The sequence below is a fragment of the Geodermatophilus siccatus genome (assembly GCF_900103785.1).
Lineage (GTDB): Bacteria > Actinomycetota > Actinomycetes > Mycobacteriales > Geodermatophilaceae > Geodermatophilus > Geodermatophilus siccatus.
The window spans coordinates 1-57,671 of record NZ_FNHE01000011.1; the positions used below are offsets into that span (position 1 = coordinate 1).

The following is a 57,671-nucleotide window of genomic DNA, read 5'->3' on the forward strand; positions in this document are numbered from 1 at the left end:
ACCCGGGCGGCGGCCTGGTTCGCCGCCCACGGCGTCACCCTCCGGCGGGTGCTGACCGACAACGCCAAGAGCTACCGCGTCGGGCGGGCCTGGATCGCCGTCTGCGCCCAGCTGGGCATCGGCCGCCGGTTCATCAAGCCCGGGCGGCCCTGGACCAACGGCAAGGCCGAGCGGTTCAACCGCACCCTGCAGACCGAGTGGGCCTACGCCACCGCCTGGAGCTGCAACGACGAGCGCACCGCCGCCCTGGACAGCTGGCTGACCCACTACAACACTTCCCGCAGCCACTCCGCCCTCGGCGGCCGCCCACCGATCAGCCGACTCGCCGCGTGAACAACCTCCCTGGTCACGACACCTAGGTGGGGTCGCCGGGCGGACTCACACCTCCTCGACGGGGAACGTGCGGCTCGGGGCCACGACCTCCTCCTGCGCGGCGACCAGCAGGATCTCCCGCGAGCGCGCCTGCTCGGTGGCGGCCAGCAGGCCGTGCACCGACGCGGCGGCCGCCCCGAGCGCGGTGCCGGCGTCCCGGCTGGCCAGCCAGTGGGCGAGGAAGAGCGCGGCGATGGCGTCGCCGGCGCCGTTGACCGAGACGTCCAGCCGCGGGGTGCGCACCCGGAAGTGCCGGCCGCCCTCGGAGGCGAGCAGGTCGACGGCGTCCCCGGGGGTGTCCGCGGTGACCAGCGAGGTGGTCAGCACGACGCGCGGGCCCAGCGCCTGGACGGCGGCCACGGCGTCCCTCACCTCGTCCAGCGTCCGCGTCGTCGTCCCCGCGAGGTGGTCGAGCTCGTAGTGGTTGGGCGTGACCAGGTCGGCGGCGGGGACGGCGACCTCGCGCATGAACTCGGGGATGCCGGGGCGGACGAAGACGCCGCGGCCCACGTCGCCGACGACCGGGTCGCAGCAGTAGACCGCCGCCGGGTTGGCCCGGCGCACCCGCTGCACGGTGCCGACGACGGCGTGCCCGATGTCGGCCGAGCCGAGGTAGCCGGAGAGGACGGCGTCGCAGGAGCCCAGCACGCCGCGCTCGGCGATGCCGTCGACGACCTCCTCGATCGCCGGGCCGTCGAAGACCCGCCCCTTCCACTCGCCGTAGCCGGTGTGGTTGGAGAACTGCACGGTGTGCACCGGCCACACCTCGACGCCCAGGCGCTGCAGCGGGAAGACGGCCGAGGAGTTGCCGACGTGGCCGTAGGCGACGTGGGACTGGATCGAGAGGACGGCGGTCACGGGGTGGAACGGTGGCACACGCGCGCTACCGGCGCCCGGTCGCCTCCGCCGAGAGCGCCCGGGTCACGAACTCCTCGACGCGTGCCCGGTCGACGCCCAGGCCGGTCAGCACGCCGGTGCCCTCGTCGGCGTCGAGCAGGGCCAGCAGCACGTGTTCGGTGCCGATGTAGTTGTGGCCCAGCCGCAGCGCCTCGCGGAACGTCGCCTCGAGCACCGCCCGCGTGCGGTCGTCGAACGGCACCAGCTCCGGCGACTCGCCGGTGCCGGCGGGCCCGAGCGTCGCCGTCGCCACCTCGCGGACCCGGTCCGGTGGCACCCCCTGCGCGGTGATCGCCCGCGCGGCGAGCCCCTCCGGTTCGGTCAGCAGGCCGAGCACCAGGTGCTCGACGCGGATCTGCTGGTCGCGCCGGGCGCGGGCCTCGTTCTGCGCGGCGACGACGACGTTGCGGGCGCGCGGGGTGAACCGGCTGAACCCGGCATTGGGGTCCAGCGCGGCCGCGTCGGCGGCAGGACGCTGCACGAAGCGCTTCTGCGCCGCCTGCTTGGTCACCCCCATGCTGGCGCCGATCTCGGTCCAGGAGGCGCCCTGCCGGCGGGCCTGGTCGACGAAGTGGCCGATGAGCGCGTCCGCGACCTCGCCGATGTGGTCGGCGACGAGGACGGCGTCGGTCAGCTGCTCCAGCGGATCGGTGTGCACCCGCCTGATCGTGTCGATGAGGTCGTCGAGCCGGACGGTCGCGGAGAGGGGAGCGGGTTCGACCATGCCGTCAACCGTAGGTTGACGCTGCAGTCGTCGTCAACCCTCGGTTGACGTGGATCGGCGGTCCCCGGGGTGCTGCCGGAGGGCTGATCGCGGCGGGCAGGATGGCGGCATGGCCCCGTCTCCTGTCACCTCTCCCGGGATCGTCGGCGTCGCCGGCCGCGTCGCCGAGCCGGTCGACGTCCGCAGCGCCGACCTGCGGCTGGGCGGGCGACCGCTGCCGGTGGTCAGCCCCGCGCGCGTGTACGTCTGCGGGATCACGCCGTACGACGTGACCCACCTCGGGCACGCGGCGACGTTCGTGTGGGCCGACGTCCTCGGGGCGGTGCTGCGGTTGGCCGGCGCGGACGTGGTGACCAGCCGGAACGTGACCGACGTCGACGACGTGCTGACCCGCGCCGCCGACGCCCGCGGCCGGCACTACGACGAGTTCGCGCTGAGCCAGGAGTTCGCCTTCGAGCAGGACATGCGGGCCCTCGGGATCCGGCCGCCGACCCACGCACCGCGGGCGCGGCACCACATCGGGCACGTGCAGCAGCTGGCCGCGGCGCTGCTGCGGGCCGGACGGGCGTACGAGCGGGAGGGGCACGTGTTCTTCCGCGGCGCCGAGGCGGTGGCGGCGTCGGGGCTGGCCTCCGACCGGGCCCGCGAGCTGGCCGCCGAGTTCGGCGACGGCCCGGACGACGCGCTGCGCGAGGACCCGTTCGACGTGCCGGTGTGGCGGCCCTCCGGCGAGCGGGACCCCGCCTGGCCCTCCCCGTGGGGCTGGGGACGGCCGGGCTGGCACGCGGAGTGCGCGGCGATGGCGACCGCGACCCTGGGCCACGGTGTGGACGTCCTGGTGGGCGGCGCCGACCTGGCGTTCCCGCACCACGCGCACCAGGCGGCGATGGCCGAGGCGGCCTCGGGGGTGGCGCCGTTCGCGCGCAGCCGGGTGCACGTCGGGGCGGTGTCCCAGGACGGCGCCAAGATGGCGAAGTCGACGGGCAACCTGACGCTGGTCGCGGACCTGCTGCGGGTGACCTCCGGGCCGGCGCTGCGGGTGCTCGTGCTGGACCGGCCGTGGTCGCAGCCGTGGGAGTACCGGCCGGAGCTGCTGGAGGGGGCGTCCGCGCGGCTGGACGCGCTCTTCTCCGCCGCCGGCCGGTCCGGCTCGACCCCGGCGGCGAGCCGCGCGGTGGCCGACCGGCTGTTCGACGACCTGGACGTGTCCGGGGCCCTGGACGTCGCCATCAGCGACGGTGGGGACGCCGCCCGCCGGCTCGTGCGGGTGCTCGCGCTCGGCTGACGGTCAGCCGCCCGCCGCCGCGAGGGCACCGGCGGCGCGAGCGCGCCCGACCGCCCCCGGGGCCCGGCAGCCGGCCGTCACATCCGGAGGTGGGCCGGCGTGCCGGTGGACTGCTCGACGTCCTCGTTGGCGGTCTGGAGCAGCCGGTGGCTCAGGTCGGAGAGCGCTCGGGCGGCGGCGATCTCGTCGCCGATCTCCGGCACGTCCCGGTCGGCCGGGTCCAGACGGGCGAGGCCGACGCCGGTCAGCTGTTCCGTGTCCCGGCCGTGCAGCCGGGCGACCGCACGGGTGTGCCCGTCGTGCTCGTCGATGTCGACGGTCACCGTCCACTGCTTGACGTCGTCCACCTGTCCTCCCCGGGTCGACGTGCGGGTGCCGGTGATCCAGCGTCGGCCCAGACCTCGGCCGGGGAACGGGTCGTTGGTCCCTGTCCGTCGTCCGTCGGTCACGAGCCGGGCCGGACCGGCGCGGCCCGGTCCACCCTCCCCACGCCCCGTCGCCAGAGCAGCCACGTCACGACGCCGGTCGGGATCGGGAGGAACCAGGTCAGGAAGCGGAACAGCAGCACCGCCGCGGCGGCCCCGGCCGGGTCCACGCCGACGGCGGTCAGCCCGGCGACGTAGCTGAGCTCGGCGACCCCCAGGGCGCCCGGCGTGACCGGCACGAGGATCACCAGGCGGGTGAGGGAGAAGACGGCCAGGACGACGACCCACGAGACGTCCGCGCCCCGGCCCCCGACCGCACGCAGGCAGACCAGCAGCACGAGGAACAGCGCCGCGTGGCTCGCGACCGCCGCGGCGGTGAGGTGCACCCAGCGGTGCCGGACGAGGTCCAGGGAGTCGGCGCGGAACCGGTCGGTGCGGGCCACCCAGCCCGACGGCGGCCGTCGGTGCACCGCGCGGGCGACCCGGCCGGCGCCGCGTTCGGCGGCCCCGGCCAGCACCGTGGCCGCCCGCGCGTGGGTGAGGACGAGCACGAGCGCGAGCACGCCGAGCAGCAGGACGGTGCTGCCCAGCAGGGCGGCGGAACCCAGCCGGGCGTCGACGTCCCCGACCAGCGCCACCCCGGCCAGGGCGACGGCCGGGGTGGCGAGCTTGGCCAGGGTGTTCCAGACGCCGGTGAGGGTCACGGCGCGGGTGATCTCGGCGGCGTCGAAGCCGAACGAGGAGTACATCGCCGCGTTGGTGCCGACGCCGAAGGCGAAGCCGACCGGGACGGTGTTGGAGACGGCCGTCGACGCCTGGTCGGACATCACCGCGCGGCCGAGGGTCAGCCCCGGCATCGCGGCCATCCAGAGCGGGGCGTAGGAGAACAGGTTGACCAGCGCGACCACGGCGACGCCGGTGACCTCGGCCGCCGACAGGTGCCGCACGAGGTCCCAGGCCGCCGAGTAGTCGGCGATCCGCGGCAGCACGCCGGCGAAGACGGCGACCACCACGCCCACCGTGAGGGTCGTCCGTCCCACGCGGCCGGTGAGGACCCGCCGGACGGTGCCCCGGGACCGGCCGGGCGGTGCGGCGCTCATGCGCCGAGGCGGTGCTCGAAGCGGGCCGACAACAGCGCGCCGACCAGGGCCGGGACCCAGAACACCAGCACCCGGAAGGCGAGCGCGGCGGCGCAGGCCCCGGGCAGCGGCACCCCCAGCGCGGTCAGCACCAGGAGGAGGGCGACCTCGGCGGCCCCCGGTGCCGCGGTCACCGGCAGGACCGACCACAGGAGGTGCAGCCCGCCGTACCCGGCCGCGGTCGCCAGCACCGGCACCGAGCCGCCCACGGCGTGCACCGCAGCGGCGAGCGCCGCGCCCTCCAGCGCCACCCCCGTCGCCGTCCAGCCCAGCTGCTCGCCGCGCAGCCACCCGCCCCGGCGCGGGGCGGTCAGCCCCCGGCGCAGGACCCGGGCGACCTGGCGGCGCGCGTGCGGGCCGGTGTCGGCCCGCCGAGCCAGCCACTGGCCACCCAGCACCAGCGTCCAGGCGCCGAGCCCGAGCGCGACGGCAGGCACCAGCGCCTCGGGGGTGTGCCAGCCGCCGAGGCGCCGCCCCACCAGCGCCAACCCCAGCGTGCCCGCGGCGACGAGCACGGCCGCGACGATCGCGCCGGCGACGAACCGGTCCACCGCCCGGCGTGCGTCCTCGGGGGACACCCCCGCGCGCTCCAGGTACCGGGCCGCCGACCGGCGCCACCCCTCGCCGCCGTGGAGCAGCGACGCGGCCTCGGCCGCCATGGTCGCGCCGTAGGTGCGGCCCAGGGCCAGCCGGCGGTCGACCGTCAGCAGCGCTGCCACCGCGTGCGCCCCCCGCGCGAGGACGACCAGCACGAGAGCCGCGCCCAGCCAGCGCCACCCGCCGCGCTCGACCGACGCCAGCAGCGCGGGAGCGCCGGCCAGCAGCGGGACGCCGACGAGCACGAGGGCCGACCCGGCGGCCACGGCCAGCCGCGCGGCGGCCCCGGGTGGTCCGTACTCGGGCCGATCGGGGTCGGGCAGGTCCAGCCGGCGGCGGATCGCGTCGCGCAGCAGGTCCAGCCGGGCGCGGTCCTCGCGGACCCGGGCTCGGGTGACCGCCGACAGGCTCATCGGCGTCAGCCCGGGCAGGGCCGCGGCGACGGCCTCGGGGCCGAGCTCGTCGACGGCGGAGCGGCCCACGAGCTCGGGGTCGACCCGCAGCGCCAGGGAGGCCATGAGCTCGGCGACGTCACCGGCCAGCGCGTCGTCGTCCGCCCCGTTCAGCGCGTTGCCGAAGTCGACGACCCACGGCCGCCCGTCGGCGTCCACCAGGACGCTGGACGCCTCCAGGTCGTGGTGGGCCACCCGGGCGGCCCGCAGCAGGGCCACCTGTCCCCACACCCGCGCCAGCAGGTCCGGGGTGAGGTCGCCGGCCGGCAGCTCGTCGAGCTCCCGGCCGGCGACGTGCTCCTGCACGACCACCGCGCCGTGCTCGGTGCCGCGTGCCAGCAGCACCGGCGGGGTCGACACGCCGCGTTCGCGGGCGGTCATGGCCGCGACCGCCTCGTGCTCGGCCTGCTGGCCCAGTGGTGCCACCGCGTCGGCGTCCTTGACGTCGCGGACCGCGAGCAGCCGCCACAGCCGGTACAGCCAGTCGCGCTCGAGGCGGTCGGGTTCGAGGAACTTGACGTACAACCGGCGGCCGCTCTCGTCGACGGCCTCGAAGGGGTGTGAGCTGCGCGCGCGGACGGCGGCCGGCCGCACCTCCCGGACCCGCAGGCCGAACCGCTCGAGCAGCTGCCCGACCCGGGCGGCCGGCACGTCCCGCCGCGGCACGCCGAACACCCAGTGCACCAGCGAGCCGATCGCCCACCCGACGGCCACCCCGCAGACGACGTCCAGGGGCAGGTGCGCCCCGACGTACACGCGGGCCAGCGCCACCGTCCACGCCAGGACCCACGCCCGGCGGCGGCCCCCGCGCGACAGGTACGGGGCGGCGGCGGTGGCCAGCGCCGCGGCGACCGCCGAGTGCCCGGAGACGAAGCCCAGGCCCTCGACCGGGCCCTCGGGGAAGTGCACCTCGACGACGAGCCCGATGGGCCGCTCCCGCTGCACCACCTCCTTCACCGCGTCCGCGGCGAGGTAGGCGAGGACACCGGAGACGAGCAGGTCGCGCGCCATCCGGAACCGGCGGGTGAGCGCGGCCACGGATGCGACGACCGGGACCGTGACCGCGTTGCCCAGCTGCATGACCGCCCAGACGACCGGGAAGACGGCCGCCGGGAGGTCGTTCACCAGCTGGAACACGTCCCGCTCGACGACCGGCAGCACACCTCGTTGGGCGACGAGGAGGCCCAGCCCGAGGACGGACAGTCCCAGCACCGCGCGCACCAGGTCGACCGGGTGCCGCTGCACCGGCCGGGGCCCCGTTCGGGCGGGCCCGCCCGGCCCGGGGGACGGCTCGGCGTGGGCGGCGGCGCCCGAGGTCGTGCGGCGGGTCCACACGGCCGCGGGCCGGCGGGTGCCGGGCCTCCCGGTCGGGGCCGGGGCGCCGGGGGTGCCGCGGACCCCCGGCGCGCGCGAGCCCGCTGCGGGGACACCGGCGGCCCGATCCCGTCGACCGCGACCACCGCCGTCCACCCGCCCGTGCGACCGGCCACCTCGGCCGGGCGGCGGCGGGTCAGCCCGGTCCACGCGGGGACGCCGGGACCGGCCGGACCACGCCCACCGGGCCGGTCCGTCGCCAGGGGCGGCACCCACTCCACCGGCGCTGTGCCATCGCGGCGTCCTCCCGTCGTCGACCGGTCGGTCCGGTCAGCCTGCTCCACCCGACCGCGCCGCAGGAACCCCCGGTCGGCCGCACGGACCGCACGCGGGACGCGAGGACCAGACGTCCGGCCCGGCGAGGGGACGTCGCCGCACCCGCGCTCCGCCCCGTGCGCGGAGGAGCATGGCGCGGTGACCGGCGACGCGGGACCGGAGGCCGGGCCGGTGGCCGACGGGACCCCTGCCCGGCGGACCCTCGCCCCGGTCACCGGCGCGCGCAGACCGGCCTGGCCGGACGAGGACCGCCACCGCCGCCCCTCGGGCGACGACCGGCCCGGCCACCGGCGTCCGCCCCCCGGCACCTGGCCGTGGGCCGCGGCGCTCGTCGTCGCCGTGGTGCTGCTGTCGCTGGGCGGTGGATGGACCCGTGGCCTGGCCGGCCTCGACCAGGCCGTCCGGGAGTCCCTCGCTCCGCCGGGCCGGCCGCCCGGGTGGGCCACCGACCTGGGCCGGCTCGGGGCGGCGCTCGGCTACCGCGTGCTGTGGATCCCGACCGCCCTCGTGCTGGTGTGGACGGCGCGGTGGCGGCACCTGCTCGTCTACGTCGGCAGCATCTCGCTCATGGCCGCGACCGCCCAGGTCGCCTCGGGTGACGCGGCGCTGATCCGCGACGTCCGGGACAGCGTGACCGGGTCCGCGGTCGGCATCATCCTCCCGGCCTGGCCGGTGATCGTGCTGGCCACGGTGGCCACCGGCAGCCTGTTCGTCCTCACCCCGTCCGGGCGGGCGCGCCGCTGGGGTTGGCTCGTCGTCGCCGGCCTGGTCGGCGGTCTGGCGACGGTCCGGGTGGCGCTGCTGCTCGACACCGCCGCGGATGCGCTGCTCAGCGCGGTCGTCGGTGCTGCCGCGGCGGCTCTGGCGTTCCGGTTGCTCGCGCCCGAGCACGCGTTCCCGGTCACCTACCGGCGGCAGGTCCGGGCGCACCTGCGGCTCCACCGGGAGCGGACCGAGCGGATCCGGGCCGCCGTCCGGGACCAGCTCGGGATCGAGATCGACGAGATCAAGCCCTACCGCCTCGACGGCTCAGCCGGGTCCACCCCGTGCCGGCTGCACCTGGCCGAGGGACCGCCGGAGCACCTGTTCGGCAAGCTGTACGCCACGACCCACCTGCGCTCGGACCGCTGGTACAAGTGGGCCCGCGTCCTGCGGTACGGCCGGCTGGAGGACGAGGCGCCGTTCTCCTCGGTCCGCCGCCTGGTCGAGCACGAGGACTACATGCTCCGCCTGCTGCGGGACGGCGGCGTCCGGGTCCCCGAGCCGGTGGGCGTGGTCGAGGTCGTGCCCGGGCGGGAGTACCTCCTGGTGACCGAGCTGGTCCCCGACGCGGTCGAGGTCCTCGACTCCGGCCTGGACGACGCGGTCGTCGACGACGCCCTCCGGCAGGTGCGCCGGCTGTGGGCCGCGGGGACCGCGCACCGCGACGTCAAGCCCTCCAACGTGCTGGTGCAGGGCAGCCGCGTCTACCTCGTGGACGTCTCCTTCGGGGAGCTGCGCCCGTCCCGGTGGCGCCAGGCCGTCGACCTGGCCGACATGGTGCTCACCCTCGCGCTGGCCGCCGGTCCCCGCCGCGTCGTCGAGCGGGCGCAGGCGTTCTTCACCCCCGACGAGCTGGCCGAGGCGCTCGCCGCGACCAGCCCGATGACCATCCCGCGGCAGCTCGCCCGCAGGCTGGCCGAGGCCGACGGCGACCTGGTCGAGGACCTCCGCGCGATGCTGCCACCGCACCCGACGATCCGGGTGCAGCGCTGGAGCGTGCGCCGGGTGCTGCTCGCTGCGGCCACCCTCGGCGGCACGGTCCTGGTCGCGCTGCTGTTCGCGCTCAACCTCCGGGCCGGCGGGCTGCTCTGACTGGGTGGGACGTCCGGGGTCAGGCAGCGCGGAGCGTGCCCGGAGCGGCGGTCGGCTGCGCCGTCGGCCTGGCGGGCACGGTCCAGCGCATCTCCATGTGCCGGTGGCCGGCGCTGTCCACGACGGGGACCCAACGCACCTGCGGACACGGGTTGACACGCATGACAGCCACCTCTCGTTCACCTGTTGTTCACCATCGTGACACCAGGCGCTCCTCGTGCGAAGCCGACACGACGGGGGTGACCCGGAAGAGGGCTAGAGCCAGCCGACGACGGAGGCGCCGATGCCGACGTGCAGCACCGCCCCCGGCACGACGCCGACGGCGGTGCCGAGCGTGGCGGGCAGCCACCGGAGGCTCGACAGGCCGGCGGCGTAGCTGACGACCCAGAACGGCACCGGGCTCATCCGCGCGAGCACGACGGCGAGGAAGCCGCGGTCCCGGAACAGCCGGTCGGCGCGCGCCAGCCGCGGGCCGGTGAGCCGGGCGACGGCGTCGCGACCCAGGTGCCGCCCGAGGGCGAACCCGCCCATCCCGCCGAACCAGCCGGCGAGCACGGCCACCGCGAGCCCCGCCGGGAACCCGGCCGCAGCACCGAGCAGCACCGACAGTGCCGTCCGGGGGACCGGCATCATCAGCGCCGCCGACACCCCCAGGACGACGGTGGCCCAGCCGAGGGGGCCCGCGTGGTGGAGCCAGGCCTGCAGCGCCGGGACGCCGGGCCGCTCCACCGTCAGCGCCACCACGGTGGCCGCGGCCAGCAGCACCCCCAGGACGGCGAGCCGCAGCCACGGCCGGCTGGTCGGCGGGCTCTCCGGCTCCGGCTGGGGAGATCCGGGCCCGGGGCGCACGTCGTCCACGCTACGGGCGCGGCCGGAGAACCCGCTTGCGGCCGCTGCGACGCTGCGGGCAGTGACCGAGCTCGCGAGATCACGCATGAGCACAGCACCGCCGGGCACGGGTCCGACGAGCGCCAGCGAGGAGGACGCGTGACCGACCGTCTGCTCGTCGACTTCTTCCACGCCCAGCAGCTGGGCCACGCCGTAGAGGCGCTGCAGCACTGCGTCGGGCACGCCGCCGCCCTCCCCGGGCGGGAGGTGTCGGTCCTGCTCGACGCGACGACCCCGACCGAGCTGGCCACCTGGTGCCCAGCGTTGTCAGCGGTCTTCCCCGTCGACGGGCCGTTCCTCGAGGCCGACCCGGCCGCCGCGCAGCGGCTGGCCGCCGTCCCGCGCGACTGGGACTGGGTGGTCGACGACACCCGCCGCCACCAGCCCTCCCGGCTCGACGTCTTCCCGGGGATGCGCGACCACCACGCCGCCTCCGACGCGCACCTGCCCACACGGCGCGGCCGCTCGGTCGTCGGCGCCGAGGCGATCTGGTCGATCGACGGCGTGCACGCCGCGTACGCCTGACGCCGTGCACCATGGCCGGGTGGCGGAGAGCCGGCTGGTCAGGGACGCGACGGTCGAGGACGCCGCCGCGTGCGCCCGCATCTACGAGCCCTACGTCCGCGACACCCCCGTCTCCCTCGAGCTGGAGCCGCCGACGGCCGCGGAGGTGGCCGCCCGCATCGCCGCCGCGCTCACCCGGCACGCCTGGGTGGTCCTCGAGGACGGCGGCCGGGTCGTCGGCTACGCCTACGGCTCGACGTTCAACCCCCGCGCCGCCTACGACTGGTCGACGTCGGTGAGCGTCTACACCGGGACCGGACGCCGCACCGGCGCCGGCCGCGCGCTCTACGCCGCGCTGTTCGACCGCCTGGCCGCCCGCGGCTTCCGCACCGCGCTGGCCGGCGTGGCGCTGCCCAACGACGCCAGCGTCGGCCTGCACACGGCGATGGGCTTCGAGCCGGTCGGCACCTACCGCCGGGTCGGCTGGAAGCTCGGTCGCTGGCACGACGTCGCCTGGTTCCAGCGCCCGCTCGGCGACGGCCCGACGGACGGCGACGGCGGCCCGCCCGCCCCGCTGGGGTGAGCGTGGACACGGCGGCCCTGCCGGGAGATACTAGGACGTCCAACTAAATCGGCGCGGGTCGCGAACCGGCGTCCGACTCCGGGAGCGGCATGCCGTCCGACCTGCACGTCCCCACCCACCCGGTCCGCTTCGTGACCGCGGCGAGCCTGTTCGACGGCCACGACGCCGCGATCAACGTGATGCGCCGGCTGCTGCAGAGCCAGGGCGCCGAGGTCGTGCACCTCGGGCACGACCGCAGCGTCGACTCGGTCGTCCGCGCGGCGCTGGAGGAGGACGTGCAGGGGGTGGCGATCTCCTCCTACCAGGGCGGGCACGTCGAGTACTTCACCTACCTGGTGGAGCGGCTGGCCGAGGCCGGTGCCGGGCACGTCGAGGTCTTCGGCGGCGGCGGGGGTGTGATCGTCCCGGAGGAGATCGCGCTGCTCCGCGAGCGCGGCGTGCGGATCTTCAGCCCCGAGGACGGCCAGCGCCTCGGCCTGCCCGGCATGGTCAACGAGCTGATCCGCGAGTGCGACGTCGACCTGACCCGGAACGGTCCGGACGTCGAGGCGCTGCTCACCGGCGACCCCGCCGCCCTGGCGCGCGCGATCACCGTGCTCGAGGCCGGCCGTGACGCCGACCTCGCGGCCCGGGTGCGGCAGGCGGCCGACGGCCGGACGGTCCCGGTCCTCGGCATCACCGGCACCGGCGGCTCCGGCAAGTCCTCGCTCACCGACGAGCTGCTGCGCCGGCTGCGCACCGACCAGGAGGACAAGCTGCGGGTCGCCGTCCTGGCGATCGACCCGACCCGGCGGCGTGGCGGCGGGGCGCTGCTCGGCGACCGGATCCGGATGAACGCCCTCGAGACCGGAGAGGGGTCGCACACCTTCTTCCGCTCGCTGGCCACCCGCAGCGCCGGCGCAGAGACCCCCGAGCACCTGGACGACGTGCTGTGCGCGGTCAAGGCCGCCGGCTTCGACCTGGTGATCGTGGAGACGCCCGGCATCGGGCAGGGCGACGCCGGGATCGTGCCGTTCTCCGACGTGGCGCTGTACGTGATGACGCCGGAGTTCGGCGCCGCGTCGCAGCTGGAGAAGATCGACATGCTCGACTTCGCCGACGTCGTCGCGATCAACAAGTACGAGCGGCGCGGGGCCGAGGACGCCCGGCGGGACGTCGCCCGGCAGATGGTGCGCAACCGCGAGGCGTTCGGGCAGCCCTGGGAGGACATGCCGGTCTTCGGCACCAGCGCCGCCCGCTTCAACGACGACGGCGTCACCGCGCTCTACCAGCACCTGCTCGGCCTGCTCGTCGAGAAGGGCCTGCCCGCGGGCGCCGGCGTCCTGCCGCGGGTCGACGTCAAGGCCTCGAGCGGCCTGACCAGCGTCGTCCCCGCTCAGCGGGCGCGGTACCTCGCCGAGATCACCGAGGCCATCCGCGGCTACCACGCGACCACCGAGGCGCAGGCGGCGGTCGTGCGCCGCCGGCAGCACCTGACCACCGCCGCCGAGGTGCTGGACGGGGACGCCGCCGCGGCCGCCCGCGCCGCGGTCGAGGCCGCGGACCGCGAGCTGCTGCCCGAGGTGCGCGACCTGCTCGACGAGTGGCCGGCGCGGGTCGAGGCCTACTCCGGGGACGAGTACGTGTACACGGTCCGCGGCAGGGAGATCCGCACGCCGCTGACCCGCGAGACGCTGTCCGGGTCGAAGGTGCGCCGGGTCGCGCTGCCGCGGACCCGGGACGACGCCGAGCTGCTGCGCTTCCTGCGCCGGGAGAACCTGCCCGGCGGCTACCCGTTCACGGCCGGCGTCTTCCCGTTCAAGCGGCAGGGCGAGGCGCCCGCGCGGATGTTCGCCGGCGAGGGCGACGCCTTCCGCACCAACCGCCGCTTCAAGCTCCTGTCCGCCGGCAACGAGGCCACCCGGCTGTCGACGGCGTTCGACTCGGTCACCCTCTACGGCCGCGACCCCGACCCGCGCCCCGACGTCTACGGCAAGGTCGGCACCTCCGGGGTCTCCATCGCCACGCTCGACGACATGGAGGTGCTCTACAGCGGCTTCGACCTCTGCGCCCCGACGACGTCGGTGTCGATGACCATCAACGGCCCGGCGCCGGCGATCCTGGCGATGTTCCTCAACACCGCGATCGACCAGCGCCTGGACGCCTTCCGCGAGGATGAGGGCCGCGAGCCCGACGCCGCCGAGGCCGAGGAGATCCGCGCCTGGGTGCTGGCCAACGTCCGCGGCACGGTGCAGGCCGACATCCTCAAGGAGGACCAGGGCCAGAACACCTGCATCTTCTCGACCGAGTTCGCGCTGCGCTGCATGGCCGACATCCAGCAGTGGTTCATCGACCACCGGGTGCGCAACTTCTACTCGGTGTCGATCTCCGGCTACCACATCGCCGAGGCCGGGGCGAACCCGATCAGCCAGCTCGCCTTCACCCTCGCCAACGGCTTCACCTACGTCGAGGCCTACCTGGCGCGTGGCATGGACATCGACGACTTCGCGCCCAACCTGTCGTTCTTCTTCTCCAACGGCATGGACGCCGAGTACTCGGTGATCGGCCGGGTCGCCCGCCGCATCTGGGCGGTGGCGATGCGGGAGCGCTACGGCGCCGGGCCGCGCTCGCAGCAGCTGAAGTACCACGTGCAGACCTCGGGCCGGTCGCTGCACGCCCAGGAGATGGACTTCAACGACATCCGGACGACGCTGCAGGCCCTCTGCGCCATCTACGACAACGCCAACAGCCTGCACACCAACGCCTACGACGAGGCCGTGACCACCCCGAGCGAGCAGTCCGTCCGCCGGGCCCTGGCCATCCAGATGATCATCGACAAGGAGTGGGGGCTCGCCGGCAACGAGAACCCGCTGCAGGGCTCGTTCGTCATCGAGGAGCTCACCGACCTGGTCGAGGAGGCGGTGCTGGCCGAGTTCGACCGGATCGCCGAGCGCGGCGGCGTGCTGGGCGCGATGGAGACCGGCTACCAGCGCGGCAAGATCCAGGACGAGTCGATGCTCTACGAGCACCGCAAGCACGACGGCAGCCTGCCGATAGTCGGGGTCAACACCTTCCTCGACCCGCACCGCGACCAGACGCCGCCGAAGCCGCTGGAGCTCGCCCGCGCCACCGAGGCCGAGAAGCAGTCGCAGCTGCAGCGGCTCGCGGACTTCCACGCCCGCCACGCCGACGAGGCCCCGGCCGCGCTGGCCGAGCTGCAGCGGGCGGCGACCGAGGGCGGCAACGTCTTCGCCGCGCTGATGGACGCCGTCCGGGTCTGCTCGCTCGGCCAGATCAGCGACGCCTTCTTCGAGGTGGGCGGCCAGTACCGGCGGAACGTCTAGGGGCGCGTCGTGCTCGACGGTCAGGTCGCCGCGGTGAGCGGCGCGGGGAGCGGGATCGGTCGGGCGATCGCGCTGCGCCTGGCGGCCGAGGGCGCCGACGTCGTCCTCGCCGGGCGGTCGGCCGGCCCCATGGAGCAGGTCGCCGAGCAGATCCGCACGGCGGGCCGACGGGCCCTGGTCGTCGCGATGGACCTGAAGGACCCGGCGTCGGTCGACGCGGCGGCGCAGGCGGCGGTCGGGGAGTTCGGCCGGGTGGACGTGCTGGTCAACAACAGCGGCATCGGCGGACCCAGCGCTCCGCTGGTGGAGATGCCGCTGGAGGAGTGGGAGGACACCCTCCGGGTCAACGTGACCGGCACGATGCTGGCCTGCCGTGCCTTCCTGCCCGGCATGATCGCCCGCGGCTCGGGCTCGGTCGTCGTCATCGGATCGGTGACCGGTAAGCGGCCCCTGGTGAACCGGACGCCCTACGCCGCGTCGAAGATGGCGCTCGTCGGCCTGGTCCGCACGCTGGCGTGGGAGCTCGGGTCGTCCGGCGTCCGGGTCAACCTGGTGTCGCCGGGCGGGGTCGAGGGCCCGCGGATCGCCTGGGTGCTGGAGCAGCAGGCGGCCTCCCGCGGGATCTCCGTGGAGCAGGCCCGGGCCGAGTTCGCCGGCGGTGCGGCCCTGCAGCGGCTGGTCGACGCCGACGACGTCGCGCACGCCGTCGCCTTCCTGGCGTCGGACCGGGCGGCCGGCATCACGGGGGAGGACCTCAACGTCTCGGCCGGGCTGGTCATGTATTGAGGACCCCCGTGCCCCCCACCGTTCGCAGGCTCACGGCGGGCCCCTGCCCGGGGGCCGTCCCCTTCCCTCACCACCGTGCTGACTGACGACCTCGGCACGCCGGTCGACCTGCCGCGGCCGCCGCGGCGGGTGGTGTCGCTGGTCCCGTCGCTCACCGAGGCGCTGGCGGAGACGGCCCCCGAGCGGCTGGTGGGCGCCACCGACTGGTGCACCCACCCGGCGGACCTCGACGTGCCGCGCGTGCGGGGCACCAAGAACCCCGACCGCGCGGCGATCGCGGCGCTCGAGCCGGACCTGGTGGTCTGCAACCGGGAGGAGAACCGGCGGCTGGACGTCGACCGGCTGCGGGCGGCCGGCGTCCCGGTGTGGGTGACCGTCATCGAGTCGGTCGACGAGGCGCTCACCTCGATGCGCCGGCTGTTCGCCGAGGTGCTCGACGTCGGGGAGCCGGGCTGGCTGGCGACGGCGGCCGCGGAGTGGGCCCGGCCGGTACCCGCACCGCCGCGCCGGGTCGCCGTCCCGGTGTGGCGCGACCCGTGGATGGTGGTCGGCCCGCGCACCTTCACCGGCGACGTGCTGGCCCGGCTCGGGCTGGTCAACGTCTTCGGCGCGGGGGAGGACCGCTACCCGCACGTGTCGGTCGAGGCCGTGCGGGCGGCGGGACCGGACGTCGTCGTCCTGCCCGACGAGCCCTACGCCTTCACCGCGGACGACGGACCCGAGGCGTTCCCCGGGATCCGCACCGCGCTGGTGTCCGGCCGCGACCTCACCTGGTACGGCCCCTCGCTGGGCCCGGCCCGGCAGCGGCTGCTGGACGGGATCCGCCCCGACCGATGAGACCGGTGGTCGGCCGGGGTCTGCCCTCCGTGGACCTCGAACCGGTGCGGACCGTCCTGCAGCGCCAGGTGGACGAGGGCCGGCTGCCCGGTTTCGCCGCCGCCGTCCGGCACGGCGGGAGGACGGCGGTGCTCACCGGCGGCACGACCGCCGCCGACGGTGGCGACGCGATGCGTCCGGACACGCTGTTCCGCCTCGCCTCGGTGACCAAGCCGGTCGCCGGCGCGCTGACCCTCGCCCTGGTGGAGGACGGCGTGCTGGGGCTGGACGACCCGGTCGCCGAGTGGCTGCCCGAGCTCGCCGCTCCACGGGTCCTGCGCGATCGGACCGGCCCGCTGACCGACACCGTGCCTGCCGGGCGGCCGGTCACGGTGCGACACCTGCTCACCGGCACGCCGGGATTCGGCGGGCTCTGGGACGGCAGCCCGCTGGACCGGGCGATCGGGGAGCGCGCCATCGGCCCCGGGCCCTGGCCGCCGCAGATGGCCCCCGACGAGTACCTGCGCCGGCTCGCCGAGCTGCCGTTCGCCGCCCAGCCCGGCGAGCTGTGGCTGTACCACCTGGCCGCCGACGTGCTGGGCGTGCTGCTCGCCCGCGCCGCCGGTCGGCCGGTGTCGGCGCTGCTGGCCGACCGGGTGACCGGCCCGCTGGGGCTGACCGGCACCGCGTTCACCGCGGCCGACCCGGCCCGGCTGGCGACCGTCCACGAGGCCACCCCGGACGGCCTGGTCCCGGTGGATGCGCCCGACGCCACCGTCCCGCCGGCGTTCGAGTCCCTGGCGGCCGGCCTGGTGTCCACCGCGCCGGACGTCCTGGCGTTCCTGGCCGCGCTGGCCGACGGCGGCGCCCCCGTGCTCGGACCGGCGTCCGTGGCCGCGCTGACCGCCGACTCCCTCACCCCGGCGCAGCGCGCGGCTGCGGCCGGCTTCCTCGGGCCCGGGGTCTCCTGGGGGTTGCAGACCGGGGTGTGCGTCGAGCCGGTCGAGCCGTGGACCACTCCCGGCCGCTTCGGCTGGGACGGTGGCACCGGTACCAGCGCCTGGGCCGACCCTGCCCGCGACGTGGTCGCCGTCCTGCTCACCGGCCGGCTCTGGTCCGGCCCGGACGACGAGCCGCGCGACTTCTGGCGGACGCTGTACGCGAGCCTGTAGCCCCTGTCCTGCGGATCACGTGTCCGCTGCCGAGGTCGGCCCATGGGCGGCCGGCCTCGACGTCGGGATCACGCGAGGTCGAACCGGTCGAGGTTCATGACCTTGTCCCACGCGGCCACGAAGTCGCGGGCGAACTTCTCCTTCGCGTCGTCGCAGGCGTAGACCTCCGCGATGGCCCGGAGCTGGGAGTTGGAACCGAAGACCAGGTCGGCGGCGGTGGCGGTCCACCGGACCTCGCCCGAGGCGCGGTCCCGGCCCTCGTACACGTTCTCGGCCGACGTGGACGTCCTCCACTCCGTGCGCATGTCGAGCAGGTTCACGAAGAAGTCGTTCGTCAGGGTCCCCGGCCGGTCGGTGAGGACACCGTGCGGTGCCCGCCCGTGGTTGGCGTCCAGGGCCCGCATGCCGCCGATGAGGACCGTCATCTCCGCCGCGGTGAGGTTCAGCATGTACGCCCGGTCCACCAGGAGGGTCTCCGGCGAGAGCTTCTCCCCGGCCCGGAGGTAGTTGCGGAACCCGTCCGCGGTGGGCTCCAGCACGGCGAACGTGTCGGCGTCCGTCTGCTCCTGCGAGGCGTCGGTGCGCCCCGGCGCGAACGGCACCGTGACGTCGTGGCCGGCGTCCCTCGCCGCCTGCTCCACGGCCGCGCACCCGCCCAGGACGATCAGGTCGGCCAGCGAGACCCGCGTCCGGCCGGACTGGGTGCCGTTGAAGCCCCGCTGGACCTGCTCGTAGACCGGCAGCACCCGGGCCAGCTCCGCGGGGTCGTTGACGTCCCAGTCCCGCTGCGGCTCGAGTCGGACCCGGGCCCCGTTGGCGCCGCCCCGCTTGTCGGTGCCGCGAAAGCTCGCCGCCGACGCCCACGCGGTGGCGACCAGCTGGGAGCGGGACAGCCCCGAGTCGAGCAGCGTGCGCTTGAGGGTCGCGACGTCGTCGTCCCCGATCAGGTCGTGGTCGACCGGGGGCACGGGGTCCTGCCACAGCTGCGGCTCGGGGACCCAGGGGCCCAGGTAGCGAGCGAGCGGGCCCATGTCGCGGTGCAGCAGCTTGAACCACGCCTTGGCGAACGCCTCGTCGAGCTGCTCCGGGTGCTCGAGCCACCGCCGGGTGATCTCCCCGTAGACGGGGTCGACGCGCAGCGCGAGGTCGGTCGTCAGCATCATCGGCGCGTGCCGCCGCGACGGATCGTGGGCGTCGGGGACGGCGTCGGCCGCGGCGTCGCCCTGCGGCATCCACTGCTTGGCCCCGGCGGGGCTCTCGGTCAGCTCCCACTCGTGGCCGTACAGCGTCTCCAGGAAGCTGTTGTCCCACCGGGTCGGGGTCGGCGTCCACGCGCCCTCGAGCCCGCTGGTGAGCGCGTCCTGCCCCACGCCGCTGCCGTAGCTGTTCTTCCAGCCGAGGCCCTGCTGCTCGATGGGGGCGGCCTCGGGTTCGGGTCCGATGTAGGACGGGTCGACCGCGCCGTGGGTCTTGCCGACGGTGTGGCCGCCGACGATCAGCGCGACCGTCTCCTCGTCGTTCATGGCCATGCGGCGGAAGGTCTCGCGGATGTCGCGGGCGGCAGCCAGGGGATCGGGGTTGCCGTTCGGCCCCTCGGGGTTCACGTAGATCAGGCCCATCTGCACGGCGCCGAACGGCCCGGTCAGCTCCCGGTCGCCGGTGTAGCGCTCGTCGCCGAGCCAGGTGTCCTCCGGTCCCCAGAAGATCTCCTCGGGCTCCCAGATGTCCTCCCGCCCGAAGGCGAAGCCGAACGTCTGGAACCCCATCGACTCGTAGGCGCAGTTGCCGGCGAAGATCAGCAGGTCGGCCCAGGACAGCGCGCGGCCGTACTTCTGCTTGATCGGCCACAGCAGCCGCCGCGCCTTGTCCAGGCTGGCGTTGTCAGGCCAGCTGTTGAGCGGGGCGAAGCGCTGGGCGCCGGAGCCGCCGCCGCCCCGGCCGTCGGCGATGCGGTACGTGCCGGCGGCGTGCCAGCTCATCCGGATGAACAGCGGCCCGTAGTGGCCGTAGTCGGCCGGCCACCAGGGTTGCGACGTCGTCATCAGGTCGAACAGGTCCCGCTTCAGCGCCTCGACGTCGAGGTTCGCGAACTCCGCCCTGTAGTCGAAGTCCTCGCCCATCGGACCGGGCGCGGGGCGGCGGAGAACCGTCAGGTCCGGCTGGTTGGGCCACCAGTCCTGGTTGGTCCTGGGCCGGTGCGGCTTCGGAGTGGGGGACGGGATCGCCGGGTTCTCGCTCTCGCTGACGCTGTCAGTCACGTTGTTCTCCCCCTTGTCTCGCTGTCTCCCTCAGATGGCTCTGCAGTCCCGACAGAAGGCTCGGCAGTCCCGACGCCGGTGGCTCGGGTCCGAGGCCGTGCTGCTCCACCGGTGCGAGGGCTGCGTGTCCGCGATCGGTCGCCGGACGCCGCAGGACTCGCCGCGACACCCCCGGGACACCGGCCCGTGGACGACCTGCACCGCCACCCGCGTCCGCGACGCGGCACCACCCGCCGCGGCGTCGGGGCCGGCTCCGGCCCCGGCCGGCAGCGCCGGGTGGGCCTGCGCCCTCGCCCGCCACCGCCGGCGTGGGGTCGTCCCGGGACGAGCTGTGGGTCAGCCCTTGGCGTACGTCTCGGCCGTCTTGCTCTCGAACTCCAACGCCACGACCGGTTCCTCACCGACGACCCAGGCGTCGTGGCCCGGCTCGAGGCGGTAGACGTCACCCGCGCCGAGGTCGGCCTCGGCGCCGTCGTTGGCAGCGACGTGGATCGTGCCCGACACGAGGAACCCCAGGTGCGCAGCCTGGCAGCTGTCCCCGCCGACCACCGGTCTGATGCACTCCGACCACCTCCAGCCCGGCTGGAGGGTGTAGCGGCCCACGGTGGCGTCGCCCAGGTGGACGACGCTCATGCTGGTCTTCTCCGGCGTGCGGGTCTCATCGGGGTGGTCCATGTTCTTGAACTCGATGCTGGCCATCGCCGGGTCCTCCTCTGGTGGAGATCAAGGACCTGAATCGACCGGGCCGCGTCCCGCACAGCGACAGTCGGTCGGGAAGCCCTGGTGTGCTGGGCAGGACCGTCCGGTCCAGACAACTGTCGTCGCGCGACGCTGGGAGGTCAACGATCTCCGCCGCGACCAGGCCGAGCCCGTTCAGCGATCGGATCCGCAGGACGGACCCTGGGCGGGGCGGACCCGGACCAGGTTCATGGCGGTCATGGTCAGCACGACGGTGCCGTCCTGCCGCATCAGCTCGACGCGCGTGCGCACCAGCCCCCGGTCAGGCTTCGACCGCGACGGCCGGGCCTCGGCGACCGTCGTCCGCAGGGTGAGCTCGTCGCCCGGCCGCACCGGGGCCACCCACCGCAGCTCGTCGACCCCCGGGGAGCCGAGGCTGGAGACGGGGGAGAGGTACTCGTCGGCCAGCAGCCGCATCATCAGCGCGCAGGTGTGCCAGCCGCTGGCGATGAGCCCGCCGAACGGCCCGGCCGCCGCGGCCTCGGCGTCGACGTGGAACGGCTGCGGGTCGAACCGGCGGCCGAAGTCGACGACGTCGTCCTCCGCGACCCGCAGCGGGCCGTGCTCGGCGGTCGTCCCGGGCACGTAGTCCTCGAACCAGCGCTCGCTCACGACGTGGGCCGGTTCGCTCCCGCGGGACGCTCCGCTCCTCGCTCGTTCCTCGCTGACGGGCTTCCGTCCCTGTCCGCTCACGACGTGGACCGTAGGGCGTTACGGTGCGTCCCGTGCTGCCGCCCACCGGCCCCCTCGCGGGCACCCGCGTCGTCGAGCTGGCCGGTCTCGGCCCCGCGCCCTACGCCTGCCTGCTGCTGGCCGAGCTGGGCGCCGACGTCGTCCGGGTCGACCGGCCCGGCGGCGGCACGCAGCTGGTGCCCCCGGAGCGGGACGCGCTGAACCGCAGCCGCCCCTCGGTCGCCGTCGACCTCAAGACCCCGGCCGGCCGCGACGTCGTCCTCCGGCTGGTGGAGAGCGCCGACGTCCTGGTCGAGGGGCTGCGCCCGGGCGTCACCGAGCGGCTCGGCGTGGGCCCCGACGACGCCCTCGCCCGCAACCCGCGGCTGGTGTACGCGCGGATGACCGGCTGGGGCCAGGACGGCCCGCTCGCCGATCGCGCCGGGCACGACATCAACTACCTGGGGCTCACCGGCGCCCTGCACGCCATCGGGACGGCGGAGGCCCCGGTCCCGCCGCTCAACATCGGCGCCGACTTCGGCGGCGGCGCGCTGTTCCTCGTCGTCGGCGTGCTCGCCGCCCTGCTCGAGCGGCAGACGAGCGGGCGCGGCCAGGTGGTCGACGCGGCCATGGTGGACGGCGCCAGCTCGCTGGTCACGATGGTCTACGGCCTGCTCGGCGCCGGCGCCTGGCAGGACCGCCGCGCGGCCAACCTGCTCGACGGCGCCGCTCCCTTCTACGGCACCTACGCCTGCGCCGACGGCCGGCACGTGGCGGTCGGCGCCATCGAGCCGCAGTTCCACGCCCAGCTGCTCGCGGGCCTGGGCATCGACCCCGGCGCGCACGGCGGCCAGCTCGACGTCGCCCGCTGGCCCGAGCAGCGCGCGCGGATCGCCGCCGCCTTCACCACCCGCACCCGCGACGAGTGGGCCGGGACCTTCGCCGGCACCGACGCCTGCGTGACGCCGGTCCTGGGGCTGACCGAGGCGCCGCGGCACCCGCACCTGGCCGCCCGCGGCACCTTCGCCGACCGCGGCGGCCACCCCGAGCCCGAGCCGGCGCCGCGCTTCTCGCGCACGCCGGGCGCGGTCCGCGGGGCGCCCCGTGCGCCGGGCCAGGACACCCGCACGGCGCTGCTCGCGTGGGGCTTCGGCGAGGAGGAGGTGGCTGGCCTGCTGGAGGCCGGCGCCGTGGTGCAGGCGGACCGGGGGGAGCAGCGGTGAGCGACGGGGTGCGGGTGGAGCGGCGCGAGGGCGTGCTGGTCGTCACGATCGACCGGCCGGAGGCGCGCAACGCGCTCGACCGCGCCGTCGCCGAGGGCGTGGCCGCCGCGGTCGACGAGCTCGACGCCGACGAGGACCTGCGGGTCGGCGTCCTCACCGGCGCCGGGGGGACCTTCTCCGCCGGCATGGACCTCAAGGCCTTCCTGCGCGGGGAGACCCCGGCGATCGAGGGCCGCGGGCTGTGCGGCATCACCCAGACCCCGCCGCGCAAGCCGCTCGTCGCCGCCGTCGAGGGCTGGGCGCTGGCCGGCGGTTTCGAGCTGGTGCTCGCCTGCGACCTGGTGGTGGCTGCCGAGACCGCGCGCTTCGGGGTGCCCGAGGTCAAGCGCTCGCTGGTCGCCGCCGGCGGCGGCGCGCTGCTGCTGCCGGCGCGGGTGCCGCGCAACGTGGCGATGGAGATGCTGCTGACCGGCGACCCGATCGACGCCCGGCGGGCCGCGGAGGTCGGCCTGGTCAACCGGGTCACCCCCGAGGGCGGGGCGTTGGAGGGTGCCCTCGCCCTGGCCGCGACGATCGCGGCGAACGGCCCGCTGGCCCTGGCCGCGACCAAGGCGGTCGTCCTCGGCAGCGCGGACTGGACCACCGCCGAGGGCTGGCAGCGGCAGGGCGAGCTCGTCGCGCCGGTCTTCGTCAGCGAGGACGCCCGGGAGGGGGCGGCGGCCTTCGCCGAGAAGCGGCGCCCGGTCTGGCGCGGCCGCTGAGAGCATGCCGCCGTCCGGGCGGACGGGGAACTACCGTTTCGGTGCACGCGTGGCCGGGGGACGACCGGCACGCGGCCGAGCGACGGGTGGGGGGACAGTGCCGACGACGCAGCGGGACCTCGTGGTGGTCGGTGCCTCCGCCGGCGGCGTGGAGGCGCTGCGCGAGCTGCTGGGCCGGCTCCCGGCCGACCTGCCGGCCGCCGTCCTCGTCGTGCTCCACATGCCGCCGGGGGCGCGCAGCGCGCTGCCGGCGATCCTCGGCCGGGTCTGCGCGCTGCCGGTGCGTCCGGCCCGGCACGGCGACCCGCTGGAGCACGGCACCGTCACCGTCTGCGTCCCCGACGTCCACCTGATCGTCGACGGCGACCGCATCGCGCTGGCCCGCGGACCGCGGGAGAACGGCCACCGCCCGGCCGTCGACGTCCTCTTCCGCTCGGCGGCCCGCGCGGCCGGCCCCCGGGTCGTCGGCGTCGTCCTCTCCGGTGCGCTGGACGACGGGGCCGCGGGGATGATCGCCGTCCGCGCCCGCGGCGGGGTCGGCGTGGTGCAGGACCCGGACGACGCGATGTACGCCAGCATGCCGCTGCACGCGCGCGAGGTCGGCGGCGCCGAGCACGTCGTCCCGGTCGCCGCGATGCCGGAGCTCCTGGCCCGGCTGCTCGAGGAGGAGGTCGACGTGGCCGAGGTGCCACCGCCCTCGGAGCTGATGGAGACGGAGGCCGCGATGGCCGAACTCGACGGCGACGCCTACGACACCGCGGACCGGCCCGGCGAGGCGTCCGGCTTCGGGTGCCCGACCTGCCACGGTGCGCTGTTCACGATCACCGAGGGGCCGATGGAGCGCTACCGATGCCGGGTGGGCCACGCGTGGTCCCCCGAAGCCCTCGCGCAGGAGCAGACGCAGGCCCTGGAGAGCGCCCTGTGGATGGCGTTGCGCGGCCTGGAGGAGCGCGCGGCGCTGAGCCTGCACATGGGCCGGCGGGCCGAGGAGCGCGGGCACCGGCACAGCGCCCAGCGGTTCCGCGTCCGCCACGACGAGGCCCGGGACGCGGCCGCCCAGCTGCGCGGGCTGCTGCACCGCGGCGAGCTGGGCGGCTCGGCGCTGCCGCACGCGGTCGAGGAGGGCTGAGCCGGTGGAGGAGCAGGACCGGCAGGAGGACGACGCGGCGCTCGAGGACGCCGACGAGGAGACGACCGAGGCGGCGACCGGTCCGGACCCCGACCTCGAGGGGCTGCTGGTCTACCTGCGCGAGCGCCGCGGCTTCGACTTCACCGGGTACAAGCGGCCCAGCCTGAGCCGGCGGATCCGGCGGCGGATGGCCGAGGTCGGGGTGGCCTCGTTCGGCGAGTACCAGGACTTCCTCGAGGTCCACCCCGACGAGTTCACGCCGCTGTTCAACACGATCCTGATCAACGTCACCAGCTTCTTCCGCGACACCGCGGCCTGGGACCACCTGCGCGAGGCGCTGCTCCCCGGCCTGCTCGCCGCCGCCGGGCCGGTCGTCCGGGTGTGGAGCGCCGGCTGCGCGTCGGGCCAGGAGGCCTACAGCCTGGCCATCCTGCTGGCCGACGCGCTCGGCGCCGACGAGTTCCGCGAGCGGGTCAAGATCTACGCCACGGACGTCGACGAGGAGGCGCTGTCGCACGCCCGGCAGGCCGTCTACACCGAGCGGGAGATGGCCGGGCTGAGCCCCGCGCAGGTGAAGGAGTACTTCACGCCGGAGAACGGCCGGTTCGCCTTCCGCAAGGACCTCCGCCGGTCGGTGATCTTCGGCCGCAACGACCTGGTCCAGGACGCGCCGATCTCGCACATCGACCTGCTGCTGTGCCGCAACACCCTCATGTACTTCACCGTCGAGACCCAGACGCGCATCCTCGGCCGGCTGCACTACGCGCTCGACCCGACCGGCCTGCTGTTCCTCGGCAAGGCCGAGATGCTGTTCTCGCACAACCGGCTCTTCGCGCCCGTCGACCTCACCCGCCGGTTCTTCCGCAAGCGGGACAGCGCCCCCGCCCTCGACCGGCGCACCGCCGTCCCGGCGGCGCGCACCGTCCCTGCCCAGGCCGACGAGGACCTCGACCGGCTGCGCCACGAGGCGCTGCTGTCCGGGCCGGCCGCCCAGCTGGCGATCGACGGCGAGGGCCGGCTGGCCGTGGTCAACCACCAGGCCGAGCGGCTGTTCGGGGTCGAGCAGCGCGACGTCGGCCGGCCGTTCCAGGACCTCGAGGTCTCCTACCGCCCGGTGGAGCTGCGCGGGTCCATCGCCGAGGCCGCGCAGGCCCGCCGCCCGCTGTGGGTGCGCGGGGTCGAGCGACGCCGGGTCGGCCAGGAGCCGCAGCTGTTCGACGTCCAGGTGGTGCCGCTCCTCCGCGAGGACGGTGGACTGCTGGGCACCACGGTCGTCTTCGAGGACGTCACCCACTACCGGCGGCTGCAGGGGGAGCTGGAGTTCGCCAACCGCCAGCTGGAGACGGCCTACGAGGAGCTCCAGTCGGCCAACGAGGAACTGGAGACCACGAACGAGGAGCTGCAGTCCACGGTCGAGGAGCTGGAGACCACCAACGAGGAGCTCCAGTCGACCAACGAGGAACTGGAGACGATGAACGAGGAGCTCCAGTCCATGAACGACGAGCTCCACGCCGCCAACGAGGAGCTGCGCGCCACCACCGACGAGGTCGGCGCGGTGAACCACTTCATGAGCGGGGTGCTCAGCAGCTTCCGTGCCGGGGTGGCCGTGGTGGACGCCGACCTGCGGGTGCTGGTCTGGAACGCCGCCGCCGAGGACCTGTGGGGCCTGCGCCAGGACGAGGTGCGGGGCCGGCACGTGCTCGACCTGGACGTGGGCCTGCCGATGACCCGCCTGCACCCGCTGCTGCGGCGGCAGGTCGCGGCGTTCGGCGACGGCGTGGACGGCGTGGACGGCGTGGACGGCGACACGCTGGAGCTCGACGCGGTCAACCGGCGCGGCCGGTCGGTGCGGGTGCGCGTCACCGTGACCGCCTTCTCCGAGGTGCCGGGCGAGCGGGCGGGCGCCGTCGTCCTCATGGACCCGATCGGGTAAGGACCACCCCCCCACGCCTCGCGAGCTCGGCGCGGGGCCCTGGAGGGTGGCCGGTTCCAGTACGTCACCAGGCCGGGCGTCACCTGCGGGCGGCGTCGATCACCTCGGCCGCGTGGCCGTCGACGACCAGCAGGGCGAGGTCGCGCAGCTTGACGTTGAGCCGGTTGCTCAGCGCGACCAGCCGCGTGAAGGCCTCGTCGGCGCCGACCCCCAGGAGGGCCATGAGCACGCCCTTGGCCTGGTCGATGGTCGCCCGGGAGGTCAACGCCTTCTCCAGGTTCGCCGCCAGGTCCCGCAGCGACTCGCGCTCGGCCACGTTCTGCAGCACCCCGCCGACCGCGGCGGTCACCAGCTCGGCGATGCGCCGCTTGTCCGCCGCGAAGGCGCCGGCCTGCGCGGCGTAGACGTTCACCACGCCGACCGGCTCGCCGCCCTCGCGCAACGGCAGGGCGAGGACGCTGCGCACGGGGCTGTCCGCGAGCAGCGGGCGCAGTCGCGGCCACCGGTCGTCGGAGGGGAGGTCGTCGACGGTCACCACGACACCGGTGGCGTGGGCGTCCCAGCACGGGCCCTCTCCGGCCTGCAGCTGCCGGCCGTCCAGCTCCTGGGCCACCGCGGAGTCGCTGCCGAGCTGCTGGGGGTCCAAGGGCGAGCCCAGGGTGATGCTGACCGTGGTGGACGCCGGGACGGCGCTCTGCACCAGCACCGCCATGCGGGACAGCAGCCGCTGCCGGTCCTCGTTGCCGAGGGGCAGCGCGGCGAGCTCGGCGAGGGCGGTGGCCAAGCCGAGGGTGTCGGCCGACCCGTGCCCCCAGTCGGGCGGTCGCGCGGCGGACCCGTCCGGGCCCTCGGTGACGGACAGGAGCACCCACTGCAGCCGGGTCTCGGCGGTCTGCCCGGCCGCGGCGTCCGGGAAGCCGAACAGCTCCCCGCGTGTGGCGGCCGGCCCGCGACCGGTCAGGGTGATCCGCAGCCGCTGCTGGTCGGCCGCGCCGGTCGCCAGGGCACGGACGGCCGAGCGGAAGGGCGGCACGTCCTCGGGCTGCAGGTAGACGCTCAGCGGCTTGCCGGCCAGCCGGGGCAGCGGCACCCGCAGGAGCGCGGCCAGCGCGGGGTTGGCGTCCACGAGCTTCCCCGCGCCGTCGGTCTGCGCGAGCGCCACCGGCACCAGGCCGGAGAGCTGGCTGCGCCAGCGGCGCTCCGCCTCGTACCGGCTCAGCAGCGCCTCGATCTGCTCCTGCTGGACCCGCACCTCCTCCTCGGCGACCTTGAGCTCCTCGTGGGCCACCTCGAGGTCGGCGAGCACGTCGAGCGCAGCGGCCGGCGGCATCGGCCGCGTGGCCCCGCCGGGCTCGGCCGGGTCGGGGGAGTCGTTCGACACGGGATCCTCCTCAGGGCCGGGGCGCGGGCGCGCCGCGCCGCGCGTCGACGGCCGCTGCGGAGCGGTTGGCGACCGCCTCGCGGCGGTGCTCGGCAGCCCGGCGGCGGTGCTCGTCGGAGTCCCCGACGCCGCGCTCGGCCGCCCGGTCGTGGGCCTCGGCAGCGGCCTCGTGGCTCTGCGCCGCCCGCTCGTGGCCCGTGATCGCCCGTTCCAGGGCGACCCGGGCGTGGTCGGCTGCCTCGGCGGCCCGCTGCTGGGCCTGCTGCGCGTCGTCCACGCCGCTGCCGGCGGACCCGGCCATCGCGCGGCGCCGCTCGGCCAGTTCGCGGGCGCGCCGGGCGGCCTCCGCGGCCCGTGCCGCGGCGCGGCGGCCGGGGTCGTTCTCGGTCACCCCACGATCGTCCTCGGCGGCGCAAGGTGCCGCCCGGTCGTCCCGGCGCGTCGACGGCCGCGAGCTGCGCAACCGCCCGGTGCGGCACCCTGGCGTGTCGCCGCGGGACGGGATCAGCCAGGATGGTGCGGGCACAGGGGGAAGGAGGGCCACCGTGGGCAAGCACCGGGCACCTGACGCGGACCCCACCGACTTCGACGCAGCCACCAGCGCGCTCGTCGACGTCACCGGGGACTACGAGGTCGACGTCGCGCACACCCGGATCGGCATCCGGGCCCGGCACGCCATGGTGACCACCGTGCGCGGGTCGTTCGGCGACTTCGCCGGGACGGCGCACCTCGACGTCGCCGACCCGGCGGCCAGCTCGGTGTCGCTGCGCATCCGGACGGCGAGCATCGACACCGGTCAGGCCGACCGCGACGCGCACCTGCGCTCCGCGGACTTCCTCGACGTGGAGACGTACCCCGAGATCGTCTTCGTCTCCACCGACGTGGAGCAGGTCGACGAGGAGACCTACACGGTCACCGGTGACCTCACCATCCGGGACACCACCCGGCCGGTGTCGGTGGACTTCTCGCTGACCGGCTCGGCGAAGGACCCGTTCGGCAACACCCGGGTCGGCTTCGAGGGCGCGCTGGCGATCAAGCGCAGCGACTGGGGCCTGACCTGGAACACCCCGCTGGACACCGGCGGCGTGCTGGTCAGCGACCGCATCCAGATCGAGTTCGACGTCTCCGCCGTCCGCGTCTCCTGAAGGGGCGCCACTAGCCCGCGGGCAGCATCGAGCCCTCGGCCAGGTAGCGGGTGTGCCAGCTCAGCGCCTCGGCCAGCAGGTGCGGGGTGTGCCGGCCGGGTGACTCGCGCAGCGCCCGCTCGTAGTAGTCGCGCAGCAGGGGTCGGTAGTCGGGGTGGGCGCAGCGCTCGATGAGCAGCTCCGCCCGCCGCCGCGGCGGCAGCCCGCGCAGGTCGGCCAGCCCCTGCTCGGTGACGATGACGGCGACGTCGTGCTCGGTGTGGTCGACGTGGCTGACCATCGGCACGATCGTCGAGATCGCGCCGCCCTTGGCCGTCGACGGGGTGGTGAAGAAGGAGATGTAGGCGTTGCGGGCGAAGTCGCCCGAGCCGCCGATGCCGTTCTGGATGCGGCTGCCCATGACGTGGGTGGAGTTGACGTTGCCGTAGACGTCGGCCTCGATCAGCCCGTTCATCGCCAGCACGCCCAGCCGCCGGATGACCTCCGGGTGGTTGCTGATCTCCTGCGGCCGCAGCAGGATCCGCTCCCGCAGGATCTGCGCCTCGGCGTCGAAGCGGGTCATGCCCTCGTGGCTCAGCGAGAACGCGGTCGCCGACGCGGACACCATCCGGCCGGTGCCCAGCAGGTCGAGCATGCCGTCCTGGATGACCTCGGTGTAGGCGGTCAGCCCCTCGAAGGACGACGACCCGAGCCCGGCGAGGACGGCGTTGGCGACGTTGCCCACACCGGACTGCAGCGGCAGCAGCTCGGGCGGGACCCGGCCCCGGGCGACCTCGTGCTCGAGGAACTCGACGACGTGCCCGGCGATGGCCCGCGAGGCGTCGTCCGGTGCGGCGAAGCCGCTGTTGCGGTCGGGGGAGTCGGTCTCGACGACGGCGACGACCTTGTCCTCGGGGCAGCGCAGGTAGGGCACGCCGATCCGCTCGTCCGGGCGGGTCAGCTGGATCGGCCGCCGGGCCGGCGGCAGCGCGGTGCCGTAGTAGACGTCGTGCATCCCGTCGAGCGCGGGGCTCTGCCAGGAGTTGACCTCGAGGACCACCCGGTCGGCCCGGTCCAGCCAGGTCTTGTTGTTGCCCACGGACGAGGACGGCACCAGGCCGCCGTCGGTGGTGATCCCGCTGACCTCCACGACCGCGACGTCGAGCGGCCCGAGGAACCCCTCCCACGCCATCTGCGCCACGTGCGACAGGTGGACGTCGATGTACTCCATGAGGCCGCGGTTGATCTTGTCGCGGCTGACCGGGTCGGACTGGTAGGGCAGCCGCAGCTCGATGCCGTCGGCGGCGGCCAGCGCGCCGTCGAGCTCGGGGGCCGTGGAGGCGCCGGTCCAGACGTTGACCCGGAAGGGGTCCCCGGCGGCGTGGACGTCGGAGATCCGCCGGGCGAGGGCCTGGGGGACGGCCTTCGGGTAGCCGGCGCCGGTGAAGCCGCTCATCCCGACGGTGTCGCCGTGCCGGATGTGCCCGGCGGCCTCCTCGGCCGGGACGACCTTCCGCGCCAGCCCGCGGTGGTGGATCCGTCCTGAGCCCGCCATGCGGTCACGCTACGCGGACGGCGCCGATCCGGTGGGCCAGAACGCCAGCAGCGTGCGGACGGCGGTGACCAGGGCGAGGGGCTGGTCGAGCATCGGGTGGTGGCCGGCCTCGGGCAGGTCCACCACGGGCAGCCCGCCGGGCACCAGGGCCGCCATCTCGGCGGCCATGTCCGGGGTCACCAGGCCGTGCTCGCAGCGGAAGAGCGCGGCCGGCGCCGCCAGGCGGGGCAGCAGCCGGCGCACCAGCGGGCGGTTGCCGGAGAAGGTCGGGTCGAACTTCCAGGTCCACCCGCCCTCGACCGGCCGCAGCGAGCCGCGGGCCACGTGCTCGCGGACGTGCGGGAGGTAGACCTCCTGCGGCGGCAGGGTGCGGAACCGCGCCACCGCCGTCTCGAGGTCGGCGTGCACCCGCTGCCCCAGCGACCGGGCGCGCACCCGCTGCTCCTCGGGCGGCTGGCGGTCCAGCGGCGAGTCGATGACGGCGACGCCGGCGACGTCGTCCCCGTGCTCGACGCCGACGGTCAGCGCCACCCAGCCGCCCATGCTGTGCCCGAGCACCACCGGGCGGGCGAGGCCCTCGGCGGCCGCGACGGCGAGCACCTCGCGGGCCCACTGCCCGGTCCCGTAGACCTCCCGCCGGCCGCTGTCGCCGTGGCCGCTCAGGTCGAGGGCGACCACGCGGTGCGTGCCGAGCAGCGGGGCGACGTGGTCCCACCAGCCGGAGTGCGCCGCGCCGCCGTGCACCAGGACCAGCCCGGGCCGGCCCGGCTCGCCCCACGCGCGGTAGTGGACCCGCGCGCCGTCGACGACGACGTCCCGGTGCTCCGGGGCGCCGGCCAGCGCGCGGGCGAACCAGGCGGGGACGCCCTCGCGGGTCTCCGGGGCTCCGGGGCGGGACATCGGGGGCAGCTCCTCGGGGTCCGGGGCCCCGGACGTCGGGAGCCGCGACGCACGCTACGCAGCGCCCTCCGGCGGCGTGCCGCGGGTGGGCAGCACCGGACCCCCGGAGATCCCGTCCGCGGCACGGGCGGCCCTCTTCCAGGTCCCGCTGGCCCCGTCCGGAGGCTCACCCCGAGCCTGCGAGGGGTGAGAGGGACGGGGTCCTTCGACGAGTGGCGGGGGGCAGGAGGGTCCTTCACCAGTCGACGCCGGCGCGCTCGGTGCCGGTGCGCACCAGCAGTCGCCCCTCGACGCGGTAGGTGTTCATCACCGTGAGCCGCGGCGTGTAGACGTGCACGCTCACCGCCGCCTCGGCGCCGGAGTTGGTCACCCGGTGCACGTGGTGGGGGCCGAAGTGGCGCACCCGGCCCGCGGTGAGCTCGGTGGCGCCCGCCCGGGCGCCCACCTCCTCGGACAGCGTGCCGCGGACGACGGCGAGGGCACCGGCGGAGCCGCCGTGGTCGTGCAGGCCGGTGCCCTGGCCGGGCAGCCAGGACAGCAGCCAGACCTGGGCGCGGGCCAGGTCCTCGTGCAGGGACGGGTCGAGGACGGCGGCGGCGGCGTCGTGGGGGAGCGGTGCGCTCCACCGGCTCTCGGCGCGGTACCCGACCAGCGGCAGCCAGCGGTCGGCCGCGACGGCCAGCGCCGCGGCGAGCGCGGCGGAGCCGGTGCGGGAGTCGGCCGGGCGGGCCGGGCGCAGGTGGGCAGGGGACAGCAGGGATCGGGACACGACGGGTCTCCTCGGGGAGGTCGGGGTCCGGTCGCGCGGGTCGGCGGCCGGGAGGGGAGGGCGCCGTCAGCGACAGGCGGCGGACCAGACCCGGCCGAGGTCGACGTGCACGCGCCGGACCAGCCGCGGCGAGGCGGCGGAGACGGTCGGGGCGGCGGGCACGGACCAATCCCTACCACCTCGATCGGGTTTGACGGGAATCGAGGCGGCGTGTCACGCTCCCGGCGGGTCACGAGCGCCAGCGACGAGCCCCGGCTCGCTGGCCGGCAACCCTCCTCCGCGACGGGGTGCCCCGGGTGACGACCTGGCGGGTGCCGACCGGCACCCGCAAGCGCGGGCCCCGCACGCCGGGCCCCGGATGCGAGGAGCGCTGCGTGCCGCGGTCAGGCGTCGAGCAGCACCGTGCGCAGCTCGTGCGCGCCGTCGGGCCGGGTGGCCTCGTAGAACCACCGCGCACCGCCCCCGGGCAGCGCCACCACGTCGGCGTAGCGCAGCCCGTGCGGCGGGTACGGGCTCTGCAGCAGCGGGCCGGCCGCCGCCGCGGTGAACCGGCCATCGTCGCCGGCCTCCGCGAGCCCGGTGCGCTCCTCCCAGTTCTCGCCGGTCGTGGCGCGCCCGTCGTAGAGGGCCCAGGTCCGGTCGCCGTCCAGCACGACGGTCGCGAACCGCACCCCGCGGGCGTCCCAGCTGCCCGGGGTGCCGGCCAGGGCGGTGCCCCGCCAGGTCCAGTCGACGCCGTCGGGGCTGGTGGCGTGCTCCGTGGTCATCCGGTCGGTGGCGTCCGGGTCGTCGAGCGGGTGCACCGAGGCCCACAGGTGCCACTGCCGCCCGTCGTGCCGGACGACCGGGTCCTTGACCGCCTCGCGGTCGCTGCCCGGCAGCACGGTCCGCGGCTCGGCCGTCGCCAGCCCCTCGACGTCGTCGGCCTCGAGCAGGTCGACCCGCCAGTGCTTGGTGCCCGGCGTCGCGCAGCTGACGTAGAGCCGCCAGCGACCCTCGGGGGTGTGCACGAGGGCGGGGCGCTCGAGCGACTCGGCGCCGAAGCGGTCCTTGCCGACCGCGACCACCGGGGTGAACCGCACCCCGTCGTCGGACCGCGACACCACGTTGGCGAACCCGCGGCCCTCGCCGACCGGCCGGCGCAGCCGGGCGGCCAGCCACCACGTCCTGTCGACCAGCTGGGCCGAGGGGCCGCCGGCCCACGAGCCCGGGCGTGGGTCCTCCGGCTCCAGCACCACCTCGGCGTCGGCCCAGAACCGGTCGGGGGCCGGCGGGCGCAGGAGAGACGTCGGGGCGGGGTGGCTGGGCACGCGGCAGCTCCGGGTTCGACCGAGGGGGACGCCGCCCAGTGTGCATCCGACCGCGACCCGACCAGGAGGACCTCCTCGTGACCGGACGCCTGCCGCAGTTCGTCATCGCCGGCGCCCCCAAGGCCGGGACGACGGCGCTGCACGCCGCCCTGGCCACCCACCCCGGCCTGTACCTCTCGCCGGTCAAGGAGCCGAAGTACTACCTCACCGACGGCCGGCCGCCGCCGCGGTCGGGGCAGCGCGGCCCCGGCGACGCGCACAGCGCCCGGGAGTGGATCTGGCGGCGCGCGGACTACCTCGCGCTGTTCGCCGCCGCGCCCGAGTCGGCCGTGCGCGGCGAGAGCACGCCGTTCTACCTGTACGACCGTGCGGCCCAGGCCCGGCTGGCCGCCGACGTCCCGGACGTCAGGGTCGTCGCCGTCGTCCGGGACCCGGTGGACCGGGCGTGGTCGAACTGGGTGCACCTGCGCGCCGACGGGCTCGAGCCCGAGGCGGACTTCCTGACCGCGGTGCGGCGGGAGCAGCGGCGGGTCGCCGACGGGTGGGCGCCGTTCTGGCACTACCGGGGGCTGGGCCGCTACGGGGAGCAGCTGCGCGACCTGTACCGGCACGTGCCCAGGGAGCAGGTGCTGCTGCTGCGCTACCGGCAGGTGGTCGACGACCCGCGGGAGACCCTCGACCGGGTCAGCGCCTTCCTGGGCGTGGCGCCCGGCGTCGCGCACGCCGTCCCGCCGGAGAACGTCAAGCCGTACGTCGCGGACACCGCTCGGTACCGCGGGCTGTCCCGGGTCGTCCGCGTCGGCGCGGCCCTGGGCGCGTACGCGCCGCCGCAGGTGTGGCGGCAGGCCAGCCGCCCGCTGGTGGCGGCCCTGCACGCCGGGCGGGCGCCGCGCCCGCCGATGCCGGTCGGGGTCCGCCGCGAGGTGCTCGAGCCGCTGCTGCCCGACATCGAGCTGCTCGAGGAGCTGACCGGCGAGTCCTTCGCCGACTGGAAGGGGGACACCGGACGCGGCGACTTCCGCTCGCGAGCCGCGCGGAGCACACCGTCCTGACCGGTGCCCTGGACGGATCACTGCAACCATGGTTGCATTTGCGCGTGGCCGCGACGGGCGAGTGGGTGCTGATGTCCTACCGGCTGCCGCGCGAGCCCTCGGGCCCGCGGACGACGCTGTGGCGGCGGCTGCGCCGGCTCGGCGTGGCCCAGCTCGCCGACGGCCTGGTGGCGCTGCCGGCCGACGCCCGCACCCGCGAGTCGCTGGAGTGGCTGGCCGACGACGTCCTCGCGGCCGGCGGCACGGCCGGGCTGTGGGTGGCGCGCCCGGCCGGCGCCGCGCAGGAGCGTGAGCTCGCCGCCGGGATGGCCGCGGCACGGGCCGCGGAGTACCGGGGGCTGGCCGAGGAGTGCTCCACCGCCGTGGCTGCCGAGCCGGCCGAGCGGTCCCGGGCGCTGCGCCGGCTGCGCACCGAGTTCCGCGCCATCGGCCGGCGGGACTTCTTCCCGCCACCAGAGCGGGAGGACGCCGTCCGGGCCCTGCGCGCGCTGGGCGAGGCCGCCGCGACCGAGCAGGTGACGCGGTGAGGTGGGCGACCCGTGCCGGCGTGCACATCGACCGCGCCGCCTGTGCCTGGCTGATCCGCCGCTTCCTCGACCCTGCGGCGGAGTTCGTCTTCGTCGCCGACCCGGCCGACGTGCCCCCCGACGCCACCCCGTTCGACATGCGCGGGGTGGCGCTCGGCCACGTCGGGAGCGACTGCACCTTCGAGACGATCCTGCGCCGCTACGAGCTCACCGACCCGGTGCTCTGGCGGATCGCCGAGGCGGTGCACGAGGCCGACCTCGACGACGGGCGCTTCGACGCCCCGGAGGCCGCCGGGCTCGACGTCCTGCTGCGCGGGTTGTCGATGACCGGCACCGACGAGCAGACCCTCGCCGTGGCCGGCCCGCTCTTCGACGGGCTGTACGAGTACCACCGCCGTCGCCTGCTGCTCGGCCGCGAGCCGGCCTGACCCCCTGCGAGGACACCCGTGGACGCCGACACCCCCGCCCGGCCGCACCAGCAGACGGTCGTGCCCTTCCGCACCGCGGTGCGGGCGTGGTTCCTCATCTCGCTGCAGACCTTCGGCGGCCCGGCCGGGCAGATCGCGGTCATGCAGCGCACGCTCGTCGACGAGCACCGCTGGATCGGTCAGCGCCGGTTCCTGCACGCCATGAACTACTGCATGCTGCTGCCCGGTCCCGAGGCCCAGCAGCTGGCCACCTACGTCGGCTGGCTGCTGCACGGGACCCGTGGCGGGCTGGTGGCCGGTGGGCTGTTCGTGCTCCCCGGTGTCGTCGCACTGCTGGTGCTCTCGGCGGTCTACGTCGCCTTCGGCGACACCACCGCCGTCCTCGCGGTGTTCGCCGGGCTCGCCCCCGCCGTGCTGGCGATCGTCGCCCAGGCCGTGCAGCGGGTCGCGAAGCGCGCGCTGGACAGCCGGGCGCTGGCCGCGGTCGCGGTCGCGGCGTTCCTCGCCCTGGCCCTGTTCGGTGTCCCGTTCCCGCTGGTCGTGGCGCTGGCCGGCGCCGCCGGCTGGGCTCTGGGTCGCTGGCGACCGGCTGCGCTGCCGCAGAAGGCGGCCGCCGCGGGGGACGACGGCCCGCCGCCGGTCATCAGCGACGACGCCCTGCACGCCGAGCCGCCGACCGCGCGCCGGACGCTGCGGGTGCTGCTCGTCGGCTTGCTCGTGTGGGGCGTGCCGGTGGCCGCGGTCGCGCTGCTGACCGGCGCCGGCAGCGTCTTCACCCAGCAGGGGCTGTTCTTCTCCGGGACCGCGGTCGTCACCTTCGGCGGTGCCTACGCCGTGCTGGCCTACGTGGCCCAGCAGGCGGTGGAGACCCACGGCTGGCTCGGGCCGCGGGAGATGGTGCGCGGGCTGGCACTGGCCGAGACGACGCCCGGACCGCTGATCATGGTGGTGCAGTTCGTCGCCTTCCTCGGCGCGTACCGCGACCCGGGCACGCTCGACCCGTGGGTCGCCGCCGTCCTGGCCTCGCTGCTCGTCACCTGGGTGACCTTCGTGCCGAGCTTCCTGTTCGTGCTGCTGGGTGCGCCCTACATGGAGCGGCTGCGCGGCAACCAGTCGCTGTCGTCGGCGCTGACCGGCATCACCGCGGCGGTGGTCGGCGTGATCGCCAACCTGGGCGTCTACTTCGCCGTCCACACGCTGTTCTCCCGGACCGTCGACGTCGACCGCGGGCCGCTGCACCTGGAGCTGCCCGACCCGTCGACCCTGCGGCCGGTGCCGCTGGCGATCGCGCTCCTCGCGGCGGTGCTGCTGTTCCGGCTGCGCTGGTCGGTGCTGCGGACCCTCGGCGTGTGCGCCCTGCTGGGCCTGGTCGCCGGGCTGGCCGGGCTGCCCGTCAGCTGACGGCCGGCCTCAGCCGCGGGCCGGCAGCCGGCCCTCCTCGTGGTCGAGCTCGCGCTCGAGCCGGCGCAGCCCCTCGTCGGGCAGCCGGCCCACGTCGCGCCAGTGCAGCAGCTCCTCCCGCTGGGCGGTGAGCACCGCGCGGCGCACCCGCAGGGCGGCCTCGTACTGCGGGGACATCGGCACCTCGCCGCCCTCGGCGCCCTGCAGCACGTCCAGCCGGCGCCGGTAGCGGTCCAGCCGGCCCTGCAGCTGGGAGCGGATCGCCTCGATGGCGTCGTCGTCGACGTGGTCGTGCTGCTCGGCGGCCAGCTCGTCCAGCCGCCGCAGCCCGGCCTCCACCGACGCGGCCCGCGCCTCGTTGCGCAGCCGGGCCTGGTCGGCCTCGTCGGCGCGCAGGCCCAGCGCGCGCACCAGCGGCGCGAAGGTGAGGCCCTGCCCGACGAGGGTGACCAGCACGGCCAGGAAGGCGCAGAACAGCAGCAGGTCGCGGTCGGGGAACGGTGCGCCGGTCTCGGTCGTCAGCGGCAGGGTGAAGATCGCCGCCAGGCTGATCACCCCGCGGGTGCCGGCCCAGCTGAGGACGGCGATCTCCCCTCCGGTGAGCCGCTGCAGCACCGTCCGCGGGTCGCCGTCCTGCCCGGCCACGTCCTCGCCGCCCAGCCGGGTGTGCAGCGACTGCGGCAGGTGCTCGGTCAGCCACAGCCACAGCGGCCGCAGCAGCAGCACGACGCCGACGGTGATCGACGCCGCCGTGACGACCGTGCCGGTGTCGTACTGGCCCAGCCCGCTGATCACCGCGGGCAGCTGCTGGCCGATGAGCAGGAAGACGACGCCCTCGAGCAGGAAGGCCACCAGCCGCCAGACCGCCTCGGTCTGCAGCCGGCTGGCGCCCGACGCCCAACTGGGGTTGTTGTGCCCGATGACCAGCCCGGCGACGACGACGGCCAGCACCCCGGAGACGTGCACCGTCTCGGCCAGCAGGTAGGCCACGAACGGCGTGGCCAGGGAGATCGCGTTCGACGACAGCGGGTCGCGCCGGATCCGGCGCAGCGGCCGGACGGCGTGGGCGACGAACACCCCGACGGCGACGCCCCCGGCCGCGACCACGAGGAACTGGCCGAGGGCGGCCGGTGTGGAGAACCCGTCCCCCCGAGCCGCGGTGACGGCGACCGACAGGATGGTCAGCGCGGTCGCGTCGTTGAGCAGGCCCTCGCCCTGGATGAGGGTGACCAGACGTGGCGGCAGGCCCACCCGGCGCCCGACGGCGAGGGCCGCGACCGGATCCGGGGGCGCCACCGCTGCGCCGAGTGCGATGCCGGCGGCCAGCGTCGCCCCGGCGACGAACAGCGCGAACCCGACGCCGATGAGCAGGGCGGTGGCCGTCACGAGGAGGACCGAGAGGCTGACCACGGTGCGCAGGTTGCGGCGGATCGCCGTCAGCGAGCTGTCCAGCGCGGCGCTGTAGAGCAGCGGCGGCAGCACCAGCGTGAGCACCAGCTCGGGGTCGAGCACGACGTTCGGGCCGGGCAGGTAGGCGTAGGCGATGCCGGTCAGCGTCAGCAGCGCGGCCGCCGGCAGGCCGGTGCGGTCGGCCACCCAGCGCACGGCGACGATGAGGGCGACGGCGCCGAGGACCAGCAGCAACAGGGTCTCCACGTGCACCTCGACATCCTTCCCCGGCCTCGGGGGCGGGGCAGGGCGGCGCCGATGAGTTCCGGCTCCCCGCGCCGTCGGAGCAGTGACAGCCCGAGGAGAGGACGGCGACGATGCCCACCACCCCGCTGGACACCGCGTTCACCGCGACCCTGGTCAGCAGCTCCGCGCCCGGGGGCTGGACCTACGTGCAGATGCCCGGCTCCGCGGAGTTCTTCGGGACGCGCGGCCTGGTCAAGGTCCGCGGCTCCATCGACGGCCACCCGTTCCGCAGCTCGTTCATGGCCCTCGGCGACGGCACGCACAAGCTCCCCGTGGCCGCCGGCGTCCGCCGGGCCATCGGCAAGGAGGCCGGCGAAGAGGTCACCGTGCACCTCGAAGGGCGCCTCGGCTGACCCCCTCGGCCGCCCCCGGGACGGCCGCCGCGCTGGCGTAGATTCCCTCCGTCAACGGCGGTTGCACGACCGGAGGCGGGGGGCGACGTGAGCGAGGCGGCAGCGTCCGCGGCGGTCGTCCCGGCGTCCCCGACGGCGGACGTGCCGGTGCCCGGCGCCGCGGTCTTCGACGGCGACTGGACGCTGGTCTCGGTCGACCAGGCGACCGCCGACCTGCTCGGCCGCCGGCGGGAGGAGCTGACCGGCCGCAACATCTGGATCGCGCTGCCCGAGCTGGCCGGCACGATCTTCCACAGCTTCCTGCTGCACGCCCGCAGCGTCGGCGGCCGGGTCACCTGGCGCGGCTACTACCCGCCGGCCGGCAGCTGGCTCGACGCCACCGCGCGGCGGGCTGGCGACCGGCTGCACGTCTCGCTGCGGCGCAGCACCGGCCCGGTGCCCGAGGGGCCGGCCGGTCCCGCGACCGATCCGGCCGAGGACGACCGGCTGCGGTTCCTCGCCGAGGTCAGCGAGTCGATGGTCAGCACCCTGGACCCGCGCGAGTCGGTGGCCACCCTGGTCGGCCTCGTCGTCCCCCGGCTGTGCGACTGGGCCCTGGTCAGCGTGATGGGGGACGACGGGGCCCCCGCCGACGAGGGCTGGGCGCACCGCGACCCCGCCCGGGCGGACGACCTCGACCTCTACCTGACCAGGAGGGTGCGCACCGCCGTCGACGACAACCCGATGGCGACCGCGCTGCTCACCGGCGAACCGATCCACCTGCCCACCATCGACCCGGCGATGGTGGAGCCGGCGTTCGGCGGCAGCGAGGAGATCCGCGCGGCCTGGGAGCGGCTGGACTCCGGGTCGATCACCGTCGTCCCGCTGCGCGCGCGTGCGGAGACCTTCGGCGTCCTCGGGCTGGTCAACAGCTCGACCCGGCCGCCGCACAGCGAGATGGAGATCGCCACGGCGGTGGAGGTGGCCCGCCGCGCCTCGCTGGCCATCGACAACGCCCGGCTCTACGGCCGCCAGCTCGCCGTCGCCGAGACCCTGCAGCGCAGCCTGCTCACCCCGCCGCCGCAGCCCGACGACCTGGAGATCGCCGTCCGCTACCTGCCGGCGTCGAGCACGCTGCACGTCGGCGGCGACTGGTACGACGCCTTCCAGCAGCCCGACGGCGCGACGCTGCTGGTGATCGGCGACGTCGTCGGCCACAACGTCGACGCGGCCGCGGCGATGGGGCAGGTGCGCAGCATCCTGCGCGGCATCGCCTACGACCGGAACGAGGCCCCGGCGCGGGTGCTCGCCCGGGTGGACGCCGCGCTCACCGGCCTGCGGATCGGCACCCTGGCCACCGCGCTGATCGCCCGCCTCGAGCAGCCGCGGGAACTGGTCGGCAGCGGGCGGCGGGTGCTGCGCTGGTCCTCGGCCGGGCACCTGCCGCCGCTGCTCCTGCACGGGGACGGCCGGGTGGAGCTGCTGGCGAGCGAGCCGCAGACGCTGCTCGGCGCCGAGTCGACCCGTCCCCGGACCGACGCGGTGGCCGAGGTCGGCGCCGGCGACACGCTGCTCTTCTACACCGACGGGCTGGTCGAGCAGGGCCGCACCGGCATCGACGAGGGCACCGACCGGCTGGTGGCCGCGGTCCGCGAGCTGGGCGCGGTCCCGGTGGACCGGCTGTGCGACGCGCTCATCGGGCGGATCGTCGGGGACCGGCCGGACGACGACGTCGCGGTCGTCGCCGTGCGCTGCCAGGCGCAGGACGGAGGGGCCCAGGACGACGGCTGACCGGCGCCCCGTCGGGGTCTGTTCCGGGCCAGTCCCTGGTCCCTGGACGTCTCGCGGGCCGGTTGCTGCTGAGGGTGCGGGCGAGGTCGCGGTCGGTCACGATGGCGTCCGGCGCCGGGGGTCCCCGTCCGGCGGCCACCGGACGAGGAGGCAGCCGTGATCGGAGGACCGACGGCCGGGGGCGACCCGGGGCGGGCCCGGATCGGTGTCCCCCCGCGGCCGGCGACGACCGGTCGCTCCGTGGTGGTCTTCGCCGACCCCGACGAGGACGGCGCGGCCGCGCTGCGCCGGCTGGCCGGGCTGTCCGACGTCGTCGACTCCCGCGACGCCGAGCCGGCGGACGCCGACGCGCGGGCGCTGCGGCAGGCCGACGCGGTCGTCTTCCCCGGCCTCGGGCTGGCCGTGGCCGCCGTCGACCCACGACGGCTGGCCGAGGACGGGTCGGTGCTCGCGGTGACGCCCGAGCTGGTCCAGCACGTGCTGCCGGAGGTCCCCGAGGGCTACCTCGCCGGCTACCGGGACGCCGTCACCGACCTCACCGGGCGGCTGCTCGACCTGCCCGGGGGCACCGCCGAGCCCACCACCCCGCCCTTCGCCGACACCTCCCGGTACACCTGGGGCCTGCAAGCCACCGAGGTGCCGGCCTCACCGCGCACCGGCCGCGGCATCCGGGTGGCCGTCCTCGACACCGGCTTCGACCTCGACCACCCCGACTTCGCCGGCCGCGCGGTCACCGCCACCTCGTTCGTCGAGGGCCAGTCGCCGCAGGACGGGCACGGTCACGGCACGCACTGCGTGGGCACCGCCTGCGGACCGCGCAGCCCGCAGGGGTCCCGCGGCTACGGCGTCGCCCCGGACGTGGAGGTCTTCGTCGGGAAGGTGCTCAACGACGAGGGCTCGGGCACCGACGCCGAGATCCTCGCCGGCATCGCCTGGGCGGTGCGCAACGGCTGCCAGGTGATCTCGATGTCGCTGGGCGCCGACGTCGTCGAGCCCAGCCCGGCCTACACGGCGGCGGGCCGGCGGGCCCTGGACCAGGGGTCGCTGATCGTGGCGGCCGCGGGCAACAACGCCGACCGGGGTCACGGGGACGTCGGCTTCGTCGGCGTGCCGGCCAACAGCCCGGAGGTCCTGGCCGTCAGCGCGCTGGACCCCGCCCTCGCGGTCGCCTGGTTCTCCGCCCGCAGCAGCGCCGTCCCGGGTGGGCAGGTCGACCTGGCCGCGCCCGGGGTGGACGTGTACTCGTCCTGGCCGCTGCCGGACCGCTACCGCGCGATCAGTGGCACCAGCATGGCGACGCCGCACGTCGCGGGCCTGGCCGCGCTGTGGGCCGAGGAGACCGGGCTGCGCGGGCGGGAGCTGTGGCAGACGCTGACCCGGGCCGCGCGTCGGCTGACCACCCCGTCGGCCGACGTCGGCTCGGGGCTGCCGCTCGCGCCGCGGTGAGAGCCCACCCCGGCGGTGCCGTCCGGGCTACCGTTCCCCCGTGACCGCTGTGATCGTCACCGTCGACGACGCGCACCGCGCCCAGCTGGACGCGGTCGCCGAGTCGCTGCGCCGGCACGGCCTGCAGGTCGAGCAGGTGCTGGCCGAGGTGGGCCTGATCGCCGGGCAGCTGCCCGCCGGGCGGGCGCTCGGCGAGCTGCGGGTCGAGGGCGTGGCCGCGGTGGAGGAGGCGCGCACCGTCCGGCTGCCACCGCCGGACGCCCCCGTGCAGTGACGGTCGGGTGACATCCCCGGGGGCCTGCTTGTCGGCGTGGGCGGGCGCAGCCACAGTGGAGGCGTGCACCGCCTGAACCCCGGGTCCGAGCCGCCGAGCGGCACCTACCGGGTGGTGCACGAGGACGCCGGCCCGGTGCTGCACCTGCTCGGCGACGTCGACGAGCCCCTCGTGCGGCGGATGCGCGCCGAGGGCGTCGACGAGCGGGAGCTGGTGGCGGTGCAGGTCGGCTCGGTCGGCTACATCGACTCGACCGGGCTCTCGCTGCTGGTGCGGTGGGCGCAGTCCGCGGCGCGGGACGGGCGGCCGGCGGTGCTCCGGTCGGCGTCCCCGCGGTTCCGGAAGGTGCTCGACCTGGCCGGCATCACGGTGCTCTTCGTCCTCGCGGACGAGGGCCGCGGCTGACCGGCCGCACGGGTTCGGCCTACAGTCCGCCGGGGCGGCCCGCCCGGGGCCGCAGGAGGTGGGGGACCGTGGACCGACCGCCGGCGATCGCGCTGCTGGGACTGGGGGAGGCCGGGGCGGAGATCGCCCGCGACCTGGTCGCCCTGGGTGCCGACGTCCGGGGCTACGACCCGCGGGTGGCCCCGCCGCCCGGCGTGCTGCCGCGCACCGACGAGGCCGCCGCCGTCGCCGACGCCGACGTGGTGCTCAGCGTGAACAGCGCCGCCGACGCGCCCGTCGCGCTGCGCAACGCGCTGCCCCGGCTGCAGCCCGGGGCGGTCTGGGCCGACCTCAACACCGCGGCCCCCGGCGTCAAGCGGGACCTCGCCGCGACCCTCGCCGGCCGGGGGGTGCCCGTGGCCGACGTGGCGCTGCTGGCGACCGTCCCCGGGCGCGGGCTGCGCACCCCGATGCTGGCCTCCGGCGACGGCGCCCGCAGGTACGCGCAGGTGCTCGCCGGCTTCGGCGGGACCGTGGACGTGCTCGACGGCCCACCCGGTGCGGCGATCTCCCGCAAGCTGCTGCGCAGCGTCTTCTGGAAGGGCGTGGCCGCCGCCGTGGTCGAGGCGGTGGAGGGCGCGGAGGCGGCCGGGGTCGGCGACTGGCTGCGGCGCGACATCGCGGCGGAGCTGGACCGCTTCGCCGCCTCCGACCTGGACGTGTTCCTCACCGGGTCGCGGCAGCACGCCCGCCGCCGGACCGCGGAGATGGCGGCCGCCGCCCAGCAGCTGGCCGACCTGGGCGTGCCGTGCCGGGTGGCCGCCGCCGCGCGGGACCAGCTGGCGGCCCTGGCCGACGCGGCGGCGGCGGGCGAGGACGACGGCCGGCCCTGACCGGCGGGGACGACCCGGCGCGACCCGTGGCTCCCGGGGCGCATGGGGCTGGTGGTGCGGGTGGACGGGACGGCGAGCGTGGTCGGGGCACACTGGGTCGGGGTGTCGCCGCGTCGTCATGTCGTCATGACGTATGGTCGACGGCGACCCGGCCCACGACCCCAGGGAGACAGCCGGTGCGCATCGGTGTCCTGACCGGCGGGGGCGACTGCCCCGGCCTCAACGCCGTCATCCGCTCGGTCGTCCGCACCGCGACGACCCAGTACGGCAGCTCGGTGATCGGTTTCCGCGACGGCTGGCGCGGTCTGCTCGAGAACCGGACCACGCCGCTCGACGTCGCCGCCGTCGACGGCCTGCTCACCCGCGGCGGGACGACGCTGGGCTCGGCCCGGGTCGCGCCGGAGAAGCTGCACGCCGGCCTCGACGACATGAAGACCGTGCTGGCCCGGCACGGGGTCGACGTGCTCATCCCGATCGGCGGTGAGGGCACGCTCACCGCGGCCCACCTGCTGTCGGAGGTCGGCGTCCCGGTGGTCGGCATCCCCAAGACCATCGACAACGACATCGACTGCACCGACCTGACCTTCGGCTTCGACACCGCGGTCAGCGTCGCCACGGAGATGATCGACCGGCTGCACACCACCGCCGAGTCGCACCAGCGGGTGCTGCTGGTGGAGGTCATGGGCCGGCACGCCGGGTGGATCGCGCTGCACGCGGGCCTCGCCGCCGGCGCGCACCTGACCCTGGTGCCCGAGGAGCCCTTCGACGTCGCCGAGGTCGCGAAGATCGTCGGAGACCGCTTCGCCCGCGGCGACTCGCACGTCATCGGCGTCGTCGCCGAGGGCGCGTCCCCGCTGCCCGGCACGATGCTGGTCCGCGACGGCGGCGTCGACGAGTACGGCCACAAGCGGTTCACCGGTGTGGCCCAGCAGCTCGGCGAGGAGCTGGAGCGGCGCACCGGCAAGGAGGTGCGCACCACCGTGCTCGGCCACGTGCAGCGCGGCGGCACCCCGACGTCGTTCGACCGGGTGCTGGCCACCCGGTTCGGCCTGCACGCCACCGTCGCCGCGCACGACGGCAAGGTCGGTCAGATGGTGGCGCTGCGCGGCACCGAGATCGAGCTGGTGCCGCTGGCCGACGCCGTCGCCCGGCTCAAGACCGTCACGCCGACGCGGCTGGCGGAGACCCTCGCCTTCACCGGGTGAAGGAGACCCTCGCCCTCACCGGGTGATGGACCTCCCTGCCCCCCCGCCACGCGCAGGCTCGCGGCGGGCCCCTGCGGGGGGGGGGGGGGCCATGGTCCTTGCGTTCAGCGGTAGCAGTAGGAATCGGAGGAGGCGTCCCCGCCCTGCAGCCGCACCTGGTGCGGCCGCAGGCCGCGCCAGTCCTCGCCGTGCGGGAAGAACCGGTCGTCGAGGCCGAGCCCGCCGGTCCCCGGGTCGGTGTCGATCTTGGCCATCCAGGAGCCGGTGCCGTCGGGGAAGAACTGGTCGTCCCACGCGCCGTAGAGCGAGTTGGTGACGTAGATGCGCCGGCCGTCGCGGCTGACCTCGACCATCTGCGGGCCGCCGGCCAGCGGTTCGCCGGGTGCGGCCGGGTGCGGGGTCTTCCGCACCACGCCGCCCAGGCGGACCGAGCCCACCTCGCGCGGGTGCGCCGGGTCGCTGACGTCGTACTGCTTGAGCTCGCCGGTGCCCCAGCACGAGACGTAGAGCATCCGGTCGTCGACCGACAGGTCGATGTCGGTGACCAGCGGCGGCACCGCGGAGAACGGCTTCAGCGCGGGCGGCAGGTCGTCGGGGTCGGCCGGCTCGGCGGGGATGGTGATGACCTTCTCGGCCTTCCACTCGTCGCCGTCCCGGTGCCAGCGCCACACCGACGCCGACAGGTCGGCGGTCGAGACGACGACGCCGACGAAGCCCCAGGTGGCGTCCGGGTCGTGGGAGGGCCGCAGCTCCAGCACCATCTGGTGCTCGGGCCCGAGGTCGACCTCCTGCAGGTGCCGGCCCTCGGCGAGGTCCCAGAAGTGCAGCCGGTGGCCGTACCGGTTGTCCAGCAGCAGCTCGGGCACCAGCCCGTCCTCGACCATCGACGGCGTGCCCCACTCGCTGGAGACCAGGGTGTTCTGGTTGAGGTGCCACCAGGCGTCGTAGGCCAGGTACTGCGGGCCGCGGTCGGTCTCCCACGCCCGCAGGACGTCGAAGGTGCTGTGGTCCAGCAGCGCGATCCCGCCGGGGCCGTCGTCCCCGTCCGCGCTGCCCAGGCAGGTGAGGAAGACGCCGTCCGGGCCGCAGTGCAGCGTGTGCGGCCGTGAGTAGCCGGCCTTCTCCGCCAGCTCCTCCGCCCCGATCGTCTTGTGCAGCCGGGGTGCGCGCGGGTCGGGGTGGGTGTCGTAGACGTGCACGTTCGAACTGCGCAGGCCGGGCAGCAGGAGGTAGCGGCGCTGCAGGCCGTCGTGGCCCATGTCGTGCCCCTCGTGCAGCAGCGCGCTGGAGCAGGCGTTCCAGCCGAAGTGGTGCAGCTCGTCGCCGACGGTGGGCAGCTCGGCCCAGCCGACGATCTGTCCGTAGCTGGGGGACCCGGCGTCGGTGTCGACGACGGTCAGGGCGTCGGGCCTGCTGCCGGCACGGTCGAACGCGACCACGTAGGCCAGGCGCTCGCTCGGCGCCGCGATCGCCTCGGCGGCGCTGCGGTAGAAGGTCGGGTCCATCCGCGTCGGGGTGCTCATGCCGTGGCCTCCTGGACTGGGGGGAGTCCCGACCTTCCCGCGCCCGGCAGCCGCGCGGAAGACGCTGCTGCGTCGGCCGGCCCGGCCGTCCGTTCGCGCTGCCGGAGGCGGGGCCGCTCGGTAGCGTCCGGGGCTCCGAGCCGGCCGACGACGGGAGCCCGCCGTGCCCGAGACGACCATCCCCGGCGCGGTGAGCGCACCGCGGCTGCGCGCGCACCTCGCCGTCCCGCCCGTGGGCGAGGGGCCGTGGCCGGGCGTGGTGGTGGTGCACGAGGCGTTCGGGCTCAACGACGACACCCGCGAGCAGGCCGACCGGCTCGCCGCCGCCGGCTACCTCGCCGTCGCCCCCGACCTGTTCAGCGCCGGCGGCGCCGTGCGCTGCCTGAAGCGCACCTTCGGCGACCTGTTCCGCCAGGACGGCCCGGCCTTCGGCGACCTGGAGGCGGCGCGCAGCTGGCTGGCCGGCCGGGAGGACTGCACCGGCCGGGTCGGCGTCGTCGGCTTCTGCATGGGCGGCGGGTTCGCGCTGCTGGCGGCCACCCGCGGCTTCGACGTCGCCGCGCCGAACTACGGCATGCTGCCGAAGGACGTCGACCGGGTGCTGGCCGGCGCCTGCCCGGTCGTGGCCAGCTACGGGAAGAGGGACCGCGCCCTCCGCGGGGCGGCCCAGCGGCTGGAGCGGGCGCTCTCCGAGCACGGGGTGCCGCACGACGTCCACGAGTACCCCGACGCCGGGCACTCGTTCATGAACCGGCACGACGTCGGGCCCTTCGCCGTCCTGGAGCGGGTGGCCGGCCTCAGCTACCACCACCCGTCGGCCGAGGACGCCTGGGCGCGAATCCTCCGCTTCCTCGACACGCACCTGCGCGCGGACTGAGCCGCACCCGCCCGCTACGGGACGACGGCCGCCTGACGCCTCCGGCGGTGGGCGGCCATCCGCACCGGCGCGTCGGCGCTGCCGTAGCCGTCGTAGCCGCCCAGGCGCTGCACGACCTCGAAGAACACCCGGTCGCCGAGCACCTCGGTGGCCAGGTGCAGGTAGGCGCCGGCGGCGTCCTCCTCGTACATGAGGCCGTGCTCCCGGACGGCGGCGAGCAGGTCGGCGGGCAGGTCGAAGCGGGCCTCGAGGTCGTCGGCGTAGTTGGCCGGCAGCGCCAGCAGCGGCGCCCCGGCCGCGCGCAGCGCCGCGGCGGTGGCGACCAGGTCGTCGGTGGCCAGGGCGACGTACTGCGGCTCGGGGACGCCGGGTGCCCAGCCACCGCGGCGCAGCGTCGCGGCCGACAGGGCCAGCCGCACGGAGCGGTCCGGGTCGGTGACCGCGCGGGTGCGCACCAGGCCGAAGGGTGCGGCCAGCTCGGTGACCTCCTGCGGCTCCAGTCCGAGGACGGCGCGGTAGAACAGCCCCGCCTCGTCGAAGGAGTCGAACGGCTGGCTCAGCCCCACGTGGTCGACGCAGGTGATCCCCGCACCCGGCCCGGGCGGTTCCCCGGTGGGCAGGAAGTCGGACGGCCAGCCGTCGGGGACGGTGCGGGTGAAGAAGACCTGGGTGCCGTCGGGCGCGGCGACGGCCGACAGCTCGGCCTCCGCGGCGCCGCGGGTGCGGGGGAGGACCGGGGCGCTCATCGCGTCGGCGCGGGCGGCCGAGCGGCCGGGGTCCGCACTCTCCAGGCCGAGCGCGGCGACCGACGCGATCCCGGCCGCGGCCGGGCGCACCACCGAGGCGTTGAGCAGCACCCGCGCGCGGCCCTGCTCCCACAGCTGCACCGGCTTGGAGCGGTGCTGGCCGGTGTGCGTGAAGCCGAGCGCGGCGAGCACCTCGGCCACCCGCGGACCGGAGACCCCGTCGACGCCGAGCTCGGTGAACGACCAGCCCGACAGCGCGGGTGCGGCCGGAGGGAGGGGGAGGCCGGACGCCGGGTCGCGCAGCGCCAGCGCCTCCTCCAGCCACTGCAGGGAGCGCATCGCGTCCACCGCCGTCCGGGCCGGGTCGGCTTGCCGGTAGACGTCGTTGAAGACCTCGAGCGACAGCGGCCCGGGATAGCCGGTGGCGAGCACCGCGGCGAGGAAGCCGGGCAGGTCGAAGGCGCCCTGGCCGGGGAAGAGGCGGTGGTGGCGGCTCCACTGCAGCACGTCCATGGCCAGCCGCGGGGCGTCGGCCAGCTGCAGGAAGAACAGCTTCTCCCCGGGGACGTCGGCGAAGCCGGCCGGGTCGCCGCCGCGGGAGAGCACGTGGAAGCTGTCCAGGCACAGCCCGAGGGCGGCGGAGTCGGCACGGCGGACGGCGTCCCACGACCGCTCCCAGGTCGAGACGTGCCGGCCCCAGGCCAGTGCCTCGTAGGCGATCCGCAGGCCGCGCTCGCCGGCGCGGGCGGCAGCGGTGGCCAGCTGCCCGGCCAGCCGGTCGGCGTCCTCGACGGCGTCCGGCGCGACCGAGGAGCAGACCAGCACGGTGTCCACACCCAACGCAGCCATCACGTCGAACTTGCGCTCGGCCCGGCGCAGGTTGCGGGCGAAGCGGTCGGGATCGGTGGAGTCCAGGTCGCGGAAGGGCTGGTAGAGGTCGATCGACAGGCCGAGGTCGGCGCAGCGGGCGGCCAGCTCCGCGGGTGACCAGGGGGAGGCGACCAGGTCGGGCTCGAACACCTCGATGCCGTCGAACCCGGCGGTGGCCGCCGCGGCGATCTTGTCCTCGAGCGTGCCGGACAGGCAGACCGTGGCGATGGCCCGGCGGAGGCGCCTAGTCGACACGGACGTCGGAGACCAGCGAGGTGAAGTGGGCCAGCATGCGTTCGGCATCGGGCTCGACGCCGGTGAACAGCCGGAAGGCGTCGACGGCCTGGAACACGGCCATGCCGCCGCCGTCGAGCACCCGGCAGCCCAGCTCGCGCGCGGTGCGGACCAGCGCGGTCTCCAGCGGCCGGTAGACGATGTCGGCCACCCACAGGTCGGGTCGCAGCAGGCCGGCGTCCAGCGGCAGCCCGGGGTGGGCGGCCATGCCGGTGGGGGTGGCGTGCACCAGACCGTCGGCCCGGGGGAGTGTCGCGGGCAGCGTGCCGAGGTCCCCGCCCTCGGCGCGGTCGGCGCCGAAGCGATCGCCAAGGGATGCGGCGAGCTCGCCGGCCCGTCGGCCGTCCACGTCGAGGACGGTCAGCCGGTGGGTGCCCAGGGTGAGCAGCGCGTGCGCGACCGCCGCGCCGGCGCCGCCGGCGCCGAGCAGCACGACCCGGTCCAGCGGGGCCTCGGGCAGGCCGCGGTCGAAGGCCCGGGCGAAGCCGGACCAGTCGGTGTTGTGCCCGACCGCCCGGCCGTCGCGGAGGACGACGGTGTTCACCGCACCGAGGGCCGCGGCGTCGGGGGAGAGCTCGTCGAGGTGCTCGAGCACCAGCTGCTTGCAGGGGTGGGTGACGTTGAGCCCGTCGTAGCCGGCCAGCCGGGCGGCGGCGAGGATCTCGCCGATCGCCGTGGCCGGCTTCTGCAGCCGGTCGAGGTCCAGCCGCCGGTAGAGGTAGCGCAGGCCCAGCTGGTCGGCCTCGCGCTCGTGCAGCGGTGGGGACAGCGAGGGGCCGATGCCGCTGCCGACCAGACCGACCAGGAACCCCTGCGCACCGTTCGTCACGGGACCGCCCCCTCTATGTACCAACTGGTGAGTTGTTGTGCAGCACACCACATCCGGTCGCCTGGCACCAGCCTCGGCCCGCGGTCGACGGCCGCTCGCGGCCGGGGGCTTGTGCTCTGCGCCACGCTAATGTACCAAGTAGTTCATTGCGGACGTGGTGCCGGTCACCGCGCTCGCTCCGCACCGAGCACCGCCGTCCCGCGCCCGCCGGCGCACCCCCCCTTCCCTCCCAGGAGGACCGATGCGCGACGCAGTGGCCGAGCCGGGCTCGCACGAGCCCCGCGAGTTCCAGAAGACGCCCAGGAAGGCCGCGGCCAGCGGCTGGATGGGCAGCGCGCTGGAGTACTACGACTTCTTCATCTACGCCCAGGCCGCCGCCCTGGTGTTCCCGACGATCTTCTTCGCGGAGTCCGATCCGCAGGTCGCCGTCATCGCCTCGCTGGCGACCTTCGGTGTCGGCTACGTCGCCCGCCCGATCGGCGCGTTCGTGCTGGGTCACTACGGCGACACCCACGGGCGCAAGAACGTGCTCGTGCTCTGCATGCTGTTGATGGGCGCGTCGACGTTCCTCGTCGCGCTGCTGCCCACCTACCAGCAGGTGGGCCTCCTGGCCCCGGCGCTGCTGGTGGTGCTGCGGCTGGTGCAGGGCTTCGCCGTGGGCGGTGAGATCTCCGGCGCCAGCGCGATGATCGTCGAGCACGCGCCGTTCGGCCGGCGCGGCTACTACGCCAGCTACACCCTGCAGGGCGTCCAGGCCGGGCAGATCCTCGCCGCCGCGGTGTTCCTGCCGCTGTCGGCGCTGCTGCCCGAGGAGCAGTTCCAGTCGTGGGGCTGGCGCATCCCCTTCCTGCTGTCAGCGGTGGTCGTCGTCGCCGGCTACGTGATCCGGCGGCGGGTCGAGGAGACCCCGGTCTTCCGAGAGGAGGCCGCGCACGGCGAGGTGCCCAAGGCCCCGATCGTCCAGGCGGTCAAGGAGAGCGGCAAGGACATGTTCCGGGTCGTCTGCATGGCGCTGATGAACGCCGTCCCGGTGGCGGCCACCGTGTTCGGCGCGGCCTACGCCACCCAGGAGGAGTACGGCAACGGCTTCAGCACCACCACGTACCTGTGGGTCTCCGTGGTGGGCAACGCGGTCGCCGTGCTGCTGATCCCCTTCGTCGGCAACCTGTCCGACCGCATCGGCCGGCGGCCGTGCATCATCGTCGGCGCGCTGGGGTCGACGGCGCTGTCCTTCGGCTACCTCTACGCGATCAGCCAGGGCTCCGTGGTCGGCGCCTTCGTCCTCGCGATCCTCATGTGGGGCGTTGTGTACCAGGGCTACAACGCGGTGTACCCGGCCTTCTACCAGGAGCTCTTCCCGGCCCGGACCCGCGTGACGGCCTTCGCGGTCTCGCAGAACCTGGGCACGATGATCACCGCCTTCCTGCCCACGATCTACGCGATCGTGGCGCCGGGCGGGTCCAACGTGCCGCTGATCGTCGGCAGCATCACCTTCGGCATCGGGATCATCGCGGCGACGGCCGCCTGGTCGGCCCGGGAGACCTACCGCGTGCACATGAACGACCTGGGTCGCGACGACGCTCCGGTGGTGCCGCGCGAGGAGTACGACCGCATCCGCGCCTCGGTCTGACGGAGGACCCCCTGCCCCCCGCCACTCGCAGGCTCGCGGCGGGACCCTGCAGGGGAGCCGCCCCGGTGGCCGGGCCGACCTCCGTCGGCCCGGCCACCGGCCCGTCCCGTCAGGAGGCGACGTGACCGGCGAGCCGGTGGACCTGCCGGGCACCGCCGCCGGGCGTCCTAGGCTCGGGGGGATCCCACCGACGTGAAGAGGTCCGCAGCCGTGTCGTCCGCCGCTCAGCCGCTGTCCGACGAGCCCGTCCCCGCGGTCGCAGCCGTCTCCGATCCGCCGCGGCAGCGCGACGCCGAGCGCACCCGCGCGGAGATCCTCGACGTGGCCACCAGCGAGTTCGCCGACCGGGGCTACGCCGGGGCACGGGTGGACGAGATCGCCGCGAAGACCAGCACCACCAAGCGGATGATCTACTACTACTTCGGCGGCAAGGAGCAGCTCTACGTCGCCGTCCTGGAGCGGTCCTACAGCCGGATCCGCGGTCTCGAGCAGCAGCTCGACGTCGAGCACCTCGACCCGGTCGAGGCCATCCGCGCGCTGGCCGGGCTGACCTTCGACCACCACGAGGCGCACCCGGACTTCATCCGGCTGGTCAGCATCGAGAACATCCACCGCGCCGAGCACATCGCCCGCTCGGAGCGGCTGTCCAACCTCAACACCCGCGCCCTGGACGTGCTCGGGCGCATCCTGGCCCGCGGACGCGAGGCCGGCGTCTTCCGGGACGACGTGGAGGCGCTGGACGTGCACCAGGTCATCAGCGGCTTCTGCATCTACCGGACCGCCAACCGGTACACCTGGCGCGCCCTCTTCGGGCGGGACATGCTCGACCCCGAGCGACGCGACCAGCAGCGCCAGATGCTCGGCGACCTCGTCGTCGCCTATCTCACCGCCCGCTGAGCACCCGCGGCCGCCGGCGAGTGCGACGACCTCGTGGCCATCGAGTGCTGACCACCACAGGTCCGTCGCACTCGACGCGGCCGGGCCTCAGTGCAGGCGGGACAGCCAGTCGGCGGGGACCCGGCCGCGCGGCCCGGGGGCCGGCTGGTCCCACGGGCGGTGCTCGGGCGGCGCGAGCTCCGGGCCCGTCGCGAAGTCCTCGCGGGTGAAGTCCCAGAACCAGCTCTCACCCGGCTCGTAGCTGCGGACGACCGGGTGCCCGGACTCGCCCGCGTGCCGGCGGGCGTGCTGGGAGGGGGAGGAGTCGCAGCAGCCGACGTGGCCGCAGGCGGCGCACCGGCGGAGGTGGAACCACCACCCGCCCGTGGCCTCGCACTCCACGCAGCCGGGACCGCTCGGCGGCACCGACGGGTCGATCGCGGCGGTCGTGTCCACGGCGACCACGGTAGGGACGGCGCCCGCTCCCCGGAAGCCGGTGCGCGGCCGACGGGGCACACTCGGTCCGGGGGACGGAGGGCAGCGTGGGGACGGTCAGCCTCTCGGAGGACGACTTCGCGGCGGCGACGCAGGCGGCGGGCATCGTGCTGGTCGACTTCCGCGACACCGCGTCGGGATCGAGCCGGGCGTTCGCCGCGGTCTTCGACGCCGTCGCGCAGCGCCACCCGGACCTGCGCTTCACGGCCGTGGACCTGCCCGCCGAGCCGCGGCTCGCCGCGGCGATCGGGGTGAAGCGCGCGCCGAGCCTCATGGTCTTCCGCGACGGCGTGCCGGTGTTCGCCGAGCCGGGCTGGTTCCCCGAGGACTCCGTGGAGCTGCTCATCGCCACCGTCCGCGACCTCGACATGGTCGCCGTCCGCGAGACCTTCCCGGAGCCGGTCACCGGACCCTGAGCACGGCTGCCCGACGCTGGTCCGGTGACGGATCGGTGGTGGCCCCGTGACGCCGACCCGGCACGCTCACCGTCACGGGAGCACCCAGCGGCACCGTCCCCGGACGCCGTGAGTTCGGACCGCTCGTTGTCGGGTCATCTCACCGCGGAGGTCGTCCAGTGACGCTCTCACCTGCAGACGCGAAGGCCGTCGTCGAGGCGCACAACAGGTACCGGAGGGACGTGGAAGTGGACGTCCCGGACTTGCCTGGTCCGGCGCGCTCGCCACTGATGCGCAGAAGTGGGCGGACCACCTGGCGAGCCTGCCCACGTGGCCGGCCAACCCGCACAGCGGTGTCGGCGGGGAGAACATCGCGCGGGCCACTGCGGGGTCGAAGACCCCGGCGCAGTTCGTGGACCAGTGGGGAGCGGAGAAGGCGAAGTTCATCCCCCCGTGCACGTTCACGGGGAAGGAGCAGGGAGACCTGTGCTCGACCACGGGGGACTGGCGGCACATCGGTCACTACACGCAGATCGTCTGGCGTCTCACGACCCACGTGGGCTGCGGTCTGGCCACGAGCGTGGCGACCGGGAGGGACATCTTCATCGCCCGGTACGCCCCGCCCGGGAACGTCCGCAACAAGCTCGTCTACTAGAGCTCGTGCTCCGGCGCGAGATCCCTCGGGGTGCCACCCAGCGACGGTAGGGATCGGTCCCGGGGGCGGGAGGGCGGCGGAGGTCCGTGAGCCGCAGGCGGCGCTCGTGCCCGCGAGGCTGTCACCGCGGCGGCCGTGCGGGCTAGCGTGGGCCGCAGCCGGCTACGACGCCGTCCTCCCGCACCCCATCCCGCCCGCGGCGGGCCCGGACAGGAGGCCCCATGGGCCGACCCGTGCTGCTCACCGTCGACGACGACCCGGCGGTCTCGCGCGCCGTCGCCCGGGACCTGCGCCGGCGCTACGGCGAGACCCACCGGGTGCTGCGCGCCGGCTCCGGGGCCGAGGCGCTCGGAGCGCTCCGTGAGCTCAAGCTGCGCGGCGACCCGGTCGCGGTGCTGCTCGCCGACCACCGGATGCCGGAGATGAACGGCATCGAGTTCCTCGAGCAGGCCATGGACCTGGTCCCGCGGGCCCGCCGTGCGCTGCTCACCGCCTACGCCGACACCGACGCCGCCATCGCGGCGATCAACGACGTCGACGTCGACGCCTACCTGCTCAAGCCCTGGGACCCGCCCGACGAGAAGCTGTACCCCACCGTCGACGCGATGCTGGCCGCCTGGCACGACACCCCCGACCCGGAGGTGCACGGCGTCAAGCTGGTGGGGCACCGCTGGTCGGCGCCGTCCTTCCGCGCCCGCGACCTGCTGGCCCGCAACGCCGTCCCGTACCGCTGGTTCAACGCCGACGAGCCGGACGGACAGCGGATCCTCGCCGCCGCCGGAGCCGGACCGGACGACGTCCCCGTCGTCGTCACCGCCGACGCGCAGGTGCTCAAACACCCCGGCGAGGCGGAGCTGGCCGCCGTCGCCGGGCTCGCCGTCGACCCGCGGGAGGAGTTCTACGACCTCGTGGTCGTGGGCGGCGGGCCGGCCGGGCTGGGCGCCGCCGTGTACGGCGCGTCCGAGGGGCTGCGCACCGTGCTCGTCGAGCGGGAGGCCACCGGCGGGCAGGCAGGCCAGAGCAGCCGGATCGAGAACTACCTCGGCTTCCCCGACGGCGTCTCCGGTGGGCAGCTGGCCGACCGGGCCCGCCGGCAGGCGGTCAAGTTCGGTGCCGAGCTGCTGCTGGCCCGCGACGTCGTGGCCCTCGAGGCGCACGGGCCCAAGCGGGTGCTGCACCTCGACGACGGCCGCCGCATCGGCGCGCACGCCGTCGTCCTGGCCACCGGCGTCTCCTACCGGAGCCTCGGCGTGGACGGCGTCGACGACCTGACCGGCCGCGGCGTCTACTACGGCTCGGCGATGACCGAGGCCGCCCAGTGCGCCGACAGCGACGTCTACATCGTGGGCGGGGCCAACTCGGCCGGGCAGGCGGCGGTGTTCTTCTCCCGGTACGCCCGCTCGGTGTGCCTGCTGGTGCGCGGCCCGTCGCTGGAGGCGTCGATGTCGGCCTACCTCATCGAGCAGATCGCCGGCATCGGGTCCATCTCGGTGCGCACCTGCACCACCGTGGCCGGTGCGCAGGGCGACGGACACCTCGAGGCGCTCACCGTGGAGCACGCGCGGACCGGTGAGCGCGAGACGCTTCCGGCCAGCCACCTGTTCGTCTTCATCGGCGGCGCGCCGCGCACCGGCTGGCTGGACGGCGTGGTGGTGCGCGACGAGCGCGGGTTCATCCCCACCGGCCCGGCGCTGCTGCGCGAGGGGCGCCGCCCCGCCGGATGGGACCTCGACCGCGACCCGTACCTGCTGGAGACCAGCCTGCCCGGCGTGTTCGTCGCCGGGGACGTGCGGGCCGACTCGGTCAAGCGCGTCGCCTCGGCGGTCGGCGAGGGCGCGATGGCGGTCACCCTGGTGCACCGCTACCTGGAGGACCGATGACCGAGCTCGCGAGGTCACCCGAGGGCGGAGCACCGGTGACCACGGCGGCCGAGCGGCTGGGCCCGGCCGAGCTGCGCGAGCTGTTCCTCTTCGCCGACCTGGACGACCAGCAGCTGGCCTGGGTCGCGGAGCACGGCGCCGTCGTCGCGTTCCCGGCCGGTGCCGAGGTGTCGGTCGAGGGCGAGCCGGCCCGGTGCTTCTCGGTCCTGCTCGAGGGGACGCTCGCCATGTCCCGCCGGGTCGGCGGCAGCGAGGTCGAGACCGTGCGGACGTCGCACCGCGGTGTCTACTCCGGTGCGGTGCAGTTCTACGTCGGCGAGCGGGTCGACCAGCGCTATCCGGCGACGGTCCGGGCGGTGACCGACTGCCGCTTCCTCGAGCTGCCCGCAGCCGAGTTCGCCGCGCAGTTCCGACGCTGGTACCCGATGGCGGTGCACCTGCTGGAGGGCATGTTCATCGGCCAGCGGAACTCCGCCGAGCTGGTCGGGCAGCGGGAGCGGCTCCTGGCCCTCGGCAAGCTGACCGCCGGCCTCACCCACGAGCTGAACAACCCGGCCGCGGCCGCGTCGCGGGCGGCCGCCGCGCTGCGGGAGCGGTTCGCCGGGATGCGCCACAAGCTGGCCCTGCTGTCCGAGGGCAGGCTCGACGGCGCGGTGCTGCGGGCGCTGACCGGTCTGCAGGAGGAGCTGGTGGCCCGGGTGGGCAGCGCCCCGGAGCTCACCGCGCTGGAGCGCGCCGACCGGGAGGACGAGCTCGGCGACTGGCTCGACGAGCGGGACGTCGGCGGCGCGTACGAGCTGGCCGGGGTCTTCGTGGGCGCGGGCCTGGGGCCGGCGGACCTGCAGCGGGTCGCCGACGCCGTGGAGCCGGCCGCCCTGGAGCCCGCGCTGCGCTGGCTGGCCTACGCGGTGGAGACCGAGTCGCTCCTGGCCGAGATCGCCGACAGCACCGGCCGCATCTCCGGCCTGGTGGACGCCGCCCGCCAGTACTCGCAGCTGGACCGGGCTCCGTACCAGCCCACCGACCTGCACGCCGGGCTGGACGCCACGCTCGTCATGCTCGGCGCGAAGACCCCGCCGGGCGTGCGCGTGGTCAAGGACTACGACCGGTCGCTGCCCCCGGTGCCGGGCTACCCCGGTGAGCTCAACCAGGTGTGGACCAACCTCATCGTCAACGCTCTCGACGCCATGGCGGGCGAGGGGACGCTCACCCTGCGCACCGCCCGGGAGGGCGACTGCGCGCTGGTGGAGGTCGCCGACACCGGGCCGGGCATCCCCGAGGAGCTGCGGCAGCGGGTGTTCGAGCCGTTCTTCACCACCAAGCCGGTCGGGCAGGGCACCGGCCTGGGCCTCGACGTGTCCTACCGCGTCGTCGTCACCCGGCACGGCGGCGACCTGCGGGTGCGCTCGCGGCCGGGGGACACCCGCTTCCAGGTGCGCCTCCCGCTGACCGAGGCGGCGCCCGCCTGACCCCGGAGCGGCCATCTCCGCGGAGACGGCGGCCTCGAGCCCCGCCCTGCGGTGGTACCGACCCCGGCGGAGGATCGACGGGGACGGCAGGCGCGCACCGGCGCCGCCACCCCGAACCCCCGGAGGCGCCCGTGACGGCCCGGCCCGACGTCGACCGGACCGCGCGGGACCCCGGCGGCGATGCCGAGGAGGAGTACCGGCCCGACCCGCGCCGCTGGCGGGCGCTGTCGGTCACCCTCGTCGCCGGCTTCATGAGCCTGCTCGACGTCAGCATCGTGTCCGTCGCGCTGCCCACGCTGCAGCGCGACCTGGGGGCCTCGCCCGCGGCGGTGCAGTGGGTGGTCTCCGGCTACGCGCTGACCTTCGCGCTGATGCTGGTCCCGGCGGGCCGGCTGGGCGACGCCCTCGGCCGGCGGCGGATGTTCCTCGTCGGGCTGGCCGGCTTCGTGCTGTGCAGCGCGGCGGCCGGCGCGGCACCGAGCGT

The 57,671-nt window shown here is 75.5% G+C and carries 53 protein-coding genes and 1 riboswitch (1 of these 54 running past the window's edge); of the genes, 33 read left to right on the top strand and 20 right to left on the bottom strand.

Annotated features, from left to right (window positions below):
* A partial coding sequence (locus BLS21_RS18690; RefSeq protein ID WP_139177206.1) for an integrase core domain-containing protein occupies positions 1–333 on the top strand: 333 nt, incomplete at its 5' end.
* A 45-nt stretch (positions 334–378) separates the two neighbouring features.
* Here the strand turns inward: BLS21_RS18690 and pdxY are convergent.
* Complete coding sequence (gene pdxY, locus BLS21_RS18695) at positions 379–1,230, bottom strand: pyridoxal kinase PdxY (RefSeq protein ID WP_091222471.1); 852 nt, start codon at positions 1,228–1,230, stop codon at positions 379–381.
* A gap of 25 nt (positions 1,231–1,255) precedes the next feature.
* Complete coding sequence (locus BLS21_RS18700) at positions 1,256–1,993, bottom strand: Clp protease N-terminal domain-containing protein (RefSeq protein ID WP_091222025.1); 738 nt, start codon at positions 1,991–1,993, stop codon at positions 1,256–1,258.
* Positions 1,994–2,102: 109 nt separating this feature from the next.
* Here BLS21_RS18700 and BLS21_RS18705 point away from each other — a divergent pair, with 109 nt between their 5' ends.
* Complete coding sequence (locus tag BLS21_RS18705; RefSeq protein ID WP_091222027.1) at positions 2,103–3,278, top strand: hypothetical protein; 1,176 nt, start codon at positions 2,103–2,105, stop codon at positions 3,276–3,278.
* 77 nt (positions 3,279–3,355) lie between these two features.
* Here BLS21_RS18705 and BLS21_RS18710 read toward each other — a convergent pair whose 3' ends face one another.
* The 3 genes from BLS21_RS18710 to BLS21_RS18720 form a co-directional block, all read right to left on the bottom strand.
* The gene (locus tag BLS21_RS18710) at positions 3,356–3,625 is read right to left on the bottom strand and encodes a DUF1876 domain-containing protein (RefSeq protein ID WP_091222028.1); all 270 of its coding nucleotides are present in this window, start codon (positions 3,623–3,625) and stop codon (positions 3,356–3,358) included.
* Positions 3,626–3,723: 98 nt separating this feature from the next.
* On the bottom strand, positions 3,724–4,803 hold the full coding sequence (locus tag BLS21_RS18715) for a lysylphosphatidylglycerol synthase transmembrane domain-containing protein (protein WP_091222031.1): 1,080 nt from the start codon (positions 4,801–4,803) through the stop codon (positions 3,724–3,726).
* Complete coding sequence (locus tag BLS21_RS18720) at positions 4,800–7,136, bottom strand: phosphatase PAP2 family protein (protein ID WP_139177207.1); 2,337 nt, start codon at positions 7,134–7,136, stop codon at positions 4,800–4,802. The genes BLS21_RS18715 and BLS21_RS18720 overlap by 4 nt, the downstream gene beginning before the upstream one ends.
* Positions 7,137–7,679: 543 nt before the next feature.
* Between BLS21_RS18720 and BLS21_RS18725 the strand changes: the two genes are divergently transcribed.
* On the top strand, positions 7,680–9,395 hold the full coding sequence (locus BLS21_RS18725) for an RIO1 family regulatory kinase/ATPase domain-containing protein (RefSeq protein ID WP_091222036.1): 1,716 nt from the start codon (positions 7,680–7,682) through the stop codon (positions 9,393–9,395).
* Positions 9,396–9,650: 255 nt separating this feature from the next.
* On the opposite strand, the gene BLS21_RS18730 is transcribed toward BLS21_RS18725, so the two are convergent.
* Positions 9,651–10,244, bottom strand: a complete 594-nt coding sequence (locus BLS21_RS18730; protein ID WP_245700559.1) for a TVP38/TMEM64 family protein — start codon at positions 10,242–10,244, stop codon at positions 9,651–9,653.
* Between the two features lie 138 nt (positions 10,245–10,382).
* Here BLS21_RS18730 and BLS21_RS18735 point away from each other — a divergent pair, with 138 nt between their 5' ends.
* From BLS21_RS18735 to BLS21_RS18760, 6 genes are all read left to right on the top strand, one after another.
* Positions 10,383–10,808 carry a hypothetical protein gene (locus tag BLS21_RS18735; RefSeq protein WP_091222041.1) on the top strand — a complete coding sequence of 142 codons (426 nt, stop codon included), beginning with the start codon at positions 10,383–10,385 and terminating at the stop codon, positions 10,806–10,808.
* Between the two features lie 19 nt (positions 10,809–10,827).
* Entirely contained in the window at positions 10,828–11,370 is a 543-nt protein-coding gene (locus BLS21_RS18740; protein WP_245700560.1) for a GNAT family N-acetyltransferase, read from the top strand.
* An 89-nt stretch (positions 11,371–11,459) separates the two neighbouring features.
* The gene (gene icmF / locus BLS21_RS18745) at positions 11,460–14,693 is read left to right on the top strand and encodes a fused isobutyryl-CoA mutase/GTPase IcmF (protein WP_091222044.1); all 3,234 of its coding nucleotides are present in this window, start codon (positions 11,460–11,462) and stop codon (positions 14,691–14,693) included.
* Between the two features lie 9 nt (positions 14,694–14,702).
* Entirely contained in the window at positions 14,703–15,479 is a 777-nt protein-coding gene (locus BLS21_RS18750) for an SDR family NAD(P)-dependent oxidoreductase (RefSeq protein ID WP_091222047.1), read from the top strand.
* A gap of 75 nt (positions 15,480–15,554) precedes the next feature.
* On the top strand, positions 15,555–16,316 hold the full coding sequence (locus BLS21_RS18755) for a helical backbone metal receptor (protein WP_091222050.1): 762 nt from the start codon (positions 15,555–15,557) through the stop codon (positions 16,314–16,316).
* Between the two features lie 29 nt (positions 16,317–16,345).
* Positions 16,346–17,467, top strand: a complete 1,122-nt coding sequence (locus tag BLS21_RS18760; protein WP_245700562.1) for a serine hydrolase domain-containing protein — start codon at positions 16,346–16,348, stop codon at positions 17,465–17,467.
* Positions 17,468–17,535: 68 nt separating this feature from the next.
* On the opposite strand, the gene katG is transcribed toward BLS21_RS18760, so the two are convergent.
* The 3 genes from katG to BLS21_RS18775 form a co-directional block, all read right to left on the bottom strand.
* Positions 17,536–19,725, bottom strand: coding sequence for a catalase/peroxidase HPI (gene katG, locus BLS21_RS18765; RefSeq protein ID WP_091222057.1), 2,190 nt, complete (start codon positions 19,723–19,725; stop codon positions 17,536–17,538).
* A 336-nt stretch (positions 19,726–20,061) separates the two neighbouring features.
* Positions 20,062–20,424, bottom strand: a complete 363-nt coding sequence (locus BLS21_RS18770) for a cupin domain-containing protein (protein WP_091222060.1) — start codon at positions 20,422–20,424, stop codon at positions 20,062–20,064.
* A 174-nt stretch (positions 20,425–20,598) separates the two neighbouring features.
* Positions 20,599–21,075, bottom strand: a complete 477-nt coding sequence (locus BLS21_RS18775; protein WP_091222062.1) for a MaoC family dehydratase — start codon at positions 21,073–21,075, stop codon at positions 20,599–20,601.
* A gap of 113 nt (positions 21,076–21,188) precedes the next feature.
* Here BLS21_RS18775 and BLS21_RS18780 point away from each other — a divergent pair, with 113 nt between their 5' ends.
* The 4 genes from BLS21_RS18780 (at position 21,189) to BLS21_RS18795 (ending at position 26,181) form a co-directional block, all read left to right on the top strand.
* Positions 21,189–22,358 carry a CaiB/BaiF CoA transferase family protein gene (locus tag BLS21_RS18780; RefSeq protein ID WP_091222065.1) on the top strand — a complete coding sequence of 390 codons (1,170 nt, stop codon included), beginning with the start codon at positions 21,189–21,191 and terminating at the stop codon, positions 22,356–22,358.
* Entirely contained in the window at positions 22,355–23,119 is a 765-nt protein-coding gene (locus tag BLS21_RS18785) for a crotonase/enoyl-CoA hydratase family protein (protein WP_091222068.1), read from the top strand. The genes BLS21_RS18780 and BLS21_RS18785 overlap by 4 nt, the downstream gene beginning before the upstream one ends.
* A gap of 97 nt (positions 23,120–23,216) precedes the next feature.
* Positions 23,217–24,248, top strand: coding sequence for a chemotaxis protein CheB (locus tag BLS21_RS18790; RefSeq protein ID WP_175479641.1), 1,032 nt, complete (start codon positions 23,217–23,219; stop codon positions 24,246–24,248).
* A gap of 4 nt (positions 24,249–24,252) precedes the next feature.
* On the top strand, positions 24,253–26,181 hold the full coding sequence (locus tag BLS21_RS18795; RefSeq protein ID WP_091222073.1) for a CheR family methyltransferase: 1,929 nt from the start codon (positions 24,253–24,255) through the stop codon (positions 26,179–26,181).
* Between the two features lie 79 nt (positions 26,182–26,260).
* Here BLS21_RS18795 and BLS21_RS18800 read toward each other — a convergent pair whose 3' ends face one another.
* Positions 26,261–27,562: an ANTAR domain-containing protein gene (locus BLS21_RS18800; protein WP_091222076.1), complete on the bottom strand. Its 1,302-nt coding sequence runs from the start codon at positions 27,560–27,562 to the stop codon at positions 26,261–26,263.
* Positions 27,563–27,572: 10 nt separating this feature from the next.
* Positions 27,573–27,953 carry a hypothetical protein gene (locus BLS21_RS18805; protein WP_091222078.1) on the bottom strand — a complete coding sequence of 127 codons (381 nt, stop codon included), beginning with the start codon at positions 27,951–27,953 and terminating at the stop codon, positions 27,573–27,575.
* Between the two features lie 154 nt (positions 27,954–28,107).
* On the opposite strand from BLS21_RS18805, the gene BLS21_RS18810 reads away from it, so the two are divergent.
* Positions 28,108–28,707 (top strand): YceI family protein, encoded by a 600-nt coding sequence (locus BLS21_RS18810; protein ID WP_091222081.1) that lies wholly within the window; start codon positions 28,108–28,110, stop codon positions 28,705–28,707.
* A gap of 10 nt (positions 28,708–28,717) precedes the next feature.
* On the opposite strand, the gene scpC is transcribed toward BLS21_RS18810, so the two are convergent.
* The 4 genes from scpC to BLS21_RS18830 all read right to left on the bottom strand — a co-directional run bounded on the left by scpC (position 28,718) and on the right by BLS21_RS18830 (position 33,220).
* Positions 28,718–30,241, bottom strand: coding sequence for a succinyl-CoA:acetate CoA-transferase ScpC (scpC, locus tag BLS21_RS18815; RefSeq protein ID WP_091222085.1), 1,524 nt, complete (start codon positions 30,239–30,241; stop codon positions 28,718–28,720).
* Positions 30,242–30,250: 9 nt separating this feature from the next.
* Positions 30,251–31,141, bottom strand: coding sequence for an alpha/beta fold hydrolase (locus BLS21_RS18820; RefSeq protein ID WP_091222087.1), 891 nt, complete (start codon positions 31,139–31,141; stop codon positions 30,251–30,253).
* Between the two features lie 235 nt (positions 31,142–31,376).
* Positions 31,377–31,910 (bottom strand): cysteine dioxygenase, encoded by a 534-nt coding sequence (locus BLS21_RS18825; protein ID WP_217636204.1) that lies wholly within the window; start codon positions 31,908–31,910, stop codon positions 31,377–31,379.
* 227 nt (positions 31,911–32,137) lie between these two features.
* Positions 32,138–32,250, top strand: a riboswitch (SAM riboswitch).
* Positions 32,251–32,293: 43 nt separating this feature from the next.
* A complete protein-coding gene (locus tag BLS21_RS18830) occupies positions 32,294–33,220 on the bottom strand; it encodes a glycoside hydrolase family 32 protein (protein WP_091222090.1) in 927 nt (308 codons plus the stop codon).
* Positions 33,221–33,297: 77 nt separating this feature from the next.
* Here BLS21_RS18830 and BLS21_RS18835 point away from each other — a divergent pair, with 77 nt between their 5' ends.
* Genes BLS21_RS18835 through chrA form a run of 4 tightly spaced genes read left to right on the top strand, consistent with a single transcriptional unit; the run spans position 33,298 to position 36,628 of the window.
* Entirely contained in the window at positions 33,298–34,272 is a 975-nt protein-coding gene (locus BLS21_RS18835) for a sulfotransferase (RefSeq protein ID WP_091222479.1), read from the top strand.
* 44 nt (positions 34,273–34,316) lie between these two features.
* Complete coding sequence (locus BLS21_RS18840) at positions 34,317–34,799, top strand: Chromate resistance protein ChrB (RefSeq protein ID WP_245700564.1); 483 nt, start codon at positions 34,317–34,319, stop codon at positions 34,797–34,799.
* On the top strand, positions 34,796–35,227 hold the full coding sequence (locus BLS21_RS18845; protein ID WP_091222093.1) for a chromate resistance protein ChrB domain-containing protein: 432 nt from the start codon (positions 34,796–34,798) through the stop codon (positions 35,225–35,227). The genes BLS21_RS18840 and BLS21_RS18845 overlap by 4 nt, the downstream gene beginning before the upstream one ends.
* 18 nt (positions 35,228–35,245) lie before the next feature.
* Positions 35,246–36,628, top strand: a complete 1,383-nt coding sequence (gene chrA, locus BLS21_RS18850) for a chromate efflux transporter (RefSeq protein ID WP_091222095.1) — start codon at positions 35,246–35,248, stop codon at positions 36,626–36,628.
* 9 nt (positions 36,629–36,637) lie between these two features.
* On the opposite strand, the gene BLS21_RS18855 is transcribed toward chrA, so the two are convergent.
* The gene (locus tag BLS21_RS18855; RefSeq protein ID WP_091222096.1) at positions 36,638–38,290 is read right to left on the bottom strand and encodes a Na+/H+ antiporter; all 1,653 of its coding nucleotides are present in this window, start codon (positions 38,288–38,290) and stop codon (positions 36,638–36,640) included.
* 104 nt (positions 38,291–38,394) lie between these two features.
* Here BLS21_RS18855 and BLS21_RS18860 point away from each other — a divergent pair, with 104 nt between their 5' ends.
* The 7 genes from BLS21_RS18860 to BLS21_RS18890 all read left to right on the top strand — a co-directional run bounded on the left by BLS21_RS18860 (position 38,395) and on the right by BLS21_RS18890 (position 44,648).
* The gene (locus BLS21_RS18860; protein ID WP_091222099.1) at positions 38,395–38,676 is read left to right on the top strand and encodes a DUF1905 domain-containing protein; all 282 of its coding nucleotides are present in this window, start codon (positions 38,395–38,397) and stop codon (positions 38,674–38,676) included.
* A gap of 87 nt (positions 38,677–38,763) precedes the next feature.
* Complete coding sequence (locus BLS21_RS18865; RefSeq protein WP_175479642.1) at positions 38,764–40,446, top strand: PP2C family protein-serine/threonine phosphatase; 1,683 nt, start codon at positions 38,764–38,766, stop codon at positions 40,444–40,446.
* A 156-nt stretch (positions 40,447–40,602) separates the two neighbouring features.
* The gene (locus tag BLS21_RS18870) at positions 40,603–41,892 is read left to right on the top strand and encodes a S8 family serine peptidase (RefSeq protein WP_245700565.1); all 1,290 of its coding nucleotides are present in this window, start codon (positions 40,603–40,605) and stop codon (positions 41,890–41,892) included.
* A gap of 40 nt (positions 41,893–41,932) precedes the next feature.
* Positions 41,933–42,166: a ketohydroxyglutarate aldolase gene (locus BLS21_RS18875; protein WP_139177209.1), complete on the top strand. Its 234-nt coding sequence runs from the start codon at positions 41,933–41,935 to the stop codon at positions 42,164–42,166.
* Positions 42,167–42,229: 63 nt separating this feature from the next.
* Complete coding sequence (locus BLS21_RS18880; RefSeq protein ID WP_091222104.1) at positions 42,230–42,571, top strand: STAS domain-containing protein; 342 nt, start codon at positions 42,230–42,232, stop codon at positions 42,569–42,571.
* Between the two features lie 68 nt (positions 42,572–42,639).
* Entirely contained in the window at positions 42,640–43,443 is an 804-nt protein-coding gene (locus BLS21_RS18885) for a DUF1932 domain-containing protein (RefSeq protein WP_091222106.1), read from the top strand.
* Between the two features lie 176 nt (positions 43,444–43,619).
* The gene (locus BLS21_RS18890) at positions 43,620–44,648 is read left to right on the top strand and encodes an ATP-dependent 6-phosphofructokinase (protein ID WP_091222109.1); all 1,029 of its coding nucleotides are present in this window, start codon (positions 43,620–43,622) and stop codon (positions 44,646–44,648) included.
* A gap of 104 nt (positions 44,649–44,752) precedes the next feature.
* On the opposite strand, the gene BLS21_RS18895 is transcribed toward BLS21_RS18890, so the two are convergent.
* On the bottom strand, positions 44,753–46,171 hold the full coding sequence (locus tag BLS21_RS18895; RefSeq protein WP_091222111.1) for a selenium-binding protein SBP56-related protein: 1,419 nt from the start codon (positions 46,169–46,171) through the stop codon (positions 44,753–44,755).
* Between the two features lie 163 nt (positions 46,172–46,334).
* Between BLS21_RS18895 and BLS21_RS18900 the strand changes: the two genes are divergently transcribed.
* Positions 46,335–47,048: a dienelactone hydrolase family protein gene (locus BLS21_RS18900; protein ID WP_091222114.1), complete on the top strand. Its 714-nt coding sequence runs from the start codon at positions 46,335–46,337 to the stop codon at positions 47,046–47,048.
* A gap of 14 nt (positions 47,049–47,062) precedes the next feature.
* Here the strand turns inward: BLS21_RS18900 and BLS21_RS26255 are convergent, their stop codons facing one another.
* Together BLS21_RS26255 and BLS21_RS18910 are read right to left on the bottom strand one after the other, a co-directional pair.
* A complete protein-coding gene (locus tag BLS21_RS26255) occupies positions 47,063–48,919 on the bottom strand; it encodes a sugar phosphate isomerase/epimerase and 4-hydroxyphenylpyruvate domain-containing protein (protein WP_281241957.1) in 1,857 nt (618 codons plus the stop codon).
* On the bottom strand, positions 48,909–49,787 hold the full coding sequence (locus tag BLS21_RS18910; RefSeq protein WP_091222119.1) for a shikimate dehydrogenase: 879 nt from the start codon (positions 49,785–49,787) through the stop codon (positions 48,909–48,911). Before BLS21_RS18910 ends, BLS21_RS26255 begins: the two co-directional genes overlap by 11 nt.
* A gap of 241 nt (positions 49,788–50,028) precedes the next feature.
* Between BLS21_RS18910 and BLS21_RS18915 the strand changes: the two genes are divergently transcribed.
* Together BLS21_RS18915 and BLS21_RS18920 are read left to right on the top strand one after the other, a co-directional pair.
* On the top strand, positions 50,029–51,417 hold the full coding sequence (locus tag BLS21_RS18915) for an MFS transporter (RefSeq protein ID WP_091222122.1): 1,389 nt from the start codon (positions 50,029–50,031) through the stop codon (positions 51,415–51,417).
* 210 nt (positions 51,418–51,627) lie between these two features.
* A complete protein-coding gene (locus BLS21_RS18920; RefSeq protein ID WP_175479643.1) occupies positions 51,628–52,314 on the top strand; it encodes a TetR/AcrR family transcriptional regulator in 687 nt (228 codons plus the stop codon).
* An 87-nt stretch (positions 52,315–52,401) separates the two neighbouring features.
* Here BLS21_RS18920 and BLS21_RS18925 read toward each other — a convergent pair whose 3' ends face one another.
* Positions 52,402–52,749, bottom strand: a complete 348-nt coding sequence (locus BLS21_RS18925) for a UBP-type zinc finger domain-containing protein (RefSeq protein WP_091222492.1) — start codon at positions 52,747–52,749, stop codon at positions 52,402–52,404.
* A gap of 86 nt (positions 52,750–52,835) precedes the next feature.
* Between BLS21_RS18925 and BLS21_RS18930 the strand changes: the two genes are divergently transcribed.
* The 5 genes from BLS21_RS18930 to BLS21_RS18950 form a co-directional block, all read left to right on the top strand.
* The gene (locus BLS21_RS18930) at positions 52,836–53,204 is read left to right on the top strand and encodes a thioredoxin family protein (RefSeq protein ID WP_091222124.1); all 369 of its coding nucleotides are present in this window, start codon (positions 52,836–52,838) and stop codon (positions 53,202–53,204) included.
* Between the two features lie 136 nt (positions 53,205–53,340).
* Complete coding sequence (locus tag BLS21_RS18935) at positions 53,341–53,838, top strand: CAP domain-containing protein (protein WP_091222127.1); 498 nt, start codon at positions 53,341–53,343, stop codon at positions 53,836–53,838.
* 221 nt (positions 53,839–54,059) lie between these two features.
* Positions 54,060–55,718, top strand: a complete 1,659-nt coding sequence (locus BLS21_RS18940) for an FAD-dependent oxidoreductase (RefSeq protein WP_091222130.1) — start codon at positions 54,060–54,062, stop codon at positions 55,716–55,718.
* Entirely contained in the window at positions 55,715–57,187 is a 1,473-nt protein-coding gene (locus tag BLS21_RS18945) for an ATP-binding protein (RefSeq protein ID WP_245700566.1), read from the top strand. Before BLS21_RS18940 ends, BLS21_RS18945 begins: the two co-directional genes overlap by 4 nt.
* Before the next feature lie 131 nt (positions 57,188–57,318).
* Positions 57,319–57,671 carry the beginning of an MFS transporter gene (locus BLS21_RS18950; RefSeq protein ID WP_091222135.1) on the top strand. 1,174 nt of this gene lie beyond the right edge of the window, so the window shows 353 of its 1,527 coding nt (coding positions 1–353); it begins with the start codon at positions 57,319–57,321; its stop codon lies off the right edge, out of view.

What these genes read in the sequence shown, in the direction of transcription:
- BLS21_RS18700 (WP_091222025.1), bottom strand. Translation starts at nt 1,993, where the DNA reads ATGGTCGAACCCGCTCCCCTCTCCGCGACCGTCCGGCTCGACGACCTC.
- BLS21_RS18705 (WP_091222027.1), top strand. Translation starts at nt 2,103, where the DNA reads ATGGCCCCGTCTCCTGTCACCTCTCCCGGGATCGTCGGCGTCGCCGGC.
- BLS21_RS18715 (WP_091222031.1), bottom strand. Translation starts at nt 4,803, where the DNA reads ATGAGCGCCGCACCGCCCGGCCGGTCCCGGGGCACCGTCCGGCGGGTC.
- icmF (WP_091222044.1), top strand. Translation starts at nt 11,460, where the DNA reads ATGCCGTCCGACCTGCACGTCCCCACCCACCCGGTCCGCTTCGTGACC.
- BLS21_RS18770 (WP_091222060.1), bottom strand. Translation starts at nt 20,424, where the DNA reads ATGGCCAGCATCGAGTTCAAGAACATGGACCACCCCGATGAGACCCGC.
- scpC (WP_091222085.1), bottom strand. Translation starts at nt 30,241, where the DNA reads ATGGCGGGCTCAGGACGGATCCACCACCGCGGGCTGGCGCGGAAGGTC.
- BLS21_RS18820 (WP_091222087.1), bottom strand. Translation starts at nt 31,141, where the DNA reads ATGTCCCGCCCCGGAGCCCCGGAGACCCGCGAGGGCGTCCCCGCCTGG.
- BLS21_RS18860 (WP_091222099.1), top strand. Translation starts at nt 38,395, where the DNA reads ATGCCCACCACCCCGCTGGACACCGCGTTCACCGCGACCCTGGTCAGC.
- BLS21_RS18895 (WP_091222111.1), bottom strand. Translation starts at nt 46,171, where the DNA reads ATGAGCACCCCGACGCGGATGGACCCGACCTTCTACCGCAGCGCCGCC.
- BLS21_RS18915 (WP_091222122.1), top strand. Translation starts at nt 50,029, where the DNA reads ATGCGCGACGCAGTGGCCGAGCCGGGCTCGCACGAGCCCCGCGAGTTC.
- BLS21_RS18940 (WP_091222130.1), top strand. Translation starts at nt 54,060, where the DNA reads ATGGGCCGACCCGTGCTGCTCACCGTCGACGACGACCCGGCGGTCTCG.
- BLS21_RS18945 (WP_245700566.1), top strand. Translation starts at nt 55,715, where the DNA reads ATGACCGAGCTCGCGAGGTCACCCGAGGGCGGAGCACCGGTGACCACG.